Origin of the sequence: Tsukamurella spumae (genome assembly GCF_012396015.1) — a bacterium.
Lineage (GTDB): Bacteria > Actinomycetota > Actinomycetes > Mycobacteriales > Mycobacteriaceae > Tsukamurella > Tsukamurella spumae.
Genome location: NZ_JAAXOQ010000033.1, coordinates 1 through 43,550, shown reverse-complemented (window position 1 = coordinate 43,550; position 43,550 = coordinate 1). Strand labels below are relative to the sequence as shown.

General features: G+C 69.1%; 46 protein-coding genes, 3 tRNA genes and 3 pseudogenes. 29 read left to right on the top strand and 23 right to left on the bottom strand.

Annotated elements, in window-relative coordinates; genetic code table 11:
* Positions 1-127 (top strand): annotated as a pseudogene (locus HF999_RS23185) (IS630 family transposase); the annotation flags it as partial.
* Here the strand turns inward: HF999_RS23185 and tgt are convergent.
* On the bottom strand, positions 124-1,392 hold the full coding sequence (gene tgt, locus HF999_RS19270; RefSeq protein ID WP_376766505.1) for a tRNA guanosine(34) transglycosylase Tgt: 1,269 nt from the start codon (positions 1,390-1,392) through the stop codon (positions 124-126). The pseudogene HF999_RS23185 and the gene tgt overlap by 4 nt on opposite strands.
* Before the next feature lie 591 nt (positions 1,393-1,983).
* Positions 1,984-4,194: pseudogene (locus tag HF999_RS19265) on the bottom strand (MMPL family transporter); the annotation flags it as partial.
* A 230-nt stretch (positions 4,195-4,424) separates the two neighbouring features.
* Here HF999_RS19265 and HF999_RS19260 point away from each other — a divergent pair.
* Positions 4,425-4,814, top strand: coding sequence for a hypothetical protein (locus HF999_RS19260; RefSeq protein ID WP_246208110.1), 390 nt, complete (start codon positions 4,425-4,427; stop codon positions 4,812-4,814).
* Positions 4,815-4,908: 94 nt separating this feature from the next.
* Positions 4,909-5,589, top strand: a complete 681-nt coding sequence (locus HF999_RS19255; RefSeq protein WP_168547429.1) for a DUF2306 domain-containing protein — start codon at positions 4,909-4,911, stop codon at positions 5,587-5,589.
* A 90-nt stretch (positions 5,590-5,679) separates the two neighbouring features.
* Here HF999_RS19255 and HF999_RS19250 read toward each other — a convergent pair.
* The 3 genes from HF999_RS19250 to HF999_RS19240 all read right to left on the bottom strand — a co-directional run bounded on the left by HF999_RS19250 (position 5,680) and on the right by HF999_RS19240 (position 6,799).
* Positions 5,680-5,770, bottom strand: a tRNA-Ser gene (locus HF999_RS19250).
* 46 nt (positions 5,771-5,816) lie between these two features.
* Positions 5,817-6,251 carry a nucleoside deaminase gene (locus HF999_RS19245; protein ID WP_168547434.1) on the bottom strand — a complete coding sequence of 145 codons (435 nt, stop codon included), beginning with the start codon at positions 6,249-6,251 and terminating at the stop codon, positions 5,817-5,819.
* Positions 6,252-6,280: 29 nt separating this feature from the next.
* Positions 6,281-6,799 (bottom strand): tRNA adenosine deaminase-associated protein, encoded by a 519-nt coding sequence (locus HF999_RS19240; protein WP_168547428.1) that lies wholly within the window; start codon positions 6,797-6,799, stop codon positions 6,281-6,283.
* Between the two features lie 79 nt (positions 6,800-6,878).
* On the opposite strand from HF999_RS19240, the gene HF999_RS19235 reads away from it, so the two are divergent.
* Positions 6,879-7,847 carry a prephenate dehydrogenase gene (locus HF999_RS19235; RefSeq protein ID WP_312854206.1) on the top strand — a complete coding sequence of 323 codons (969 nt, stop codon included), beginning with the start codon at positions 6,879-6,881 and terminating at the stop codon, positions 7,845-7,847.
* A 17-nt stretch (positions 7,848-7,864) separates the two neighbouring features.
* Here the strand turns inward: HF999_RS19235 and HF999_RS19230 are convergent, their stop codons facing one another.
* The 3 genes from HF999_RS19230 to HF999_RS19220 form a co-directional block, all read right to left on the bottom strand.
* Positions 7,865-8,479 carry a putative glycolipid-binding domain-containing protein gene (locus tag HF999_RS19230; protein ID WP_312854205.1) on the bottom strand — a complete coding sequence of 205 codons (615 nt, stop codon included), beginning with the start codon at positions 8,477-8,479 and terminating at the stop codon, positions 7,865-7,867.
* A gap of 103 nt (positions 8,480-8,582) precedes the next feature.
* Positions 8,583-8,975, bottom strand: a complete 393-nt coding sequence (locus HF999_RS19225) for a RidA family protein (protein ID WP_068571446.1) — start codon at positions 8,973-8,975, stop codon at positions 8,583-8,585.
* Between the two features lie 2 nt (positions 8,976-8,977).
* Positions 8,978-9,418 carry a DUF6918 family protein gene (locus HF999_RS19220; protein WP_068571447.1) on the bottom strand — a complete coding sequence of 147 codons (441 nt, stop codon included), beginning with the start codon at positions 9,416-9,418 and terminating at the stop codon, positions 8,978-8,980.
* Positions 9,419-9,625: 207 nt separating this feature from the next.
* Here HF999_RS19220 and HF999_RS19215 point away from each other — a divergent pair, with 207 nt between their 5' ends.
* The 3 genes from HF999_RS19215 (at position 9,626) to exaC (ending at position 14,622) form a co-directional block, all read left to right on the top strand.
* Positions 9,626-11,653, top strand: a complete 2,028-nt coding sequence (locus HF999_RS19215) for a CocE/NonD family hydrolase (RefSeq protein WP_168547426.1) — start codon at positions 9,626-9,628, stop codon at positions 11,651-11,653.
* A gap of 68 nt (positions 11,654-11,721) precedes the next feature.
* Positions 11,722-12,954, top strand: a complete 1,233-nt coding sequence (locus HF999_RS19210; protein WP_168547425.1) for a helix-turn-helix domain-containing protein — start codon at positions 11,722-11,724, stop codon at positions 12,952-12,954.
* A 144-nt stretch (positions 12,955-13,098) separates the two neighbouring features.
* Entirely contained in the window at positions 13,099-14,622 is a 1,524-nt protein-coding gene (gene exaC / locus HF999_RS19205) for an acetaldehyde dehydrogenase ExaC (RefSeq protein WP_168547424.1), read from the top strand.
* Positions 14,623-14,733: 111 nt separating this feature from the next.
* On the opposite strand, the gene HF999_RS19200 is transcribed toward exaC, so the two are convergent.
* On the bottom strand, positions 14,734-15,396 hold the full coding sequence (locus HF999_RS19200) for a hypothetical protein (protein WP_168547423.1): 663 nt from the start codon (positions 15,394-15,396) through the stop codon (positions 14,734-14,736).
* 159 nt (positions 15,397-15,555) lie between these two features.
* Between HF999_RS19200 and HF999_RS19195 the strand changes: the two genes are divergently transcribed.
* A complete protein-coding gene (locus HF999_RS19195) occupies positions 15,556-16,266 on the top strand; it encodes a phosphatase PAP2 family protein (protein WP_168547422.1) in 711 nt (236 codons plus the stop codon).
* A gap of 24 nt (positions 16,267-16,290) precedes the next feature.
* On the opposite strand, the gene HF999_RS19190 is transcribed toward HF999_RS19195, so the two are convergent.
* The 5 genes from HF999_RS19190 to HF999_RS19170 form a co-directional block, all read right to left on the bottom strand.
* Entirely contained in the window at positions 16,291-16,668 is a 378-nt protein-coding gene (locus HF999_RS19190) for a DUF779 domain-containing protein (RefSeq protein ID WP_168547421.1), read from the bottom strand.
* 57 nt (positions 16,669-16,725) lie between these two features.
* Positions 16,726-18,315: an FAD-binding protein gene (locus HF999_RS19185; RefSeq protein WP_168547420.1), complete on the bottom strand. Its 1,590-nt coding sequence runs from the start codon at positions 18,313-18,315 to the stop codon at positions 16,726-16,728.
* Positions 18,316-18,396: 81 nt separating this feature from the next.
* Positions 18,397-19,563, bottom strand: coding sequence for a Fic family protein (locus HF999_RS19180; RefSeq protein ID WP_168547419.1), 1,167 nt, complete (start codon positions 19,561-19,563; stop codon positions 18,397-18,399).
* 203 nt (positions 19,564-19,766) lie between these two features.
* Positions 19,767-19,839 (bottom strand) — tRNA-Arg (locus HF999_RS19175).
* A gap of 38 nt (positions 19,840-19,877) precedes the next feature.
* Positions 19,878-19,969: transfer RNA gene (locus tag HF999_RS19170), tRNA-Ser, on the bottom strand.
* Positions 19,970-20,202: 233 nt separating this feature from the next.
* Here HF999_RS19170 and HF999_RS19165 point away from each other — a divergent pair.
* From HF999_RS19165 to HF999_RS19155, 3 genes are all read left to right on the top strand, one after another.
* Positions 20,203-20,421, top strand: a complete 219-nt coding sequence (locus tag HF999_RS19165; protein WP_168547418.1) for a CsbD family protein — start codon at positions 20,203-20,205, stop codon at positions 20,419-20,421.
* A gap of 95 nt (positions 20,422-20,516) precedes the next feature.
* A complete protein-coding gene (hisC, locus tag HF999_RS19160) occupies positions 20,517-21,599 on the top strand; it encodes a histidinol-phosphate transaminase (protein WP_168547433.1) in 1,083 nt (360 codons plus the stop codon).
* Positions 21,596-22,030, top strand: a complete 435-nt coding sequence (locus tag HF999_RS19155) for an acyl-CoA thioesterase (RefSeq protein WP_168547417.1) — start codon at positions 21,596-21,598, stop codon at positions 22,028-22,030. Before hisC ends, HF999_RS19155 begins: the two co-directional genes overlap by 4 nt.
* Here the strand turns inward: HF999_RS19155 and HF999_RS19150 are convergent.
* Genes HF999_RS19150 through HF999_RS19140 form a run of 3 tightly spaced genes read right to left on the bottom strand, consistent with a single transcriptional unit; the run spans position 22,003 to position 25,281 of the window.
* Entirely contained in the window at positions 22,003-23,142 is a 1,140-nt protein-coding gene (locus HF999_RS19150) for a hypothetical protein (protein WP_168547416.1), read from the bottom strand. The genes HF999_RS19155 and HF999_RS19150 overlap by 28 nt on opposite strands.
* The gene (locus tag HF999_RS19145) at positions 23,139-24,266 is read right to left on the bottom strand and encodes an acyltransferase family protein (protein WP_168547415.1); all 1,128 of its coding nucleotides are present in this window, start codon (positions 24,264-24,266) and stop codon (positions 23,139-23,141) included. The genes HF999_RS19150 and HF999_RS19145 overlap by 4 nt, the downstream gene beginning before the upstream one ends.
* Positions 24,267-24,300: 34 nt before the next feature.
* A complete protein-coding gene (locus HF999_RS19140; RefSeq protein ID WP_168547414.1) occupies positions 24,301-25,281 on the bottom strand; it encodes a GlxA family transcriptional regulator in 981 nt (326 codons plus the stop codon).
* 28 nt (positions 25,282-25,309) lie between these two features.
* Here HF999_RS19140 and HF999_RS19135 point away from each other — a divergent pair, with 28 nt between their 5' ends.
* Positions 25,310-26,635 carry an MFS transporter gene (locus HF999_RS19135; RefSeq protein WP_210733967.1) on the top strand — a complete coding sequence of 442 codons (1,326 nt, stop codon included), beginning with the start codon at positions 25,310-25,312 and terminating at the stop codon, positions 26,633-26,635.
* Positions 26,636-26,639: 4 nt separating this feature from the next.
* Here HF999_RS19135 and HF999_RS19130 read toward each other — a convergent pair whose 3' ends face one another.
* Positions 26,640-27,170, bottom strand: a complete 531-nt coding sequence (locus tag HF999_RS19130; RefSeq protein ID WP_168547413.1) for a DUF6578 domain-containing protein — start codon at positions 27,168-27,170, stop codon at positions 26,640-26,642.
* Between the two features lie 325 nt (positions 27,171-27,495).
* On the opposite strand from HF999_RS19130, the gene HF999_RS19125 reads away from it, so the two are divergent.
* Positions 27,496-28,296, top strand: coding sequence for a carboxymuconolactone decarboxylase family protein (locus HF999_RS19125; protein WP_168547412.1), 801 nt, complete (start codon positions 27,496-27,498; stop codon positions 28,294-28,296).
* A gap of 33 nt (positions 28,297-28,329) precedes the next feature.
* Here HF999_RS19125 and HF999_RS19120 read toward each other — a convergent pair whose 3' ends face one another.
* From HF999_RS19120 to HF999_RS19110, 3 genes are all read right to left on the bottom strand, one after another.
* Complete coding sequence (locus HF999_RS19120; RefSeq protein ID WP_168547411.1) at positions 28,330-29,046, bottom strand: hypothetical protein; 717 nt, start codon at positions 29,044-29,046, stop codon at positions 28,330-28,332.
* A 90-nt stretch (positions 29,047-29,136) separates the two neighbouring features.
* Complete coding sequence (locus HF999_RS19115) at positions 29,137-29,838, bottom strand: hypothetical protein (RefSeq protein ID WP_312854204.1); 702 nt, start codon at positions 29,836-29,838, stop codon at positions 29,137-29,139.
* Positions 29,839-29,880: 42 nt separating this feature from the next.
* Positions 29,881-30,669, bottom strand: coding sequence for a sulfite exporter TauE/SafE family protein (locus HF999_RS19110; protein WP_168547410.1), 789 nt, complete (start codon positions 30,667-30,669; stop codon positions 29,881-29,883).
* A gap of 25 nt (positions 30,670-30,694) precedes the next feature.
* On the opposite strand from HF999_RS19110, the gene HF999_RS19105 reads away from it, so the two are divergent.
* Together HF999_RS19105 and HF999_RS19100 are read left to right on the top strand one after the other, a co-directional pair.
* Positions 30,695-31,273 (top strand): CGNR zinc finger domain-containing protein, encoded by a 579-nt coding sequence (locus HF999_RS19105; protein WP_168547409.1) that lies wholly within the window; start codon positions 30,695-30,697, stop codon positions 31,271-31,273.
* A 29-nt stretch (positions 31,274-31,302) separates the two neighbouring features.
* Entirely contained in the window at positions 31,303-31,836 is a 534-nt protein-coding gene (locus HF999_RS19100; protein ID WP_168547408.1) for a MaoC family dehydratase N-terminal domain-containing protein, read from the top strand.
* A gap of 24 nt (positions 31,837-31,860) precedes the next feature.
* Here HF999_RS19100 and HF999_RS19095 read toward each other — a convergent pair whose 3' ends face one another.
* The gene (locus tag HF999_RS19095) at positions 31,861-32,835 is read right to left on the bottom strand and encodes a bile acid:sodium symporter family protein (protein ID WP_168547407.1); all 975 of its coding nucleotides are present in this window, start codon (positions 32,833-32,835) and stop codon (positions 31,861-31,863) included.
* 173 nt (positions 32,836-33,008) lie between these two features.
* On the opposite strand from HF999_RS19095, the gene HF999_RS19090 reads away from it, so the two are divergent.
* A complete protein-coding gene (locus HF999_RS19090) occupies positions 33,009-34,406 on the top strand; it encodes an aldehyde dehydrogenase family protein (protein WP_168547406.1) in 1,398 nt (465 codons plus the stop codon).
* A 10-nt stretch (positions 34,407-34,416) separates the two neighbouring features.
* Positions 34,417-35,049, top strand: a complete 633-nt coding sequence (locus tag HF999_RS19085; protein WP_168547405.1) for an NAD(P)-dependent oxidoreductase — start codon at positions 34,417-34,419, stop codon at positions 35,047-35,049.
* Positions 35,050-35,112: 63 nt separating this feature from the next.
* On the opposite strand, the pseudogene HF999_RS19080 reads toward HF999_RS19085, so the two are convergent.
* Positions 35,113-35,517, bottom strand: a pseudogene (locus HF999_RS19080) (CoA-transferase); the annotation flags it as partial.
* Positions 35,518-36,149: 632 nt separating this feature from the next.
* Here HF999_RS19080 and HF999_RS19075 point away from each other — a divergent pair.
* The 12 genes from HF999_RS19075 (at position 36,150) to HF999_RS19020 (ending at position 43,490) form a co-directional block, all read left to right on the top strand.
* Positions 36,150-36,539 (top strand): PDDEXK family nuclease, encoded by a 390-nt coding sequence (locus HF999_RS19075; RefSeq protein WP_168547404.1) that lies wholly within the window; start codon positions 36,150-36,152, stop codon positions 36,537-36,539.
* 69 nt (positions 36,540-36,608) lie between these two features.
* Positions 36,609-36,983: a hypothetical protein gene (locus HF999_RS19070; protein WP_312854203.1), complete on the top strand. Its 375-nt coding sequence runs from the start codon at positions 36,609-36,611 to the stop codon at positions 36,981-36,983.
* On the top strand, positions 36,980-37,165 hold the full coding sequence (locus tag HF999_RS19065) for a hypothetical protein (protein ID WP_246208108.1): 186 nt from the start codon (positions 36,980-36,982) through the stop codon (positions 37,163-37,165). The genes HF999_RS19070 and HF999_RS19065 overlap by 4 nt, the downstream gene beginning before the upstream one ends.
* Positions 37,162-37,716, top strand: coding sequence for an antirestriction protein ArdA (locus tag HF999_RS19060; protein WP_168547402.1), 555 nt, complete (start codon positions 37,162-37,164; stop codon positions 37,714-37,716). Before HF999_RS19065 ends, HF999_RS19060 begins: the two co-directional genes overlap by 4 nt.
* A 631-nt stretch (positions 37,717-38,347) precedes the next feature.
* Positions 38,348-38,638 (top strand): helix-turn-helix domain-containing protein, encoded by a 291-nt coding sequence (locus tag HF999_RS19055; RefSeq protein ID WP_168547401.1) that lies wholly within the window; start codon positions 38,348-38,350, stop codon positions 38,636-38,638.
* 41 nt (positions 38,639-38,679) lie between these two features.
* On the top strand, positions 38,680-39,615 hold the full coding sequence (locus tag HF999_RS19050; protein WP_168547400.1) for a hypothetical protein: 936 nt from the start codon (positions 38,680-38,682) through the stop codon (positions 39,613-39,615).
* 33 nt (positions 39,616-39,648) lie between these two features.
* Entirely contained in the window at positions 39,649-40,050 is a 402-nt protein-coding gene (locus HF999_RS19045; RefSeq protein ID WP_168547399.1) for a hypothetical protein, read from the top strand.
* 200 nt (positions 40,051-40,250) lie between these two features.
* Positions 40,251-40,826, top strand: coding sequence for a recombinase family protein (locus HF999_RS19040; RefSeq protein WP_096274312.1), 576 nt, complete (start codon positions 40,251-40,253; stop codon positions 40,824-40,826).
* Positions 40,823-42,007: a hypothetical protein gene (locus HF999_RS19035; RefSeq protein ID WP_168547398.1), complete on the top strand. Its 1,185-nt coding sequence runs from the start codon at positions 40,823-40,825 to the stop codon at positions 42,005-42,007. Before HF999_RS19040 ends, HF999_RS19035 begins: the two co-directional genes overlap by 4 nt.
* On the top strand, positions 42,004-42,438 hold the full coding sequence (locus HF999_RS19030) for a hypothetical protein (protein ID WP_168547397.1): 435 nt from the start codon (positions 42,004-42,006) through the stop codon (positions 42,436-42,438). Before HF999_RS19035 ends, HF999_RS19030 begins: the two co-directional genes overlap by 4 nt.
* 145 nt (positions 42,439-42,583) lie before the next feature.
* Positions 42,584-42,922 carry a hypothetical protein gene (locus tag HF999_RS19025; protein ID WP_168547396.1) on the top strand — a complete coding sequence of 113 codons (339 nt, stop codon included), beginning with the start codon at positions 42,584-42,586 and terminating at the stop codon, positions 42,920-42,922.
* Between the two features lie 115 nt (positions 42,923-43,037).
* Positions 43,038-43,490 carry an adenine-specific methyltransferase EcoRI family protein gene (locus HF999_RS19020; protein WP_246208106.1) on the top strand — a complete coding sequence of 151 codons (453 nt, stop codon included), beginning with the start codon at positions 43,038-43,040 and terminating at the stop codon, positions 43,488-43,490.
* The last annotated feature ends 60 nt before the right edge of the window (positions 43,491-43,550 follow it).

Sequence of the window (43,550 nt, the reverse complement as noted above, 5' to 3'; positions counted from 1 at the left end):
CAACACCAAGATCCGAGCGTTCATCGACGGCTGGAACCCCAGAGCCCACCCGTTCGTCTGGACCAAGACCGCCGAACAGATCCTCGAGAAGGCGAACCGTCCAACAACTTCAAACCCGCGCCACTAGTCGGACTTGGCGAGGTGGTGCTGGGTGCCGCGGTAGTAGCGGCCCAGGAACTCCTCCTTGAACTCCCAGTACGTGCCGTCGAGCATCGACTGCCGGATCTTGGCGACCAGCGAGACGATGAACTGCTCGTTGTGAATCGTCGCGAGCGTGGCCGCGAGCCCCTCCTTCGCCTTGAACAGGTGATGGATGTACGCGCGGGTGTACTGCGAGGTGAAGTTCTCGGTCTCCGGGTCCAGCGGCCGGAAGTCCGTCTTGAACCGCGAATTGGTGACGTTGTAGCGGCCGTCCAGCGAGTAGATCGCGCCGTTGCGCGCCACCCGCGACGGGGACACGCAGTCGAAGGTGTCGATGCCCTGCTCGACCGCGGCGAAGATGTCGTCCGGCTCCGAGATGCCCAGCAGGTGCTTCGGCTTGTCCTCCTCCAGCTCCTGGTTCACCCAGCGCACGATCGTCGACAGGTTCGCCTTCTCCAAGGCGCCGCCGATGCCGTAACCGCCGAACCCGAGACCGCCCGAGAGCCGGTCCTCGTCGCTCAGCGCGCGCAGATCCCGCGCCGCCTTGCGCCGCAGGTCCTCGTACTGCGCACCCTGCACGACGCCCCACAGGGAGATCGCGTCGCGGCGCTGCGCCGTGAGCCAGTTGTGCTCGGACAGGCAGCGGCGCGCCCACAGGCGGGTGCGCTCCAGCGACTCCACCTGGTACGCACGGGAATTGTGCAGGGTGGTGAGCTCGTCGAAGGCGAAGATGATGTCGGCGCCCAGCTGATGCTGGATCTGCATCGACACCTCGGGCGTGAACCGGTGCTCGGTACCGTCGATATGACTGCGGAAGGTGACACCGTCGTCGTCGACGCGCGAGAGGCGGTCCTTGCCCTCCGCGATCGCGTCATCGCCCTGGAGCTCCTCCCCGCCGTTCATGTCGATGACCTTCTTGAACCCCGAACCGAGCGACATCACCTGGAAGCCACCGGAATCGGTGAAGGTCGGGCCGTCCCAGTTCATGAACTTCCCGAGCCCGCCGGCCTGCTCGACGATGTCCGGACCGGGCTGCAGGTACAGGTGGTACGCGTTCGCGAGCACCGCCTGCGCCCCCAGCTCCGAGACCGCCTCCGGCAGCACCGTCTTCACCGTGGCCTTGGTGCCCACGGGAATGAAGGCGGGCGTGAGGATCTCACCGTGCGGCGTGAGCAGCCGGCCGGCGCGCCCCAGCGGACCGTCGGGCCCCTCGAGGCGTCCGTCGATGTCGAAACGCGTGGGGTCGCTGATGTGCTCGCTCTGCAGGCGCGTCCGGCTCGCCATGGACCGGTAGTCCGACCGCAGCGCACTCAGCTCCGCCGCGATCACCTTGTTCTGCTCACGCAGCTGGGCGATCTCGTCGACGGTCCGGTCGCCCCGCGGACGTCCGACGATCGGCCCCGTCGTCGTCTGCTCGGGACGCGGAACACCGGGCCGTGCCACCGGGTACTCGCCCGTGTCCTGCACGGTGGGCTCGGGCGCCTGGGCGTGCGCGGCCTGTTCGACGGTGACCGGCTCGTCCTTCGCGGGCGGGACCAGGGGGGCGGGCCCGGTGGGCGCGTCCGAGGGGCGCGCGAGGCCGTTCGCGTGCCCGTTGCGGCCGTTGGTGTCGGCTCCGTCGCCCCCGTTGAGCTGCTGCACCCGAGCCTTGCCCCGGGCGTACACGTCGGTGGGGCCGGCAGCGACGAGTTGTTCCGTGGGCACCGGGATCTCGGCGGTCGCCGGGGCGGGGATGGCCACGGTGTCGGCCGCCGCATCCGAACGGCCGAGCATCGCGACGAGCGCCTCGCCCTCGATGTCGACGTTCGGCAGGATCCTGTCGAGCCACTTCGGCAGCCACCACGCCGACCTGCCGAGCAGCATCATGACCGACGGGATGATCACCATCCGGACCACGAAGGCATCCAGCAGGACCGCGGCCGCGAGGCCGAAGCCGATCTCCTTGATGAACACCTGCTCGTTGAGGATGAACGAGGCGAACACCGAGATCATGATGATCGCCGCGGCGGTGACCACGCGGGCGCCGTACTGCACGCCGGTGATCGTGGCGCCCGTGGCGTCGCCGGTGTGCACGAACTCCTCTCGCATCCGCGAGACCAGGAACACCTGATAGTCCATCGCCAGGCCGAACACGATGCCCACCAGGAAGATCGGCAGGAAGGACACCAGCGGCTGGGTGTTGTCGATGAGTCCGAGCGCGCCGTCCGTGAAGATCGCCGAGGTCACGCCGAAGGTGGCCACCACGGACAGCAGGAAGCCGAGCACCGCGGTGAGGGGCACCAGGATCGAGCGGAACGCGATGAGGAGCAGGAGGAACGCCAGACCGACCACGATGGCCACGTAGATCCACAGCGCCGTGCCGAGCTTGTCCGAGATATCCATCTCGATAGCGGTGTTGCCCGCCACGCCGAGGTCGACGCCCAGGCGACTGACGGTGCCGTTCGTGCCGTTCGGCAGGGCGCGGAGCTTGTCCACCAGGTCCTTGGTGTCCTGATCGTTCGGCCCGCCCTTGGGGGTGACCATGATCTGCGCGGCGCTGTTGTCCGGCGCGAGCGCGGCGATCTGCGCGTTCTCGACCAGCTTCGACATGCTCGGGTCGGTGTTGATCTTGTCCACGATCTGGGCGTACGCACGCAGCCGCTGGTCCTGGTTCGCCCCGGAACCGTCGACCGCGACGAGCAGGGTGCCGTTCGCGCCCTTGCCCCAGCCCTCAGAGATGAGGTCGTAGGCCTTGCGCTCCGAGGTGCTCTTCTCGCTCATGCCCGAACCGGGCAGCGCCGTCTTCATGTCCTTGATCGGGATCGCCAGGATGCCGAGCACCGCAACGCCGGCGATGAGGGTGACGACGGGGACCTTCTTCACCACGTGTGCCCAGCGCAGGCCGTTGGCGACTCGGCCCTCGCCCTCGTCCGTGTCCTGCGGGTGCAGGCCCTTGACCCGGCCGGCGAAGACCTTGGAGCCGAACAGCCCGAGGATCGCGGGCAACAGGGTGAGTGCGACGACCACCGCGATGCCGACGCCCCACGCGGCGGCGACGCCCATCTGGCCGAGGAAGTCCATTCCGATGAAGGCCAGCGCGGCGAGCGCGATGATCACCGTCAGCCCCGCGAAGATGACAGCCGACCCGGCGGTGCCCACCGCGATGCCCGCGGCCTCGGCCCGCTGCTCCCGGGTGGTGGCGCCGAGGCGCCGCAGTTCGTGGCGGTACCGCGAGACGATGAACAGCGCGTAGTCGATGGTGACGGCCAGGCCGATCATCGACGTGAGCACCGTCGGGAAGGTGCCGAGCTCCACGAAGTGCGTCGCGATCATGACGCCGCAAATCGCGACCGGCACGGCGATGATCGCGTTGATCAGCGGCAGGCCCCACGCGACGAGCGAGGCGAAGGTGATGACGAGCACGATCGCCGCGACGATCATGCCGATGATCTCACTGGTCATACCCATGTCGGCGTTCCCGCGCGCCGCGGAACCGTCGGCCTCGATCTGCAGGGTGCCGCCCGACGCGGCCGCGCCCGCCTCGCGGGCCTTCTTGAGGTTGTCCGACAGGTCCTTCGGCAGCTCGGTGACCTTGTCGACGAAGTTGACGGTGATCTTCGCCGTTTTGCCGTCGGGACTCACCGAGGAGGTGACCGCCGCGTCCGCCTCCTTCTGCGCCTGCGTCTTGGTGGACGCGATGTCCTTGCCCTGCGCGGCGATCGCCTCGAGCCGCGCCTTCTGATCCGCGGTCAGACTATTCGGGTCGAGTCCGACGGTGGGGTTGTGCAGCAGCTCCGGGTCCTTGACGACCGTGACCTTCTGCCCGTTGTCGCCGTCCTTCGTGAGCGCCTTGATGTCGGCGATCGTCTTGTCGATGCCGGCGGCATTACCGGGATCCGTCAGCTTGCCCTGAGTGGCGTGGAAGACGATGGTCGCTGACGCCGTGGTGAACGGGTCCCCGCCCTTGTCGCTGAAGTTCTTGGACACGATGTCCGTGGCCTTCGCCGAGGGCAGGTCGGGCAGCGAGAAGTTGTCGACGGTCGGCTTGCTCAGCGCCGCGGCGCCGAGCCCCATGCCGACGAGCAGCAACAGCCACACGGCGATGACCTTGAATCGGTTGAGGTAGGCGAACCTACCCACCCGGTACAGAAACAATGCCATGGAGGTACTCCGAGTCGTCGAGGCGCGAGAGCTGCGTGATACGAGTCGCTGTCGAGTGTACCGATGGTTTCTATCCGCGCAATGAAGTCGCTGACCGGCAGTTTCGTGAGGCTCACCACCGAGGCACGCGTACTGTGCAGGGCATGACCGCCCTTCAGCGCTTCGCAACGCCTGTCACAGCCGTCGCAGCCGTCACGGCGTGCGGCCTCGTCCTGGCCGGCTGCGGCAGCTCCTCCGACTCGTCCACCGCCCCCGCACCGTCGGCCACCACGACCGTGGCCGCCGCGGAGACCCGCGCCGAGATGTGCGGGCAGACCCGCGGCCCCGACGGGGCCCTGTACGTCCACGCCCTCGGGACCGTCAAGGTCGACTGCGCCGAGGCGATGCGCGTGGCCACCGCGTTCGGGCCGAAGATCGCGACGGGACAGCCCGTCACCGTCGAGGGCTGGAACTGCACCTTTCCGACGACCCCCGGCATGCTCGCGCGCTGCGACGACGGGGACAGGGCGATCGGCTTCTTCGGCGCGCACTGACCGCCGCCGACACCGCCCCTCACCCGAGCGGACTACGCCGCGCCACCCCTACGGGTGATCCACGCGCGCGGCAACCACTCCTAGCGTGACGCCCATGAAGAAACTGCTGGTCGGCGCTCTCATCGTGCTGGTATTCCTCGCCTACGCACTGCCGCCCTATCTCACGGGCGGGAGCCGTATCCCGCTCGAGCAGCAACCGGACTGGTACTACGGACTGCTCGTCGGGCACATCCTGCTCGGGTCCGTCGCGATGCTCGCCGGGCTGATCCAGCTCGGACGGCGCTGGTTCGCGCGCTACCACTGGATCGCGGGCCGGATCTACGTGGCGTGCGCGCTGCCCGTGGGGCTCGCGGCCATCGCGATCGGGACCGTCACGCCGTTCGGGCCCGTCAACGCCGTGTCCAACGTGACCCTCGGCTCACTCATGCTGCTGTTCACCGCCCTCGGCGTGCGCGCGATCGTCGGCGGTGACGTGCCCGCCCACCGGCGCTGGATGACGCGCAGCGCTGCGCTCATGTACTCGGTGATCATCAACCGGATCCTGGGGCCGGTGGCCTTCCTCGTCCTCGACCTCGCCGGAGTGCCGGAGTCCTTCCTCAACGCCTGGGGGCCGGCCATCGTCGCGCTGCCGAGCTGGCTGATCGCACTCGGCATCTGCGAGTGGTGGTTGCGGCGGCCGATCCGACGAGTGCGCACCCGAGCGTCGTCTCCCGTGGCGCAGTCATCGCACGACCGTGGCATGTCGGAAGCGAGCGCCGCGCGGACCAACGCTTGAGCAGGCAGTCGCGCAGGGAAGGACGTTGATGCGGCACGAACGAGAAATGCCCCGCGAACTGCGTTACTGCAGGTCACGGGGCATTCCCTGTGGCGGTGGCGGAGGGATTTGAACCCTCGGTACGGGGTTACCGCACACAGCATTTCGAGTGCTGCACCTTCGGCCGCTCGGACACGCCACCGTCGCGAAACTTTACCGGAAGACGTCTCAGGCGTTAAATCGGCAGGTCAAGGCCTGTGCGGGGTGAAGAAGCCGGTCAGCAGGGCAGCGCACTCGGCCTCGCGGACACCGCCGCGCACCGTCACCCGATGCGTGACGCGCGGATCGCGGACCACGTCCCAGACCGAGCCCACGGCCCCGGTCTTCGGCTCGAAGGCACCGAACACGAGGTGCTCGATCCGCGCCGAGACGAGCGCTCCCGCGCACATCGCGCAGGGCTCGAGGGTCACGGCGAGGGTGCAGCCGCCGAGGCGCCAGCCGTCGCCGAACCGCGCCGCCGCGGCTCGCAGCGCGAGGACCTCGGCGTGGGCCGTCGGATCGCCCAGTTGTTCCCGACGATTCCCCGCGAGCGCGAGCACGGCACCGTCGGGCGCGAGGACCGCAGCGCCGACGGGCACGTCGTCGGGCCCCGCGAGGCCCGCGGCCTCCAGCGCGAAGCCCATGGCCGCGCGTTCGGCGTCCAACAGGGCCACTAGCCGAGCGAGTCCAGGATCGCGCCCAGCTGGGAGTCGAAGCCGAGTCGCTCGGCGATCACCTGGAGCTGCTCGTCCGGGTACAGGTCGGGATCCGCGAGCAGGACGCTGAGCTCCTGTTCGCCCAGCCCGAGGTCGCCGAGGATCGCCAGGTCGCCCTCGGGCCAGGGGTCGGTGTCCTCGATCTCCTCGGGGTCGATGTCCGGCACCTCGACGTTGAGTCGCTCCAGGGCCTGCTCGGCCAGCTCGTCGAAGACGGCGGCGGTGGCGTCGGAGAGCAGCAGGCGCGTGCCCGAGGGGCCGGGCCGGACGACCACGAAGTACTCGTCGTCGACGTTGAGCAGACCGAAGACCGCTCCGGTGACCCGCAGCGCCTTGATCTCCTCCTCGGCCTTGGCGATGCTGCCCAGGGATCCCGGGTCGAGGAGATGCACGGTCCACGCGGTCTCCTCGCGGGTCACTGCCACGGCGTAGCCGTCGGTGTCGTCGTAGCGCTCCGGTGAGGTCTGTGCGGCCATGGGTGAAACCGTATCCGCAAACGCCCGTCCGCGACACGTCTCGTACGGCTTCCGAGCGTCTCTGTGGAACGCTGTCGGAGTGTCTGCGCAGCATGCTCCTCATTCCGACGTCCCCGTGTGCGTCCTCGGCCTGGGCCTCATCGGCGGCTCGATCCTGCGGGCCCTGGGCCGTGCCGGTCGCCCGGCCTACGGCTGGAACCGCTCCGCGGCGGCCGTCGACGACGCGGACGCCGCCGGTTTCGACGCCTCGTCCGACCTGGTGGCTACCCTGCGGCGGGCCGATCAGGGCGGACACGTGGTCGTCGTCGCCGTCCCCGTCCCGGCACTCGACGGCGTGCTCGCCGCCGTCGCCGAGCACGCCCCGAACGCGTGGCTCACCGATGCGGTGAGCGTCAAAGGGGACGTCGCGAAGCGGGTCGCCGCGGCGGGCCTGACGGGGCGCTACGCCGGCGGCCATCCGATGGCCGGAACCGCCTTCTCCGGGTGGGAGGCCACCGACGCCACGCTGTTCGACGGTGCCACCTGGGTCGTCACCGCCGACGACGACACCCCCGCCGAGGCGTGGCGCCTGGCCGCGACCGTCGGCCTGGACTGCGGCGCCGTGATCGTGCCCGCGGGGTCCACCGAGCACGACGCGGCCGTCGCGCGGATCTCGCACTCGGTGCACGTGGTGGCGGAGGCCGTGGCCATCACCGCCGAACTGGACCCCGCGGCCAAGCAACTGGCCCACTCGCTGGCGGCCAGCAGCTTCCGCGATGTCACGCGGGTGGCGGGCACAGCGCCGTCGCTGGTGAACGCGATGTGCGAGGCGAACGCCGACGCGCTCCTCGACGCGCTCGACGACACGATCGCCGAGCTGGTCGCGGCCCGCGCCGAACTGGCTGAGCGGGGCACCGTCGGAGGTGTCACCGAGCGGGGCTACGCGGCGCGCAAGCGGTACGAGAACGCCCGCCGCACACCGATCAGTCCCGTGCTCGACGGGGCGCAGTGGCAGCGGGCGCTGCGCGAGGCGGGTGACGCGGGCGGCGTGATCACCGCTCTGGACTGAGTACCGCTCGAGGCGATCTACCCGACGCGGGTCGACAGGCCGGGGTAGTCGATGACGAAGCCGTCGGCGTCGACGGAGAGCTTCGAGCTGGACACCGGCGAGATGACGGTGATGCCGTCGGCCGCACCGTCGTAGTTGATGACCGTCTCCTTGACCTGCAGGCTGGGCAGATCCACGTACACGACCGGGACGTCGATGGCCTCCGCGTGGGTCTGCAGGTCGAACCGGCGGACGGTCAGCGCATTGAAGAACGCGGACTTGAGCACGTCCACGCTCAGGGCGCCCGAGAAGAAGCCTCGCTCGGAGCCCTGGGCGCCCTGGACCAACCAGTGGTTCTCGCCGTCGCGGGCGATGGTCACCTGGGACTCGCCGGCCTCCGTCAGAGCGTGCACCGAGAGGCGCTTGGTGACGCCCTCGTCGTCGGTGACGAGGTCGTAGGAGGCGTTGAACGCCGGGCCGTCGGCCGTCGGCGCCGCGATGATCCGGCCGTAGGCCTTGATCCGGTCGCCGCTGAGCTGCACCCGGACGGACTCCAACAGGTTCCCGTCCACGGAACGCCAGGTCAGGATCCTGGGCCAGCTCGCCCCGGTGATCACGGTGGCCACGGCATCTGCGGAAGTAGGCGTACTCACGCCGTCCACGGTAGCGCCTGTCGTTCGGCGCGAACGAACCACTGTGGCAAGCACTCGCACGGCCGCCGGCCTGTGCGCGTTGTCACAGGCCACGGCCCTGCGACTACAGGGCGGCGACGGCCTCCAACTCGACCACCTGGTCGTCGTACCGGAGCCGGCTCACACCGATCACCGACAGCGGCGGCAGCTCGACGAAGACCTCCGCGAGCGTGTCCACCGCGACCTGCAGGTCCACCTGCAGGTGCTCGGCGACGAACACCGTCAGCCGCGCCACATCGGCGAGCTCGGCCCCGCGCTCCCCCAGGATCACCCGGAGATTCGCGACGACGGCCCGCACCTGCCCCTGGACGTCCCCGGGGGCGACGGTCGTACCGCCGGCGTCGAGCGGCGCGACGCCGGCGATGTGCACCGTGGTGCCGGCGGGCACCGTGGCGCTGTAGGCGTGATCGACCGCGGTGGTCAGCTGGTCCGACCCGTGCAGCTGCACCTTCCCCATGATCAGGCGGCGTTCTTCTGGACGGCCGCGCCGACGCGGGGCAGCGCCGCCACGACGTTCTCCTTGGCCTTGCCGCGCAGGCTCGAGTAGGCCTTGCGCAGCGCGGGCTGGCTCGTGGACTCGGCCTTCGCGTCCGTCACGGCGAGCAGTGCGTCGCCGACGGCGTCGCCGCGGGCCGCGAGGAACTGGCCGAAGTCGCCCGGGCCCTGGGCCGAGAACTCGGTCCAGAACGGATCGAGCGCCGCGGCGAAGTCGGGCAGCAGCTTGGTCAGTGCCGACTCGATGACCGTGGGCGAGACCTTCTTGACCGCCGCGTACGCGGTCTTGATGACGGTGCCGGACAGGCCGCTCTTGTCGCCGACCTCTGCTTCGACGACCGACGCGAAGTCGGCGACGACGGCCGGCTGGCGCGCGGGATCGAGGAGCGTGGTGGTCAGCGACATGGGAAACCTCCGGGATTCGGGTCTTCGTCAGCGATGTACGCGATCGAGCCTATCGGGCACCGCGGGCACGTGCGGAGTGCGCATCCGGCGTGCTCCGAACACCACACGAAATACAACTGTTCTGCATCAGGTCTGTAACATCGTCACCACCGATTTGTGAGGTATGTCACCGGTGTTCTAAGTTGACGGTTGAAGGAAGGGGTTGCAATGGCGACCAGCCGATCCGGCAGAGCGAACGCCCGGCTGTCCGGCGTCCGGTTCCCGCTGTGGGACCGCAGCCCCGCACTGCCCGCGCCCGTCAGCGTCGAGCATCACGCGCGCGTCGATCACGCCCTCCCCCTCGGCGACCCCACCGGCGGCGCCGACGCCCTCGCCTGGCGCGAGGCCGTCGACGGCCGGCTCACGTACCCCCGCGTCCACATCGACCGCAATGTCGACATCCGGATGTCCGACGGGGTGGTGCTGCGCGCCACCGTCATCCGCCCCGCGGAGATCGACGGCGTGCCCGTGGAGCGCCCCTACCCCGCGATCTTCAACCTCAACCCGTACAACCGCATGGTCGTGGACGCCATCGACGAGACGACGCACGCGGCGTTCGTCGGCCCGGCGCTGACGAACGCCTCGAAGGCCCTCACGGGCGGGACCGTCGACTTCTCGGGCGGCCTGCTGCAGGGCTTCGGCATCAACCGGCGGCTGGTGCGCAGCGGTTACGTCCAGGTGATCGTCGACGTCCGCGGCACGGGCACCTCGCACGGCGTGTGGCAGATCCTCGGGCCGCGGGAGCAACAGGACTCGGTCGAGGCGCTGGCCTGGGCCCGGGAACAGCCCTGGTGCGACGGCAAGCTCGGCATGGGCGGGTGGTCCTACTCCGCGATCAACTCGCTGCAGGCCGCCGGCCACGCGCCGGAGGGCCTCGGCGCGGTGTTCGCGATCGAGGGCAGCGAGGACATCGTCCGCGACATCTACATCACCGGCGGCCTGCCGTCGGTGTTCATCCCGCTCTGGCTCGGTGCCGTGAACGGGCTGAAGTGGCTCTACAACCCGCGAACGCTGCTGCGGGACACGGTGAACGGCAACGTCTTCCGCTGGTTGCGCAGCCGCATCGTCTCGCCCGCGACGGAGATCTCGTCGGTCGTGACGGGGGTGCTCACGGGCCGCGATCCACGGGTCAACGACAACCCCTACTTCACCGAGCGGAACGCGAAGATCGACGCGATCACCGCGCCCACCTTCCTGTTCGGCGGCTGGCACGATCTCTTCGGCCGCAGCACGCCACGCACCTTCGCGCGCCTGAATCTGCCTCCGGGACAGAAGCAGATGGTCATCACCGACGGCTTCCACTTCGACATGGGCGCGGGCTTCGGCGGCACCCAGGCGCCGCCGCGGATCGACGTGCTCGAACGCGCCTGGTACGACCGCTGGCTCAAGGACATCGACAACGGCGTGGACCGCTACGGCCCGGTGACTCTCAAGCAGCAGGGCGGCGGCTGGACCGCGGGCGAGTCCTTCCCCCGCGCCGGTGCCCGCACCCAGCGGCTCTACGCGACCCCGGCACCGTCGGGCACGGCCGACCACGCCAGGTACGACGGTGCGCTCGCCACCTTCCCGGCCCGCCGTCGCGAGGCCGCGTCCACGCGGATCGATCTGCGCGGCCTCGCCTCGCCCGATCTGACGATGGTGCTCGCGGGCCTGACGAAGGCGGTCCCGGCCTGCGAGAACGCGAGCATCCAGGAGCGCGGCGCGATCTCCTTCACCTCGCCGCCCGCGGCGGTTCCGGTGCAGCTCAGCGGCGCGATCAACGTGCACCTCGTGACGCAGTGCGAGGGCGATGAGGCGATCTGGACGGTGACCGTCAACGACGTCGCCCCGGACGGCACGTCGACGGTGCTCTCGGGCGGCGCCCTGCTCGCGTCCAACCGCGCCGTCGATCCCACGCGCAGCACGTTCGACCTCGACGGCGAGCTGCTCAGCGCCTTCCATCCGCTCACCTGGTCGGCGAAGCAGTGCGTGGTGCCGGGCGAGATCATCGAGCTGGACATCGACGTGGTGCCGACCGACGCGCTGCTCGACGAGGGCCACCGCCTGCGCGTGGACGTCTACGCCGGCAGCGTGCCCCGCTACCTGGCCACCGTTCCCGACCTGGTGAAGACCCGGTTCGGCAAGCAGACGGTGCTCCTGAGCCCGGAGCGGCCGTCCTACGTGAGCCTGCAGCTGGTCGGCGATCCCCGCTGGTGACCGCTCCCGCCCCCGAGCCGCCCGAATCGCGCCGAACGGCCCGGTTCGGCGCTATCTTCGGTACTACGATGGTTGCCGGATCCCGAGCCGTCGCGTCCGTGGGTGCGGTCGCGCGGCTGCACAGCATGTTCGTCGACGGTGCGGTCGACGATGCGGCGCTGCGCGCATCCCATCTGCGTCGGCTCATCGCGGAGAGCTGGCAGCGCAGTCGGGCCGGGGGCGTGAATCCGGACGGCGGGGCACCGTCGGGCAGTGGGGCGCTGGACGCGCTGCGGGCCCGCAACCCCCTGACCGGCGTCATGCCGGTGATCCGACACCTGCTCGTCGACGATTCCGCGGGCGCGATGGTGGCCGTGGCGGACCGGGACGGCACCCTGCTGTGGGTCGAGGGCGACGGTGCCGCGGTCCGCAGCGCCGCGGCCATGAACTTCGCGCCGGGCGCGGACTGGAGCGAATCCGCGGCGGGGACGAACGCACCGGGCACCGCGCTGGCGCTGGACGCGGAGGTGCAGATCTCGGGGTCCGAGCACTTCGCGCGGCTGGCGCACGGGTGGAACTGCACCGCTGTCCCGATCCACGATCCGGTCACCCGGGCCGCGGTCGGCGTCCTCGACGTGACGGGCGGCCCGGAGGTCGCGACGCCGCAGGCCCTGGCGCTCGTCCGGGCGGCGGCGCTCGCCGTCGAGGGGCAGCTCGCCGTCCTCCGCCTGACCGAACCCGCACCGGCACCGTCGGCCCGGTTGCGCTTGCTGGGCACCCGGCCCGTGCTCGAGCTCGAGGGCCGGGAGGTCCCGCTCACCGGCCGCCACGCCGACATCCTCGCGCTCCTGGCCCGGCATCCGGAGGGGCTCACGGCGGATCACCTCGCGCTGCTGCTCGACGAGCGCGATCTCGACGTGGTCACCGTGCGCGCGGAGGTCTCGCGGCTGCGCAAGACCATCGGCGCGGACTTCCTCGGCTCCCGGCCCTACCGGCTCCTGCGGCCCCTCGCCTCGGACGCGGACGAGGCGGCGGCGGCCATCCGCGCGGGCCGGGTCGTCGACGCGCTCGCCGTGTACCGCGGTCCGCTCCTGCCGAACTCACAGGCGCCGGGCGTCGCGCGCCTGCGCGCCGAGCTCGCGGGGAGCCTGCGCTCGGCGGTGCTCGCGAGCCGGGACCTGGGCCTGCTCCGACGGTGGCTGGACCTCCCGGACGCGCGGGACGACGAGCACGGCTGGCGCGTGCTCCAGGCGCACGGCGACACGCAGGCGCGCGCCGAGGCCGACGGGCGCCTCGCGGCGATCGCCATCGACCTGGCCTGAGCGGGTTCGCGTTGCGCCGGCCGAGGCGGCTCGGAGCGCCCTGACCAGCACGGATCCAAGTTGCAGCGGACTGCAACGGTATTGCAACGATCGCTGCGTACGGTGGATTGTGACTGAAGTCACCAACTCACCTGGAGGCACGCAATGACCGTTTACGCACGTCCCGGAGCTCCCGGCTCCATCATGAGCTACCAGTCCCGGTACGACAACCTGATCGGTGGCGAGTGGGTCGCGCCGGTCAAGGGTCAGTACTTCGAGAACCCGTCGCCCGTGACCGGCCAGAACTTCTGCGAGGTCGCGCGCTCGACCGCGGAGGACATCGAGCTCGCCCTCGACGCCGCGCACGCCGCCGCGCCCGCCTGGGGTCGGACCTCGGCCACCGCGCGCGCCAACATCCTCCTGAAGATCGCCGACCGGATGGAGGCCAACCTCGAGGCCATCGCCGTCGCCGAGTCGTGGGACAACGGCAAGCCCGTCCGCGAGACCCTCAACGCCGACATCCCCCTCGCCATCGACCACTTCCGCTACTTCGCCTCGTGCCTGCGCGCACAGGAGGGCAGCCTGTCGGAGATCGACGAGAACACCGTCGCGTACCACTTCCACGAGCCGCTCGGCGTTGTGGGACAGATCATTCCGTGGAACTTCCCGATCCTCATGGCCGTGTGGAAGCTGGCCCCCGCGCTGGCCGCGGGCAACGCGATCGTGCTCAAGCCGGCCGAGCAGACCCCGGTCTCGGTGCTGTTCCTGTTCTCGATCATCGGCGACCTGCTGCCTCCGGGCGTGGTGAACATCGTCAACGGCTTCGGCCTGGAGGCGGGCAAGCCGCTGGCCTCGAGCAAGCGCATCCGCAAGATCGCCTTCACCGGTGAGACCACCACCGGCAAGCTGATCGCCGGCTACGCCGCCGACAACCTCATCCCCGTCACGCTGGAGCTGGGCGGCAAGAGCCCGAACGTCTTCTTCAAGGACGTCATGGCCGCCAACGACGACTACCAGGACAAGGCCCTCGAGGGCTTCACGATGTTCGCGCTCAACCAGGGCGAGGTCTGCACCTGCCCGTCGCGCGCACTGCTGGAGAAGCCGATCTTCGACGAGTTCCTCGAGCTCGGCTCCATCCGCACCAAGTCGATCATCCAGGGCGATCCGCTGGACACCGACACGATGATCGGTGCGCAGGCGTCGCGGGAGCAGCTGGACAAGATCCTCTCCTACGTCGACATCGGCAAGAACGAGGGCGCGACGCTGGTCACCGGCGGCGAGGCGGCCGATCTGGGCGGCGACCTGTCGGGCGGCTACTACATGCAGCCCACGATCTTCTCGGGCGACAACAGCATGCGGATCTTCCAAGAGGAGATCTTCGGCCCGGTGCTCGCCGTGACGTCCTTCGACGGTTACGACAACGCGATGGAGATCGCCAACGACACCCGCTACGGCCTCGGCGCCGGCGTCTGGTCGCGCAACGGCGATGTCGCCTACCGTGCGGGCCGCGACATCCAGGCGGGCCGTGTGTGGACCAACACCTACCACCAGTACCCGGCGCACGCCGCGTTCGGCGGCTACAAGGACTCGGGCATCGGTCGTGAGAACCACAAGATGATGCTCGACCACTACCAGCAGACCAAGAACCTGCTGGTCTCGTACGCACCGGGCGCGCAGGGATTCTTCTGATCCCTACTCGGTCCGACACCAGGTGAGGGTGTCAGCGGCGCCGTCCCCTCGGGGGCGGCGCCGCGCTCGTGTCCGGGGTACGGAACGGGCCGGGGTTCGGACGTCAGGGCATCAGTCCACCGGGATCTCGGTGGTGCCCAGGACGTCCCCGAGCTGCCACGGGTCCCGGCCGAGGGCGATGTTCATGTCGCAGTGCACCTTCCCGTAGCCCTGCGGCAGGTCCGCCCGGTGTCCGGCACCGTCGGTGTAGTGCTGGGCGACGTAACGACGCCCAAGCTCGGGTGCGGTGGAGAAGTCGGGCGGGGTGCCGAACGAGGGCACGATGAAGGGCACGTCCGGCAGGCCGGGCCAGATGCCGATGTCGTTGGGGCGCAGGTAGCCCAGGCATCGCACGGGCCGCTCGCCAACGGTGCCGCCGCGCCACGCGGAGGCACCCGCCACGAAGCCGTTGAAGTCGTCCGAGTGATCGCCTGTGATCCGCCCGTTCCACGACCCGGCGACGGCCATCGTCACCACGTCCGGCCGGTCCTCGCCCTGCAGTTCGAGGTGCGCGCCGAGCGACTCCTCCCAGTTCGGGCGGACCACGGCGTACACGATCGCGCCGACGAGCCGCCCGTCGTCGAGCATCCGGCGCGCCGTGGCCCAGTCCGCCTCGAACCGCCGGTCCCGGTAGGCGCCGTCGTTGGAGCGGATGGACACCCAGCGATAGGGGTAGTCGTCGGGCAGCGGCGGCTGCCATTCCGACACGTCGGCGAACAGCGTGCTGCCCTTCATGCGCGCGGTCCGTGCCCGCCTCAGCCTTTTCCTCATCGCACCTCACCTCAACTGTGCCCCGCATCTCTGCTGACGCTACCCCGGCACCGGGAGGTCATGGGGCGAGATTTACCGGGTCTTGGGTTGCGCGAAGGTCTTTCATCCGGGCAATCTGGAGGGATGTTCTCGATCACCGGCAGCGGCCGGGCCCTTCTCGCATCGGCGGTCGCACTCGTCGCCGCCGTCGTCGCCCTCGGGCTGCTCGTCGGGTGGAAGCCCGTCACGGAGGCCGATGGGGAGGTGCTCGAGGAGATGGTCGAGCATCGCAACACGGGAACCACCACTGTGATGAACCTGATCACCGATGTGTTCTCCCCGAGCGGCACGATCATGATCGGCGTCGTGGTCGCCGTGCTGCTCGCGTGGCGACGGTCCGTCGCTTCCGCGGCCTTCGTCCTCGGCTCGACGGCCGTCGCGTCGGCGATCACGCTGGTTCTCAAGTCGCTGTTCGAACGGCAGCGGCCACCCGTGATCGACCACCTCACCAACGAGTCCGATTACGGCTTCCCCTCCGGCCACGTCACCGGGACGACCGCCCTGCTGCTCGCCACGACGGTGGTCGTGACCGTCGGCTGGCCGGCCCGTCGGCGCGTGCTCGCGTTGGTCGTGCCCGCGATCGTCATCGGTGCTGTTGCGGCGAGCCGCCTCTACCTCGGTGTGCACTGGTTCTCGGACACCGCCGCGGGATTCGGCATCGGCCTCGCCGGCGTGGCGGTGGGGCTGGCCCTGCTCCCGCCGGACTCGTGGGCGCGCTGGGACCGGTCGCTGTCGGAGACCGTTGGCCGACGGCGCGCCCAGCGCTCCCGTCCGGCACGTCACGCGGCACCCTGAACGGACGGCCGCGCCGCGGCGCGGTCAGCCCTGCGGAACGGGGCAGGCCACGCCGTCGCCACCCGTGATCCGCACCCGGGAGACGAACCTGCTCCCCGTCGAGCCCTCCAGCGAGAAGCCCGCCGCGCGGCCGGGCTCCAGGTCGAGGACCAGGACGCTGTTCTCCCACACCCGCGCCTCGCCCTCGGAGACCCACACCGGCACGACGCGATCGTCGCCCAGTTCGACGGCACCGAGCTGCACATTGGCATCGCCCAGGCGGAACTCGTCGACGGCGAAGACCATCGGGACGGAGCCGTCGCAGCAGCCCCCGCTCTGGTGGATCAGCAGCGGGCCGTTACCGTCCCACAGCTCCCGCAGCATCTCCCGCGCCGCCTGCGTTGATTCGACCCGCTCGTCCATACCCAGTCCTTCCGCCTGCCTCGACGGTAGCGCAGCGGCAATGACGGGGATACCGGTTCACTCGTTCAGCGCGGCGTGCGCACCGGCGCGCCGGCCGGAGAAGACGCAGTCAGCCAGAGACAGCCCGCTGACATACGAGTTCGAGCACACGCCGGCAGCCGCGCGGCCGGCCGCGAACAGCCCGGCGATAGGGGCACCGTCGGACCGCAGGACCGCACCGGTCTCCTCGTCCACGACGAGGCCGCCGAGGGTGATCATCGGCATGGGGTAGCTGACCCGTGCTCGGAACGAGATGTCGAGCAGGGTGAACGGTCCGGTCGCTATCGGCCGGCGGACGCCGTCGGGCTTGCCGAACGGGTCGGGCCGCCCGGCGTCGATCGCCCGGTTGTGCGTGTCGACGGTGCGCCGCAGTGCGGTCGGGTCGATGCCGGCGCGGATCGCGACCTCCTCCACGGTCGCGCCCCGGGTCGCGCCGAGCCGCAGGAGCCGTTCGGTCTGCAGGCGCTGGAACCAGGTGGACTGCCGCGGAATCTGCTTCCTCGCCTCGGTCAGGAGCGGCGCGTCCACGAGCAGCCAGCCGCGGTGGTCGCGGCGGGTCGCCAGGGCGTCGCCGAGCGCTGCGCCGTAGCGGGATTCGTCGATCATGCGGCCGCCGTCGCCACCCACGACGAGTCCGGCGAAGAAGGCGCTGGGCGGGCCGATGAACCGCCAGTTGGAGATGTGGTCCATCTTGTCGACGGTGGCGCCGGCCTTCCGCCCCATCGTGATTCCGCTGCCGTCGTCGGCGGCCGTGCCCAGCGGCAGGCCCTCGTCCCAGGGGAAGTCGGCCCGGTGCGCCGCCACCATCGCGCGGTTCGCGATGAATCCGCCGGTCGTGAGAATCACCGACGACGTGGCGCGGATACGGATCGTGCGAGAATGCCGTCGCTCGATCCGATCGAGAAGCGCCTGCATCGCCGAGCGGAACCCCTGGTGGTACACACCGGGTTTCGCGGAGAGTTTCGCCAGGGCCGCAAACCGGCGCAGGACGGCGGGCGGGGCACCGTCGAGCGTGCGGGCCTCGACGCCGACGACCCGCCCCTCGTCGAGGATGAGATCGGTGACGCGCGTACCCGTCCGGACGCGCACCCCATCCCGCGCTGCGGACGCGGCCAGCGGGCGGTAGAAGGCCTTGCCCGAGACGCCGGGACCGTGTGCGCGATGCCCGCGCTGCCTCGGGACCGCACGGTCGGGGAACGAGTTCTCGCTGCCCGAGAAGTAGAGGTAGTAGTCGTCCGTCGGGTACGAGGTCTTGTACGGGCAGGGCGACGGGTCGAAGGGCACGCCGTTGCCGGTGAGCCAGTCGATCATCGCGGGTGATCCCTCGCAGAACCTGCGCAACGTGGACGCGGAGACGGCGTCGCCCACCTCGCCCCGCAGGTAGGCGTACATGTTCTCGGCGGAGTCCTCGACCCCGGCCGCGCGCTGCACCCATGTGCCGCCTCCGGCGTAGACGATGCCGCCGGACAGATCCGTCGCACCGCCGCCGAGGTAGCGGTCGACGGCGAGCACGTCCGCGCCGCCCTCCCGCGCCGCCAGCGCGGCCACGACCCCGGCACCGCCGTATCCGACCACGACCACCTCGGCCGACTGATCCCAGTCACCCATGCTCAGCCACCCGTTCCATGTCGATTTCTAGAACACGTTACAGAATGGGTCGCGATCCACGGATAGCCTGCCCAGACACGGTCATTCGTACGACACGGGCATGTCCATGACCTCGAAGATCGCGGGCGAGAACCAATGCTCCCTCCCGCCCTGTCCCCGCGTTCCCAAACTTCTTAGCCAGCCTCGACTCTCAGCGTTCTTGATGAGGTTCCTCGCCCCCTGATTGGTAATGCCGAGGCTCGCCTCAACGGAGCGAACGGTGACGAACGGATTTCGCATGATCACTTCGACAAGACGAGGCAGATTCGACCTCTCCTTGATGGCGTCGCCGTAGTAGTCCTCACGAATACGGATCAGCCTCTTGGACCTCTCGACAGCGTCGTTCGCTTGAGCGCGAACAGCTTTGATGAAGAACAGGAGCCATGCGCTGATGTCCCCGTCCTCACGGACCGCCTGGAGACGCTCGTAGTACTGGCTCCGATGAGACTCGAAGTAACTGGACAGGTACAGGAGCGGAACAGGGAGGCGCCCTCGATCCTTCAGCAGCACATTGATCAGCAAGCGTCCGATCCGTCCGTTTCCATCGAGGAACGGGTGAATCGTCTCGAACTGATAGTGCATCATCGCGGCTTGAACCAACGCCGGTAGGGCCCGCCCATCATCATTGACGAACTTCTCCCAGTCGCTGAGAAGCTCACCGAGATGCTCGGGCAACGGCGGCACGAACATCGCCGTATCAGGGGTCGCGCCGGCCCGTCCCACCCAGACGGGCGATCGACGGAATTCACCCGGCGACTTCTCCTCGCCACGGACTCCCTCGAGCAGGGTCGCGTGGACCTTGAGAATCAGCCGTTGCGTAATCGGGAGCGTCTTGGCGAGGTCGTACGCCTGGGTCGTCGCCGCGAGATAACGTCGCACCTCCGCAGTCTCGTCGTTGTCACTGTCCGCGTCGATCTCAGACTGGAAGACGTCGGACAACGATGCCTGGGTGCCTTCGATCTGGGAACTCGCGAGCGCCTCGCGAACTTGATAGGGACCGATGAGCAAACCCGGATCGGTGATGATCTGGCCGAGTCCCTGGAGATGACCCAGGGCCGCGTCCGCCTCTGACAACTCCGCGACGACCTCGGCGGGCAAGCTCAGCTGCCGCGGCATCGGCTTCGGCAAGTAGTACACGAACGCCCGCTTGTTCCCCGGCTCGATGGTTGGCCGCCCGAACTCGGAGTCGGCGAATCGCTCCATCTTCATCATCCAACCCTACAACTGAATGCTGTTTCAGTTGGAAGTTCCGCCTTCACCTCCGACGCGTGTTGGAGCGTCGCCGCGAACTTCCAACGCACGAGCGTCAGCGTTGGAAGTTCGACCGCCGTGCGCAACGCTCGTTGGAGCGTCTCACGAGCGAACGCAAAAACGCCAGGTCAGATATCGTCTGACCTGGCGTTCTCACACTGTGCGCCCGAAGGGATTCGAACCCCTGACCTTCTGATCCGTAGTCAGATGCTCTATCCACTGAGCTACGGGCGCATACCCATATTCAATTCTCGCCGGTCCGAAGACCGACGTGGCGGAGGCGAGAGGATTTGAACCTCCGGTCCGGTGTTGGCCGGACAACTCATTAGCAGTGAGTCCCATTCGGCCGCTCTGGCACGCCTCCAAATCGGACGCGCTGCGCGAGCGAACCTTGCGGGTCACGCGCAACCGCCGAGCAGCTACATTACACAACCCTCGCCCGCCGCACAAAACGCCAGGAGAACACTGCACCCGCTTCCCGACCTGACCGCGATTGCAAACGATTCGCCCGCGGGGTGACGCCGAACAGCGCACAATCAGGGGCCCCGGGGAACAGCCTCGGGGAACACAAAGGGTGTACGGATGGAAGGATCACACATGGGTATCGCAGACGACGCGAAGAGCAAGGCCGAGGAGCTCAAGGGCCGCGCCCAGGAGGCTGCTGCCGCCGCCGGCGAGAAGGTCGATCAGGCGACCGCCGCGGCCAAGGAGAAGGCCGGCGAGGCGACCGCCGCCGCCAAGGAGAAGGCCGGCGAGTTCGCCGACAAGGTCAAGGGCGACGCGGACTCCCTCAAGGACAAGCTCTCGGGCAACTGATCCTCGGTACCCGCGGCCGCCGCGGCCGGTCCACGCGACCGGCCTCGGTGGCCCCCGGGGCCGCACCGTCGGACTATCCTGACCGGGTGGCCCCTGTGAACCCGTCCGACCCCGCGGCGCTGAGTATCCGCCCCGACCTCGATGCGCTTCCCGCGTACGTCCCGGGCAAGTCCGCGCCCGGCGCCATCAAACTCGCGTCGAACGAGATCGTCGACGGTCCGCTGCCCTCCGTCGCGCAGGCCCTGACGGACGTGCTCCGCACCGCCAACCGCTACCCCGACAACGGCGCGGTCGCGCTGCGCGCGGAGCTCGCGAAGCTCACCGGCGCCACCGAGGAGCAGCTGCACGTGGGATGCGGCTCCGTCGCACTGTGCCAGGACCTGGTCCAGATCACCTGCGTCCCGGGGGACGAGGTGGTCTTCGCCTGGCGCAGTTTCGAGGCCTACCCGATCGTGACCCGCGTCGTCGGCGCCGTGCCGGTCCAGGTCCCGCTGACCGCCGATCACGCGCACGACCTGGACGCGATGGCCGGGGCGATCACGGATCGCACGCGCCTGGTCTTCATCTGCAATCCGAACAACCCCACGGGGACCACGGTGTCCGAGGAGGCGTTGGAGGAGTTCCTGCAGAAGGTTCCGCCGCAGGTCGTCGTAGCCCTCGACGAGGCCTACTACGAGTACCACCGCGCGAACGAGCAGACCGGTGATCGGATCGACGGCGCCGCGCTGATCGCTCGACACCGCAACGTGATCGCCCTGCGGACCTTCTCCAAGGCCTACGGGCTCGCCGGACTGCGCGTGGGTTACGCCATCGCCGATCCCCAACTCATCGCGGCACTGACGAAGGTGCACCTGCCGTTCTCCGTCAGCGTGCCCGCCCAGACCGCCGCCATCGCCTCGCTGCATGCGAACGACGAGCTGCTGGCGCGCACGGATTCCGTGGTCGCCGAGCGGGGACGCGTGCGGGAAACCCTGCTCGGGGCGGGATTCGAGGTGCCGCACACGCAGGCCAACTTCGTGTGGCTCCCTCTCGGTGCCGACGCCTTGCGGTTCACCGCCGACGCCGCCGCGGCGGGCCTCCTGGTCCGCGGCTTCGACGGTGCCGGGGTCCGGGTCACGGTGACGACGCCCGAGGAGAACGACGCCTTCCTCGCCTTCGCGACGGGCTGGCAGCGGTGAGCCTGGGCCGCTACGAGTTCGCCTTCACCGCACAGGTTCCCGTCCGCTGGTCCGATATGGACGCCCTGGGACACGTGAATCATGCGCGGATGGTCACCCTGCTGGAGGAGGCCCGCATCCAGTGGCTGCTCTCCGCCGGAGAGAAGTACGCTCCGTTGATCAAGAGCGCGTTCATCGCCGATGTGGCCATCAAGTACAAGGCCCAGCTGTACCACGAGGATTCGCCGGTCCAGGTGGGCATGTACATCGCGTCGAACCGCAGCGTCGACTTCACCATCGGCTACGAGGTACGGGCGAAGGGTACTGCGCCCGAGTCGAAGCCGGCCATTCTCGCCACCACGCAGATGGCCGTCGTCGACATAGACAAGCGCAGCCTGCGTCGGCTCACCGACGAGGAGAAGTCCTACCTCGCGTCCTGGTCCCGCGGCTGAGGCAGCGCCGGCCGGGCACCGTCGGGTAATGCGTGCGGGAGATCGCCCTTGGCGCCCATGATCTGCCCGGCGACGCGACGCGCGCTCTGCGTGGAGATCTCGCGCTCCCCGGCGCGCTGCACGAGCTCGTGGATCTGGTGGTCGATGGACTCGACCGACATCCGGCGCGGCCGCTTGGCATCGGCGACGTCCACGAGGTCGCCGACGCGGGTGAGCGCCGTGACGCGATCGACCAGCTCGTCCCACACCTTGTCGAGCTCACCGGAGCGCGTGCCGTCGGCGAGCCCCGGCGCGTACCGCAGCTGCCCCCAGACCGCCCTGAGCTGCGCCACGTCCGCGGAGATCTGCACCAGGTCCGTCGGCAGGTCCAGCTGCCCGAGCTGCTCGTCGAACTCGCCCGCGCTCACCGAGCGCGAGTAGGTGACCTTGTCGTAGACGAGGCCGGCGACGAACAGCAGCACGTCGTACCGGTCCTCGAAGATCAGGAGCCGCTCGTCTGGCGCACCGTGCCCGTCGACCCAGCCCGCCACCTGCGGCGCGAGCCGCAGAACCGGGCCGGCCACCCGGGCGACGGTGCGCGCCGCCACCGCCGCGGCGGACGGCGTCACGGGTAGCGGCGTCAGGCACAGCGCGTCGAACAGCGCGTCCCGCTCGTCGAGATCGAGGTGCACGGCGTCCTTGCGGGCGCGACGCACGGCCCGCACGCCGGCGGCGAAGGACAGTCGGTTGAGCGTGAACGCGTGCCGGAATCCGGCGAGCTTGCGCCGGGCATCGGCTGCCCGCACCGCCTCCGCGGCGGTCCGGGCCTGCTGGAACGGGCTCGGCGGCGCACCGTCGGACCATCCGGGCCGGGCCGACGCGCTGGTCGCGGCCTCGTGCTCCGCGATCCGGCTGAGCCGGCGCAGCTTGGCGTAGCCGCCGATGTCCGGGAAGGCGCGCTCCGTGTCGAAGCGGTTGAGCACCACCGCACGGCCCGCGGGCGAGAGGTGCCCGGCGGCGATGAGCAGGGCGGCTTCGTCGGACAGTTCCCGCCGCGGCATGGGGATGGCGCGCGCCTCGCACCAGCGGCGGACGGGCGCGTCCACGTGCACCTCAGGATCCGGTCCCGTCACCGCTGCACCTCCTCCGCCGATCGGCCACGTCCCCCATCATCCCCGAAGGGCAGCGCCGCGCGCAGCGCCCACGCCAACGGGATCGTCACGACGGAGGTCGCGAGGAAGGCCACGGCGATGTTCCCGGTGAACAGGGGCCACCCGAACATGTCCAGGAGCAGCACGTCCATCACGATCAGGTGCACCAGGAAGTACTCGTAGGAGATGCCCCCGAGCCAGACCATCGGCCGGCTGCCCAGCACTGCGTGGTACGCCGAGCGGGAGGCCGGCGCCAGCCCGAGCGGAGCGATGAGCGACGTGGCGACGACGAGGTAGAGCGCCGATTTCACGAGCGCCTCGAGCACGCTCTTGGGCACCATCGTCGGCGGCCCTCCGATCGCCGGCAGAGCCGAGACCACGAACGCCGCGAGCGCGACCGCCAGGCAGGCCACCGTGGCCCGGGCGGGCCATCGTCGAACCAGGGGAACGGCCACCGTGAGCGCCATACCGGCGACGAACCACCACAGGTAGGCGGGCGGCCACATCCGCGCGGTGAGCTCGATGTGCGGGGCGACGAGGATCCAGACGGGGGTGATCGCGGCGATGGCGGCGAGGCCCCCCAGCAGCCGCGCGGGGAGCCACCCGTACCGGCAGAGGACCGCCGTGAGCAGCCAACCGAGCAGGGGAAGTGCCAGATAGAAGGCCATCTCCACGGCGAGGCTCCACGCCTGGGTCAGCCCTACCCGCAGGTGCCCGAAGCCGTAGATCTGCGTGAAGGTGAGGTTGCGCACCAGGCCGTCGACGCCCCGGCCCGACGGGTTCGGCTCCGGCCGCACCAGCCCCAGCGCGTACACGGCCACCACGACGACCCAGTACGCGGGCACCACCCGACGGAAGCGGTGCCACGCGTACCGGCGCAGATCCGGCTGCTGGCCGGTCCCGTTCTGCAGCAGCTCCACCCACGGCCGGAACAGCAGGAATCCGGAGAGCGCGAAGAAGATCGGGACGCCGACCTCCAACCGCGCCCACAGGTGACCGACGAGGTCGTCGGTGTAGTGGCCGGTGTAGAACGCTGCGTGCGTGAGGCAGACCGCGGCCGCGGCGACCGCCCGCAGCCCGGTCAGCGACGCCACCCGACCTTGCATCCGTCCATCTTGCCCGGCGATGCCGAGCGCCCGATCAGGCCCCCTGGGCGGCCTGCGAGGCCCGCTCCTGGAACACGCGCCGGTATCCGAGGGGGGTCATGCCGGTGTCGCGCCGCAGGTGCGCGCGCAGGCTCGCGCCCGTGCCGAGCCCGGACTCCTCCGCCACGGCGTCGACCGACAGGCCGGTGGTCTCGAGCAGTTCCCGGGCGCGGTCCAGACGGCGCCGCAGGATCCAGGCGCCGGGCGTCTGGCCGGTCTCCTCCCGGAAGCGCCGGTTGAACGTGCGCACGGACAGGCCGGCTCGACGGGCCAGCAGCTCGACGGCGAGGTTCTCCGCCAGGTGCCCGGCGGCCCAGTCCCGCACCTCGACGGTGCTGCCGGTCCCGCTCGCCGGGACCGGCGCGTCCACGAACTGCGCCTGTGTGCCCGGCCGACCCGGCGGGATGACGCAGTGCCGCGCGACCCTGTTGGCCACTGCCGCACCGTGATCGGCGCGGATGAGGTGCAGGCACAGGTCCAGGCCGGCCGCCAGGCCCGCGGACGTGAGCACGTCGCCGTCGTCCGTGAACAGGACGTGGTCGACCAGGCCGACCCGGGGATAGAGCTTGCGCAGCTGCGCGCCGTACTTCCAGTGGGTGGTCACGCTGCGGCCGTCGAGCAGTCCCGCGGCGGCGAGCACGAACGCGCCGGTGCAGATCGACACGACGCGCGTACCCGGTCGGATGGTAGCGAACGCGGCGCGTACGGCATCGGGCAGCGTGCCCTCGTGCCGGGGGCCGGGGATCTTCGTGCCGGGGACGATGACCGTGTCTGCGACGGCCAGCACCTCCGGGCCGGCCTCGGGGGTGATCGCGTAGCCGCCGGTGGCCCGCACGGGTTCCCGGTCGACGCCGCAGGTGATCACCCGGTACAGCGGGCGATCGTCCTCGCCCGTCGCCTCGGAGAAGCACATCGACGGAATGGCCGCATCGAAGCCGACGATCGGTTCGAGGAGTAGGACGGCCACCGTATGCATGGCAGTATTCTTTCATATCTTGTCACTGATGCCACTGGTTCGACGCCACCGAATCGGGGAACCTAGTGCGGTGACTACTCCCCTGCGGCGCCTACGTGCGCCCCATTACGCCTGGATCGTGGCCGGCGTGGCCTTCGTGACGATGCTCGGTGCGGCGGGCTTCCGCTCCGTGCCCGGCGTGATGATGGACCCGCTGCACATGGAGTTCGGCTGGTCCCACGCCACCATCGGCGCGGCGATGTCGGTCAACATGGCGCTGTTCGGTCTCACCGCGCCGTTCGCGGCCGCACTCATGGACAAGCTGGGCGTGCGGCCGGTGGTGGTGAGCGCGTTGGCGCTCGTGGCCGCGGGCACCGGGCTCGCGGTGTTCATGACCGACGCGTGGCAGCTGGTCCTCCTCTGGGGCGTGCTCGTCGGGCTCGGCACGGGCTCGCTGTCGACCGCGTTCGTGGCGACCATCGCGATGCGCTGGTTCGTGGCCCGACGGGGCCTCGTGACCGGCGTACTCACCGCCGCGAGCGCGACCGGCCAGCTGATCTTCCTGCCGATCGTCGCCGCACTGTCCGAGGCGCACGGCTGGCGAACCGCCACCCTCGTGGTGACCGCCGTCGCGGTGGCGGTGATCCCCGTGGCCGGGCTGCTGCTGCGGTCGTGGCCCTCCGACAAGGGCCTGGCGCCGTACGGCGGAGCGTCGGTGGTGCCGCCCGCGGCCCCGGCGGGCGGCGCCGTGAAGGCCGCCTTCGCGGGACTGGTCCTGGGCTCGCGGCGCCCCGCGTTCTGGTTGCTGGCAGCGAGTTTCGCGATCTGCGGCGCCACGACCAACGGCCTGCTGCAGACCCACTTCATTCCCGCCGCCGGCGACCACGGCATGCCCGCCACCGCGGCCGCCTCGCTGCTCGCGATCATCGGCGTCTTCGACGTGGTGGGCACCATCGCCTCCGGCTGGCTCACCGACCGCGTCGACTCGCGGATCCTGCTGGTGATCTACTACCTGGGCCGCGGGCTCGCGCTGGCCCTCCTGCCCTCGCTGCTGTCGCCGCACGTCGCGCCCGGGCTGCTCGTGTTCATCCTGTTCTACGGCCTCGACTGGGTCGCGACCGTTCCGCCGACGATGGCGCTCGCCCGCGAGCACTTCGGCGAGTCGACGCCGGTGGTGTTCGGCTGGATCTTCGCCGCGCACCAGCTGGGCGCCGCGGTCGCGGCCTTCGGTGCCGGCTACATCCGCGACGCGTCGGGCGGCTACGACCCGGCGTTCTACGTGGCGGGGGCGCTGTGCGTCGCGGCCGCCGCGATGTGCTGGGCGGTCCCGCGAGCACGCGCCGCTGCCGCGACGCCGGAACCCGTCACCGTCTGACCGCTCAGCCCACGGCCTCCGCGAAGAGGCGACGCCCCTCCGCCCTCGCGTCGGTGAGCCGTACCCCGGCGATCACGCCGGCGGCCGCGGGCCCGCCGACCTCGGGTCGGTCCTCGGGCCAGACGGTGGCCTCGCGCACCTCCCGGTACTCGACGCTGCCGGGGTCGATGTCCAGCTCGCCGGTGCGCTCGCGGACGTAGATGCCCGACTCCTCGAGCAGCATCTCGACGGTGCCGGTCACCGTGGGCGCGGGCCCGGCGTCGTGCCAGCCCAGGCTGACGATGAGATCCGTGCGATACGGGTCCGTCACGGAGAAGCCCAGCTGCGCGTACCTGCCGTCCACCAGAACCAGCCCCGATTCGGGCTCCCAGTCGAGAACCTCCGGTGCCGGGTAGCCCGGCCGCCGGCTGGGGTGCAGGGTGAGCGAACCGCGCACCGTCGAACCGACCCGCGGCACCGGCCCGCAGCACTGGTACTCCCAGTTCGAGATGTGCACGTACAGCAGCGATACGTCCAGCGACAACGGAGAATTCACGGTTCTGCACCGGGCTTGACAACCTCGAGGAGTGGTTCCGCGAGGTCCCGGCGTACCTCCGCGGCTATCGTAGCCAGGCATGTGCGCGGAGGTTGCGATCGCATCCAGAGACGCTGCACGGACGTCCCCTCCCTCTGTGACTTCCATCACCGACCGTGGTGATGACGGTCCTGCCCAGCAGATCGGCACCGCGCGATGCTGGGACGGCCACATACGAGAACAGGACGAATATGACCACCAGCAATGTCCTCCGCCGCACCTATGAGCCCCGCCTTCCCGTCATCGCCGCCGACGCGCCGGAGGTCTACGCATCGCTCGTCGGGGCGTGGGCGGCGAGCGCGGCGGCCCTCGACGAGGGGACGCTCGCAGCGATTCAGCGCCGAGTCGAGGCGATCCTCACCGCGGCACCCGGACCGATATCGGTCCGGCCGAGTCCCCGGAGGCTGCGTTCGTCGATCAGTTCGTCGACTACGTCGCCGATATCGACGACGCGCTCCGGGCGCCGCTCGCCGCGAAGTACGGAAAATCGTTGCGCAACTTCGTCGAAGCGGTGTACATCATCGATCAGAGTGTGCGCCTCGGGCTGACCCACGCACGGCTGTTCCCTGCAGTGGACGCCGACTTCGAGGCCGTCCCCGAACCCGCGGAGATTCTGCCGCCCACCCGCGCGAACATGAAGTGGCACGACGAGATCCTGGCGCACGGAGTTATGGACGACCTCATGCGAGAGGTCGTCCGGCTGCGGGGCAGTTGGTACCACGACTGCGACCTGTGCAACTCCTGTCGCCTCGTGGACGGGCAGACGGTCGTCGTGGACGCCGATCTGGAGGCGAGGATTCACACCTACCGGGAGGGAACGATGAGCCCGGCCCACACCGCGGCGCTCGCCTACGCCGACGCGTACATGGTCGATCCGGCGGCCATGCCGGAGGAACTGGCCGACGAGTTGCGCTCCCGGTTCACCCGCGCCGAACTGCTTGCGCTCACACTCGAGATGAGTTCGTGGAACTACCAGAAGGTTCTGGTCGCCCTCGCGATCGATCATCCGGTGAGCACCGAGGGGTTCACCGCCATCACGGTGGGGAGCGATGGCGCGCTCCAGATCGGCGAGCTGCTGCGGTCCTGACCGGGAGCGGGCGAGCGGTGCGGTCGACCCCGGTCAGAGCGGCCCTTCGGCCCGCTCATCCGGATCGACGAGGAGCCCGATCGAGTAGTTCGCGATCTCCTCGACCCTGATCGGCGTGACGGTGACCCAGCCCGCATCCTCGGGGATCTCCGGCAGCGGGTGGACCGAGGTGATCTCGCCGCGGACCAGCGACGCCTCCGTCCGCTGCCCCGGCGGCCTGATCCCCTCGTCCGCGAGGTCGATCTCGAGTCGGCCTCCCACCACCGGCGGATCCTCGTGGAACATCGCGGCGGGCGCGATGAAGTGCACAGTGCGACGGGTGCGGTCCTCGCTCGCGAGCCTGTCCTCGATCTCCTCCTGGCTGGGCAGGCGCACATCCGTGACCCGCAGCCGGACGACGACGCCGATCGGCAGGAAACGCCCCGTCTCCTCGATGACCTGCTCGACGACACCGGTCAGGAGTGGTTTCGCAGTGAGATCGTGCCAACTGAGCCCGAGACCGAGCTCGCCCACCGGCTCGGACAGACCGTACCCGAGCTGCGCGACGATCGACCCGAATCGCACCAGCCCGGTCCGCGGGTCGAAGCCGGTGACCGCGGGCGCGCGATACCCGGGACTCTCGCTCTCGTAGACGGTGAGGGCGCCGCTGAGCTCGGCCCCGACGCGGGGAACCGTGCCGCAGCACTGGTACTCCCAGTTCGCGATGTGGACGTACAGGAGGGAATCGCCCGACGGCGACGGAGTGTTCACAGCTTTCACCGGACGTTAGGCGAACCGCGGCGCGAAGGCCCCGGGGCCCGGTGTACCCGCGTTCAGCCTACCGAAGACCCCACGCGAGATTCAGCAGAACCCGCACTCGCCGTTGGCGGCGAGCTCGGTGAAACAGTTGGGGCACAACTTGGCCGGGCGGGGCTCGGGTTTGGCTGCCGCCTTCGCGGGTCGGGCCGACGGTGCCCTCGTCGCGCGCGGCGCCTCGGCCGCCCGGGCCTTGACCACGCGGCCCTTGGAGACCGCCTTGGTGGGACGCACACGCGCGGCCTTCGCAGCGGCTGCGCGGCGGGCCTCCTCGAGTTTGGGGGTCAACTGCGGGCCCGCGCCGGCGGGCACCGTCGCCCCGAAGTGGAGGTAGCAGGCGAACCGCGCCGCAGCGGCGTGCTGGTCCAGGTTCTCCGGGACCGGGAGGTCCGCGACGGCGACCGCGTAGGCGTAGCCCTCACCGACGGTCTGGTCGTGGGCCACCATCAGGGCCACGAGCGGCGGCTCCCCGGCGGCCTGGCAGCGGTCGGTGACGCGGCGCTGCAGCGCCGCGATCCAGAGCCGGACGGGCGCCCGGGTGGCGATGCCGGCGTCGGCCTGGGCGCGCGCCGCGAGCTCCGCATAGCTGATGTACGAGCCGTAACGCCCGGCGAGTTCGACGAGGGCGGCGTGGGCGGCATCGGCCCACCGGTCGAGCGCCTCGGAGAAGGGCACGGACAGTTCGTTGGCGCTGCGCCAGGCTTCGAGTTCGATCGGGTCTTCGGGGGCCACGGCGGCTTCACTCACCTGACCATTTTACGGCGAGCCATGGGGTACAACGCAAACCGTTCAGCCGCGCGTGAACTGGAGCACAACGTCGTATCCGATCTTGCAGATGAACGCGGAGACCACGACCAGGAAGACGACCTTGACGAAGCCGCTCCCCTTGGCCACCGCGGTCCGCGCCCCGAGGTAGCCGCCCGCGACATTCGCGCAGGCCATCGCGATGCCGAGTTTCCAGTAGCCCGCGCCCTGCGGCAGGAACACCACGAGCGAGGCGAGGTTGGTCGCGAGGTTCGCGACCTTGGCCTTCGCGGAGGCCTCGAGGAAGGCGTAGCCCATGAGCCCGACCATCGCGAACACGAGGAAGGACCCGGTCCCGGGGCCGAGCGCACCGTCGTACACACCGATCGCGAACCCGGCGAGCCCGGCCGTCAGGAGATGGCGGTGCCCGCGGTACCGCAGGTTCGTCTCGTCGCCGAGGTCCGGCTGACGCAGCGTGTAGGCGAAGACGGCGATCAGCGCGGCCAGGATGATCGGGTTGAACGCGGCGCGCGGGATGTGCGAGGCGATGATCGAGCCGCCGATCGCGCCCGCGAACGCCGGGACGGCCAGAGCGACGGCGGTCCGCGGGTCCGGGCGCACGCGACGCCAATAGGTGATGCTGCTGGTGGTCGTACCCGCGACGGACGCCATCTTGTTGGTCGCGAGCAGGTGGATGGGCGCGGCCGTCGGGAAGGCGATGAGCAGCGCGGGCAGCTGGATGAGCCCGCCCCCGCCGACCACGGAGTCCACCCACCCCGCACTGAGCGCGGCGATCAGCAGGAGGAGCAGCGTCGTCGTGGTGATATCGGGCACCGGTCGATCGTGCTGTAATGGCCTTGTGCATATCAACCCTTACGGCGAGGGTCCGGTCCTGCTGGCCGAGGATCTGGCGAACGATCCGCCCGTCGACCTGCGTGACCTGGTCCGACGGTGCGCCGCCCACGACGTGCTCGTCGAATCCGTCGGCCCGGAGGACCACGAGGGGTGCCGGGCGCTGATCGAGGCATGGCTCACCGTCGTCGATGCGGAAGATGTCGCGGACCGGGTGGAGCGCCTCAACGCGCTGCTCGCGGTCCACGCCTCCCATCCGCGGGTCACCGACCATGCCGGCACGGGCTGGCACCTGCACTACCGCGAGTCGGGAGCGACGCTGACCGGGCAGCTCGCCGTGCTGATCCTCACCGGCACGGCCCTGCACCTGACCACGCGGGGCATGAACCGGCTGGGTCGCTGCGCCTCGGCGGACTGCGATCGCGTGTTCGCGGACGTCTCCCGCAACGGTCGACAGCGGTACTGCTCACCTCGATGCGGCAGCCGCGAGGCGGTCCGCCGGCACCGCGCGGGGGCACGCCCCCACAACGCGGCGGCCCGAGCGTTGGACACCTGGACAGCCCCGAACGGACCGTCGACCCCGTAGATTGGAATCTCGTGCCTATCGATGCGAGTGTGACGGACCTGACCGCCGACGAGAAGAGCCGGCGGGCCGCCGAGGCCGTCGGATACCACCGAGTGCACCCCGATACCTACCTGGTGGGGCGCGAGAAGGTGCGCGAGTACGCCATCGCCTCGCAGTTCAGCGACCCGCGATTCTTCGACCTCGAGGCCGCCCGTGCCGCCGGATACGCCGACCTGGTGGCGCCGCCGATGCTGGTGAGCGTGGCCGGCGTGGTGGCCAACCGCCACCTGTTCGACGACGGCGTGGTCGGCTACGGCGCCAGCCAGCTGATCCAGGCCGACGAGTCGATGACCTACCACCAGCCCGTCGTCGCGGGCCACGAGCTGACGGTCCACGTGCACGTGGACAAGTACCGGCAGGTGGGCGGATTCGACATGGTCACCATCCGCAACGAGATCTACTCGCAGGACGACGAGCACCTGGTCACGTTCTCGACCACGCTGATCGGCGGCACGCCCGACGACACCGTCGACATCGGCGAGGTCGCGGCGAACGTGGTCATGCACGGCGTCATGGCGTCCTGACGGGCCGCGCCCGTCCCGGCGCGGTCAGTCCCGGATCGGCCTGCGCGCCAGCCAGGCGGCGACGATCGCTCCGGACACGTTGTGCCACAACGAGAACACCGCCGACGGTAGCGCCGCGAGCGGGGAGAAGTGCGCGGTGGCCAGGGTCGCGGCGAGCCCGGAGTTCTGCATGCCCACCTCGAACGCGAGGGCGCGCCGCGCTCGATCGTCGAGCCGTCCGACCTTGCCCGCGAGGTAGCCGAGCCCGAGCCCGAAGCCGTTGTGCAGCACCACCGCGAGGAAGACGATGCCGCCCGCGGCGGCGAGCTTGCTCGCGCTGCCCGCCACCACGATCGCGACGATCAGCGCGATGACGATGGCGGACGCCCACGGGAGGATCGGGAGCGCACGCGCGACGAGGGGCTTCGCGAACCTGCGCGCCAGGACCCCGAGGATCACGGGCACCAGAACGGTTTTGACGATGTCGAGCACCATGCCACCGGCATCGATCGGGAGATAGGAACCGGCGAGGAGGAGCACCAGCAGGGGCGTCACGATCGGCGCGATGAGGGTGGAGACGCTCGCGACCGCGACCGACAGCGCCACGTCGCCCTTGGCCAGGAAGGCCATCACGTTCGACGCCGTTCCCGACGGGGCGCACCCCACCAGGATCACCCCCACCGCCAGTTCGGGTTCGAGCCCCAGTGCGTGCGCGATCACCCATCCCGCGCCCGGCATGATCACGTAGTGGGCGATGATGCCGAGCACCACCGCCCACGGACGCTTCGCCACCGACGCCAGGTCGGGCGGGGTCAGCGTGAGGCCCATGCAGAACATGATCACGCCCAGCAGGTACGGCACCGACGGCGCGAGGGGCTTGAACGTCCCCGGCGCGAGGTAGCCGGCCACACCCGCTGCCAGCACCAGGAGTGGGAAGACGGTGACCGCCGTTCGCGCCAGCTTCTCCTCTGCGGCGGGCTCGGGGTTCGGCGAGCTCCGGACCGGGTGCGATGCAGACATACTTCGATGATCTCACCTCGTGTCCGCCGGTCGCGCGCTCGGGCTCGGGCACGTCGACGAGGCCGTAACCGCGCGCAAAACACACCCTCCGTACGTCACGCGTTGCTATGGTGGGTGTTGCGTTCCCCGTGCACATCCCGCGTCACGAGGCGTGTCACCGGGAAGGACCCGCCATGTCGGTCAACGAGGATGTCTTCCATCGCCAGCGCGACTACTTCCGCAGCGGGAAGACACTCGGGTACGAGTGGCGCATGGACCAGCTCGGCCGGCTCGAGCGGATGCTGACGGAGAACACCGGGGCCTTCGACGATGCACTGGCCGCGGACTTCAAGACCGCCTGGTTCGAGCGCGGCCTCGAGCTGTCCGCGATGCTCAGCTCGATCAGTGACACCAAGGCGCGGCTGTCGCGGTGGATGACGCCGGAGGAGGTGCCGGTCAGCGCGAAGATGGCCGAGGCCGGCTACAGCGGGCGGATCCACCGCGGGCCCTACGGGGTGTGCCTCATCGGGGCGCCGTTCAACGCGCCGCTGGTGCTGACCCTCGATCCGCTGGTCGCCGCGCTCGCCGCGGGGAACACCGCGATCATCAAGCCCTCGGAGACCACTGCCCACATGGCCTCGCTGTTCGCGGAGCTGGTGCCGCGGTACTTCGACGACGAGGTCGTGCACATCTCCAACGGCCACGCGGACGTCATGGCCGAACTCCTCGCCCTGCCCTTCGATTTCATCTTCTTCACCGGCAGCATCAAGGTCGGCAAGGTCGTGATGCGCGCCGCGGCCGAGAATTTGACGCCGGTCCTGCTCGAGCTCGGCGGCCAGAACCCCGTCATCGTCGACGAGACCGCGAACATCGAGAACGCGGCGCGAACGATCGTCTGGGGCACCATGGCTTTCGGCGGGCAGTGGTGCGTCTCCCCGGGCTACGTCTACGTGCACGAGTCCGTCGCCGACGACCTCGTCGAAGCGTGCAAGAAGGCGATCACGACGTTCTACGGGCCCGATCCGCGGACCAGTCCGGACTATTCACTGATCGCCACGCAGAAGGACGTCGACCGCCTGGCGGGGATGTTGGAGGGCTCGACCGTGGTCGCCGGCGGCTCCTACGACCGGGAGACCCGCTACTTCGACCCGACCATCGTCTACCCCGCGTCGTGGGACGCCCCGATCATGGACCGGGAGATCTTCGGTCCCATCCTCCCCATCCTGCCGTACACCGATCTGGACGCGACGATCCGCACGGTGCAGGCCAAGCCGAGCGGGCTCGCCGCCTACATCTTCACCGCACGGCGCGACGTGGCCGATCACATCATCGAGACGATGCCGTTCGGCGGCGGTGCCGTGAATCAGGCGGTGATCCAGGTGTTCATGAGCAGCACCCTGCCGTTCGGCGGTATCGGCACCTCGGGGATCGGCCGCTACCACGGCAAGTACGGCTTCGACTCGCTCAGCCACGCCAAGTCCGTGGTCGTCGCACCGCCCGACAAGCCCATCGATGAGATCCTGCCCCCGTACACGCGATCCGATGCGACGGGGCTCGAGGAGTGGTTCGGCCCCATCGACATCACGGACTGAAGGGAAGACCATGAAGATCTCCATCATCGGCGCCTCCGCCGGAGTGGGCCTGGAAACCGTGGAGCGGGCGCTCGCCCGTGGGCACGCCGTGACCACTCTGTCACGCTCGGAAGTCGCGCTGCCGGAGAGTGACCGACTGACGATGGTGCTGGGGAGCGCCACCGAGAAGGCGGACCTGCGGCGCGCGATCACCGGTGCCGACGCCGTGATCGTGGCGCTGGGAACCGGAACCAGCACCAAGGCCACCACCCTGTTCTCCGACGCGGGCCGTCTGCTGGTGGAGCTCCAGCGGGAGGAGGCGATCGCGGCTCCGCTCATCGTCCTCACCGGCTTCGGTGCCGGCGAAAGCGGCGACTACGTCGGGTTCGCGGGGAAGCTGGTCTTCCGGTTCGTCCTCAACAAGGTGTACAAGGACAAGACCCTGATGGAGGAGCTGATCACCGCCTCCGATGTGAACTGGGAGATCGTGCGCCCCGGCCTGCTGAAGAACAAGCCGCTCACCGAGCAGTACCGCGCGGAGACCCGGCTCTACAAGGGCATCGGCATCGGCTCGATCAACCGCGCGGACGTCGCCGACTTCATGGTCAAGCAGGCCGAGGACCCCACGCTGGCGAAGAACTACGTGGCACTGTCCAACACCTGATCCGCCCAGACACAGGGGAGGCAGTCCGTTCGGACTGCCTCCCCTGCTGTGCCGGTGCAGTGGTCAGTGCTCGGCCGCAGTGACCAACGGCGCTGCAGTCCGCTCCGCGATCTCCCCCTCGGTCACGCCGGGCGCCAGCTCGATCAGCCGAAGCCCCTCGGGTTCCACGTCGATGACGCCGAGGTCGGTGATGATCCGATGGACCACCGCGCGCCCGGTCAGAGGCAGGGTGTTCTCGGTGAGGATCTTCGGCGATCCATCCCGTGCCGTGTGCTCCATGACGACGACCACCCTGCGTGCGCCGTGCACGAGGTCCATCGCCCCGCCCATCCCCTTGACCAGCTTCCCGGGTACCACCCAGTTGCTCAGGTCGCCGCCGGCGCTGACCTGCATCCCGCCCAGCACCGCCACGTCGATCCGGCCCGAGCGGATCATGGAGAAGCTGTCCGACGAGTCGAAGAACCCGCCGCGCGGTCGAATGGAAACTCAACAGCCTCACCACCCGGCCCCGTGACCCAAGAACGCTGGTCAGCCCCGACCATCACAGCCCACCAAAGAAGCCGCTCATCTCGAACGACCACGACGAGCCGATCGGCCCCGCCCTCGGCACCGGATTCAACTGGGAAGACGGCAACGGCATCCAACACGGATGGGCCGGCCGATCACGCCCCTAACCACCCGGACACGCCGAGAGCCATACACACATTTTGGCCTATAACCCCAGAACCTACTGGCGCAACACAAAGAAAGCCCCCGGCCGATGGCCGGGGACTTCCTTGTGACCCATGTCGCGACTCATGTGTGACACATGTCGCGACTCATCACACTGCGGAAGCGGAGGGATTTGAACCCCCGGTGGTTTCACCCACGCTCGCTTTCAAGGCGAGTGCAGCGAGCATTTCACCAGGTCAGAGTTTTGTCGAAGAGTAATGGTCAAGCACTGTTTCTGCGGGTTTGAGCTGGGGTGACACCTAATGTGTCAACTCTGTGTCAACTTTCCGCCCGTGCGCCGGCCAGTGGCAGGCGCAAGGACACCCCCTACCAGCAGTGATGCACCATATCTGTTGTGCCACAACGCATTTAGCCGTAGAATGACGCCCATGACCACCGTCCGCCCCCGTGAGTCCGCCGTCGAGGACCATCTGGTCCGTCGCTGCGCCGAGTTGGGCCTGCTCTGCCTCAAGACCGTGGCACTGGCCCGGCGCGGCCTGCCCGACCGCACCGTGGTCGGCCACGACGCCCACGGCGACGCGGTGGTGCTCTTCGTCGAGATCAAGCGCCCCGGGGAGAAGCCCCGGCCCTCCCAGGTGCACATGATCACCGCCTTGCGCGAGCACGGTGCCCACGCGGTGGTCGCCGACTCCGCCGCCGCCGTCGACGCGCTACTCGACGAGTACGTCCTCGCTCCCACCACCCCCATCGCCGAGCGCGACCCGCACGCGGCCCCGCTGCCCGGACGGCGTGGCCACGTCGTAATGCCTGCGCTCTAACGCGCACCGGTGGCGCAGCCACCGTCAAACCCAACCTCGAACACTCATATTCGAGGGAGGGACATTCACGTGACCACCACCATCTGTGACCCCTGGATCGAGCGCCAGATCCACCGGGGCGCTCTGGCCCCCGGTGCCCGCGGCATGAGCCGTGACGAGGCGGCGGCTCAGTACAACGAGGCCAATGCCTTGAACCCGACCGACGACGATTACCTGTACACGCCTGGTCAGGCGCAGGTCGTCGCTCGCGACGCCCTGGCCACCATCGGCATCGAGGTTGCCGACGACGCCCGCGTTCTGTTGACCGACGGACGCGCCGGCCCACGGGCCGGCGCGTACCTGCTCAACCCTGGCCAGGTCGAGACCGCCGTCGAGCAACACCGGCTCATCACCGGCGAGAGCCTCAGCGCCGACGCCGTGATCGCGAGCCTGCCATGGGCATGACCACGACAGCCGCGGAGGCGCTCATCGCACGTGCATGGACCGTCGGCGAGAAACACCGCCTCACCGGTGATCACGCGCTCGTACAAGCCATCTGGGCGTTGGAAGACGCCATCGACCACCACACCACCGACGTCGGCCACGCGGCCGAGCGCGTCGAGAACCTGATCGGAGCATTGTCATGACGGCCACCCAGAACCGTCCCGACGTCGACGAACCCCGCGTCTGGATCGGCTGCCTCCAGTGCTATAACGAGGGCCGCCTCGTCGGCGATTGGTATTCATGCACCGAGGCCGCCGAGATCACCACGTCACAGCTGCACGGCCGGCCGATACCCGAACACAGCCATGAAGAACTCTGGTGCCTCGACACCGACAACATCCCCGTCGACGGCGAGATGAGCCCGCAAGAGGCCGGCGAGTGGGGCGAGGTCTATACCGAAGTGGGACCCGAGCAGTGGCCAGCCATCTGCGCGTGGGTTCGGTCGGGAAGCTATACAGCACAAGGAGATTCAGATCGTCCTGTCGTCAGCGACTTCGAGCAGGCCTTCGCCGGCGTCTGGCCGAGCTTCACCGCGTATGTCGAGGACCTCGTCGAGGAGTGCGGCCTGCTCGACGGCGTGCCCGACGAGCTGCGCGACTATTTCGACGTCGGCAGATACGCCCGCGACCTGGCCGGGGACTACAGCGTCGAGCGCGCCCCCGCCGGCGAGGTCTATGTGTTCCGGAGCTTCTGATGCAGAACCTGTATCCGTCCACGCCGACCGTCCTGCGCTGCCCGACGTGCGGACGCTCGGCCATCCACGATGAGCGAGGTTGCCGGCCATGCCGGTCCGAGGCTCTCGATCGCCTGGTCGACGCCGTCATCGCCGCCGAAACCCTGACCGGCCGATGAACCGGCGCCCCGCCAGGGGCGCTCCCCACGGCCCCGGCGCACACCCGCGCCGGGGTCGTCCCATTCCAAGTCATCCATCCGAACGACCAGATGTGAAGTGTGTCACAGTGTTGACATCGTGTGATAGGGTATGCGGCGGTTACTAATTGAGGGAAGTGCCGCATCTGCCGAGCGCCCCGTAACCGCCTCTTCCGCAGCGCTTTTCGCTGTCACATATCCCTGTTAGAAACTGTCTGCAACCACGCAACGGACCCGTTTGCGCACGTCACACACAGTTCAGACTTCTCGCAGGAGGTAATTGATTCTCGCCACATCCATGTCGTCCGACTGACCGACATCTGTCACCCCAGACACGTCATGCCGTCATGGATATTCCATACTCAATGTGTCGCTAGCGACACATCACCAACCGCGATCAACCACCAAGGGAGACATGCAGGGGAACCGGATCGCCGTCATGGGACGATTGTCAGGTGCCAGTGCCCGATCACGTCCTCACGCCGTCACAGCGGCAGGACCGCGACGTGCGTAGGGAGGCGCTGGCCAAGGCGCTGGTCGATGCCCGGCAGCGCGTCGGGCTGACCCAGATCCAGTTGGCCACGGCATCCGGGCTATCCCGGTCGGCCATCGCCCGGCTCGAGGCCGGCGAGGCGAGCATCAGCTCGGACCGCCTCTGGGACTTGGCCAGAGCGTTGGGCACCCGGCCCAGCGCCTTGCTCGCCGCGGCCGAGGCCGACGACGCCGCGGCTGAGACGCTCGACTAGCCCTACCTGCATGTCTCCCTCCACCACGAGGGGACACACCAATGCCACACCATATTGATCTGTACGCCATCTACGGCCTGGACCGACGGCAACCGCCCGAAGCGCTGGCCGCCGCACTCACCGCGGCTCTCAACGCCACCGATCCGCGAGATCAACTGACCCGCAATCGAATCGACACGGCGAGGGCCATTCTCGGAGATCCAGCCCGGCGGGCTCGCTACGACGCCGCGCTGGCCGACCCCAACGCGCCGACCATCGACGAATCTGCACTTGCAGCGATCGCGGGGCGACCGGTGCCCGCCGCCGTTCCGAAACCTGGCCTGGCCGGCGCGTTTGCCGGTCGGCAGGTGCGGATTCTCAGTGCGGTGACCGCGGCTCTCGCACTGGTCCTGGTCATCGGCGTCACAGCCGTCGCGTGCAGCATCGGTGACTCGACGCCGACGGCGACGCAGCAGTCGGGAGATAGGCCGTCGCCGTCGGCGTCGGCCGGGCCTGCCGCATCGACCGATCCACTCGACGAGGCCTACCCGGCCTCGCGCCGGGTGGCCATCGGCGGCACCGTGACCGACCTGTCTGGCACGATCACCTACCGCATCAACGGCATCAGCCGGGTCACCGACCCGGCACCCGAGTGCCCCGGCGAGTACTTCGCGGTGGCCACCACGGCGACAACCAGTGACAAGATGTCCGGTGGCCGGGGGAACGTCTACACCGTCAAGCCCCTGGACTTCGTGAGCGCCGACCTCACCGGGCAGACCAACACCGCCAGCGGCCGGCGCGACGCCCAGGGCCATCCCCTGGCGGCCACCTCGGCCGACCCGCCGCTGACCTGCACGCCGGGCGACCCACTGCAGGTCTCCCCGTCGACCTCGGTCCCGGTCACCTCCTACACCCGGGTCGCCGGCCTGGACAATCCCGTGGCGCTCTCCATCGGCAACGGCAGCAAGGTCGTCGTGCTGCCCGAGAACCTGCGCTGATCCCGCCCTTCCTTGTCCAGAAAGGACACCCCCATGACCACTCGATTCACTCTCAAGCGCGCCATCACCGGTGCCGCCATCGCCGTCTCGGCACTGGCCGGCACCCTGGGCATCACCACCGCACTCGGCGCCGGCCAAGCCTCCGCCGCCGTCGACTCGGGCCGCTACACCTGGACCACGACCAAGACGCTCACAGGGGTCCGTGGCGTCTACCCGGTGACCATCCGGGGCAACGTCCTGACACTCAACATCCCCGGCACGGTCATCGGCGCATCGAAACATGCGCGCCTGCATCCAACTCGATCAGGTGCCTGGATGGACTACGGCGGGAATCGATACACGTTCGCCCGCAAGGGAAATCGATTCGTGGGCCAGGAGCTGTGGCTCATGATCGACGGCGCGGTGATCGGCACGACGTCGCTGACGCCCCGCTGACGCATTCCACGCCCCACGAGACCCCGGTGCCCCGCGGCATCGGGGATCTTCTTTCTCCACACCCGGTGTCCGCAAGCCGGTCGGTGAGCGAGACGCTGTGCGACGCCCCGTTCGCACCGAGTCGACGCAGTTCATCCCGTCTCACAAGACCCGCCCGCAAATAATCTCATTAGGGGTCCCTCTAACGTACAATCGTTGGTATGAAGATCGGCTATGCCAGAGTGTCGACCGGCGACCAGGACCTCGCCGCGCAGACCGACGCGCTCAAGAAGCTCGGCGTCGACGAAAAGCGCATCTACATCGATCACGGCCTCACCGGTACAAACCGGAGCCGGCCCGGGCTACGCGAGGCACTGGCCGCCGCCAGCCGTCCCGGCGACGAACTAGTGGTGACCAAGCTCGACCGGTTGGCCCGTTCCATCCGCGACGCCAAAGACATCGCCGACGAGCTCGCGGGCCGCGGCGTCACCCTCCGGCTCGGTGCCAGCGCCTATGACCCGACCGACCCCATGGGCCGCATGATGTTCAACGTCCTGGCCACGTTCGCGGAGTTCGAAGCCGACCTCATCCGGATGCGCACCCGTGAGGGCATGGCTGTCGCGAAGGCTCGTGGCCGTCTGCGCGGCAAACAGCCGAAGCTGTCCACCGCACGCGAGAAGAGGCTGGTAGCCGACTTCCACTCCGGCGAATACACCGTTGCCGAATTGGCCGACGACTACGGCGTCTCCCGGGCGACGGTCTACCGCGCAGTCCAACGGGCCGGAGATACCGCGTGACGACTGCACCACAGCTCAACGTGCGCATTAGTGGGCAGACCATCCCGATCGAGCGAGCCGTCTTCGTCGAACTGCTGGAGAACTCCATCGCCAGCTCCTACGTCGGCTACGAGAAGACCCTGGGCTGCGGGTCCATCACTTTTAACGACCTGATTGATCTCGCCCGCCATGGCCAGATCCCGTACTGCTTGTTCTTCGCCCCGCTCCCGCTGGTCCGCGAGCAGGTCGCGGCCAAGACCCGCAAACTGCTGGCCGGCATGACCAAGGACACGTTCTCGATCAACTCCCGCGACGTCGTGGAGATGCGCGACGTCGAGCTGATCGTGAAGGACCTGCTCCGCAAGCAGGAACTGCTCAAGCGCTGCGACAGCACGCTGACCAAGAACTCGATCGTCGGCCTGCTGGGCAGGCCAGGGACCTCGCCCGCGGCCGACGCGGACAAGCTGATGGCCGCGCTCGGCCTGACCCACGCGGACATCATCGGGGCCGGGGACAAGACCGCTGCGCTGGCCCACATCATCAGCCGCCTGGAGGCCAATCAGGTGCTGGTCTCCCAGAGCGCGCCGACCGTCATGCCGCAACGGCTCACCGTGAGCTTCAGCGGGCTGACGATCAAGGACTCCAAGGTGCCCTACGTCTTCCTCGCGGGAGGCGACGCGGGCGACTACCAGGAGCCGGTCGGCCGACGCATATTCACACTGACACTGCTGGCAGTGCTCGTCGCCCGCAAGATCTTCGCCCCGGTCACCTACGACGGCAGCAGCGCCGAACGGGATGCCAAGCGCGAGTACGACATCGTCGGTGAAATCCTCATGCCCGCAACTCAATTCCGAGGCCTACGCATCGGATCGCTCGACGAGGTAAAGGCAGTGTCCGATCACTTCAAGGTTACCGCGAGCGCTGTGGCGGTCCGGGCCATGCGACTGGGAGTCCTCGACGGCGCACTCACGAAGCGATACCTCGATGAACTGCGTCGCGAGTACGAGCAGATCAGCAGACCGCCGATGCGCAGTCCACTTGTCGTCAACGCCCTCCGCAAGTACAACGGCCGTGAGCTATCGCTACGAATGCTCGACGCCCTCGACACCGGCAAGGTCTCGGCCAAGGATTTCTGCCGTGTCGTGTGCCTCAACCACCTTCAGCCCGCGCAGATCGACGACTACCGCCAGGCGGTGCGATGAACGAGTACTCCTATCTCGTCGACAACAACGTGCTCTCCAAGCTGTCGAGAGAGCAACGATCGAGTCAGTTCTTCCGCGACCAGTGCCGCATCCCGAGCGAGGTGCTCCACGAGGCACGCGACTATCCCGACATCAACGCGCTAAAGCAGCTGGAGTACCCGACGACACCCGACGTGCTCCTCCGGCTGCAGCAGATCATGACGACCATCCCGACCACCGACACCCGCTTGGTCGACCTATACGCGAACAAGGGCAATGCCGACCCGCTCATCCTGGCCTGCGCGCTCGACGCCCAACGCCGGGACGAGGTCTACCTCTGGGCTCCCACGTGGGCTGTCGTCTCCGACGATCACGCCGTGCAGGACAAGGCCCGCGAGTTGGGGATCGAGCTGAGGACCGGCGACCAGTTGGTCGCTACGCTCACCCGCTGACTCCGTGTTAATCCGCTTTGGCGAGTTCCGTGAACGGAGTCCACAGAGCACTGGCCAGAAGCAGTCGACAGCACAGGCAAGGCCCCTCGACCGGGGCCCGGACGCATTGCCGACAACGCCAGATTCCTCACCTGGAGGTACGACCATGACCAACTCCGACGCACCCATCAGCATCGACGCCAGCACTCTCACACTGCTCGTCGCCGACCAACCCGGCACCCGCGCCTACCTGTCCAACCCGATCGACCTGGACGACCGGGCGCAGGCGCTACGCACGCTCGCTGCACTCCGGGGCGAATCCGCCACCGTGCTCGTCGGCATCGAGTTTGACGACCCTGCGGAACGAGGCAATCGCATCGTGCTGGCCGACGCCGACCTCGCATCCGTCGAGTTCGCCACCGCCGCCGGCGACACCATCTCGACCGGCGACGTCCTGGTCCGCCTCGACGACCTGGACCACATCACCGTCACCGGGGCCGAGTGAGCACGCCCGAGATCCCCGCATCCCTCACCGGGTGCGGGGATCGTGTTTCCACCAGCCAGACGACACCGGCGGCGTGCAGCATCGTCGTGTCGGTCCCGTCGATTACGGTTATTCCATGACGACCGCGGAAAAGAAGCACCATCTGCGCACCGCACGATCGGCCAAGAATGACGAGTTCTATACCCAATGGCCAGACATCGAGCGCGAGATGAACGCCTACCTCGACTACGACCCCAACGTCTTCCGCGACAAGGTCGTCCTGTTGCCGTGCGACGACCCGGAGTGGAGCAACTTCGCCAAGTTCTTCGCCCTGCACTTCCACGACTACGGTCTCAAGAAGCTGATCGCGACCAGCTACGCGCCCGACAGCAATCCCGGCCTTCCGTCCTATCAACCGACGCTGTTCGAGACCGAGGACCCGCAGTTCGACGAGATCAAGACCCGCACCAACGGCAAGCTGTTCGTCCTCGACCGCGACGTCAACGGCGACGGGATCATTAACCCCCCTGATTCATGGGGTGTGGGAGATTCGGTTCTCTACGGATGTCGCGTCCTGATTGGCGAGTAGGCGTGCGGAAGCTCCGGCTAGCGCTGCCGGTGGGCGGGTCTCCGGGTGGTGCTGTCGTGG

Coding starts and splice junctions, on each gene's coding strand:
- HF999_RS19260 (WP_246208110.1), top strand. CDS start 4,425: ATGACCGCCCTTCAGCGCTTCGCAACGCCTGTCACAGCCGTCGCAGCC.
- HF999_RS19255 (WP_168547429.1), top strand. CDS start 4,909: ATGAAGAAACTGCTGGTCGGCGCTCTCATCGTGCTGGTATTCCTCGCC.
- HF999_RS19245 (WP_168547434.1), bottom strand. CDS start 6,251: ATGGGCTTCGCGCTGGAGGCCGCGGGCCTCGCGGGGCCCGACGACGTG.
- HF999_RS19240 (WP_168547428.1), bottom strand. CDS start 6,799: ATGGCCGCACAGACCTCACCGGAGCGCTACGACGACACCGACGGCTAC.
- HF999_RS19225 (WP_068571446.1), bottom strand. CDS start 8,975: ATGGGGAAGGTGCAGCTGCACGGGTCGGACCAGCTGACCACCGCGGTC.
- HF999_RS19220 (WP_068571447.1), bottom strand. CDS start 9,418: ATGTCGCTGACCACCACGCTCCTCGATCCCGCGCGCCAGCCGGCCGTC.
- HF999_RS19215 (WP_168547426.1), top strand. CDS start 9,626: ATGGCGACCAGCCGATCCGGCAGAGCGAACGCCCGGCTGTCCGGCGTC.
- HF999_RS19210 (WP_168547425.1), top strand. CDS start 11,722: ATGGTTGCCGGATCCCGAGCCGTCGCGTCCGTGGGTGCGGTCGCGCGG.
- exaC (WP_168547424.1), top strand. CDS start 13,099: ATGACCGTTTACGCACGTCCCGGAGCTCCCGGCTCCATCATGAGCTAC.
- HF999_RS19200 (WP_168547423.1), bottom strand. CDS start 15,396: ATGAAGGGCAGCACGCTGTTCGCCGACGTGTCGGAATGGCAGCCGCCG.
- HF999_RS19195 (WP_168547422.1), top strand. CDS start 15,556: ATGTTCTCGATCACCGGCAGCGGCCGGGCCCTTCTCGCATCGGCGGTC.
- HF999_RS19190 (WP_168547421.1), bottom strand. CDS start 16,668: ATGGACGAGCGGGTCGAATCAACGCAGGCGGCGCGGGAGATGCTGCGG.
- HF999_RS19185 (WP_168547420.1), bottom strand. CDS start 18,315: ATGGGTGACTGGGATCAGTCGGCCGAGGTGGTCGTGGTCGGATACGGC.
- HF999_RS19180 (WP_168547419.1), bottom strand. CDS start 19,563: ATGAAGATGGAGCGATTCGCCGACTCCGAGTTCGGGCGGCCAACCATC.
- HF999_RS19165 (WP_168547418.1), top strand. CDS start 20,203: ATGGGTATCGCAGACGACGCGAAGAGCAAGGCCGAGGAGCTCAAGGGC.
- HF999_RS19145 (WP_168547415.1), bottom strand. CDS start 24,266: ATGCAAGGTCGGGTGGCGTCGCTGACCGGGCTGCGGGCGGTCGCCGCG.
- HF999_RS19140 (WP_168547414.1), bottom strand. CDS start 25,281: ATGCATACGGTGGCCGTCCTACTCCTCGAACCGATCGTCGGCTTCGAT.
- HF999_RS19135 (WP_210733967.1), top strand. CDS start 25,310: ATGCCACTGGTTCGACGCCACCGAATCGGGGAACCTAGTGCGGTGACT.
- HF999_RS19095 (WP_168547407.1), bottom strand. CDS start 32,835: ATGTCTGCATCGCACCCGGTCCGGAGCTCGCCGAACCCCGAGCCCGCC.
- HF999_RS19090 (WP_168547406.1), top strand. CDS start 33,009: ATGTCGGTCAACGAGGATGTCTTCCATCGCCAGCGCGACTACTTCCGC.
- HF999_RS19085 (WP_168547405.1), top strand. CDS start 34,417: ATGAAGATCTCCATCATCGGCGCCTCCGCCGGAGTGGGCCTGGAAACC.
- HF999_RS19075 (WP_168547404.1), top strand. CDS start 36,150: ATGACCACCGTCCGCCCCCGTGAGTCCGCCGTCGAGGACCATCTGGTC.
- HF999_RS19065 (WP_246208108.1), top strand. CDS start 36,980: ATGACCACGACAGCCGCGGAGGCGCTCATCGCACGTGCATGGACCGTC.
- HF999_RS19060 (WP_168547402.1), top strand. CDS start 37,162: ATGACGGCCACCCAGAACCGTCCCGACGTCGACGAACCCCGCGTCTGG.
- HF999_RS19050 (WP_168547400.1), top strand. CDS start 38,680: ATGCCACACCATATTGATCTGTACGCCATCTACGGCCTGGACCGACGG.
- HF999_RS19045 (WP_168547399.1), top strand. CDS start 39,649: ATGACCACTCGATTCACTCTCAAGCGCGCCATCACCGGTGCCGCCATC.
- HF999_RS19040 (WP_096274312.1), top strand. CDS start 40,251: ATGAAGATCGGCTATGCCAGAGTGTCGACCGGCGACCAGGACCTCGCC.
- HF999_RS19030 (WP_168547397.1), top strand. CDS start 42,004: ATGAACGAGTACTCCTATCTCGTCGACAACAACGTGCTCTCCAAGCTG.
- HF999_RS19025 (WP_168547396.1), top strand. CDS start 42,584: ATGACCAACTCCGACGCACCCATCAGCATCGACGCCAGCACTCTCACA.
- HF999_RS19020 (WP_246208106.1), top strand. CDS start 43,038: ATGACGACCGCGGAAAAGAAGCACCATCTGCGCACCGCACGATCGGCC.